At 76.5% G+C, this 54,341-nt stretch carries 58 protein-coding genes, 1 pseudogene and 1 riboswitch (2 of these 60 cut by a window edge); of the genes and pseudogenes, 32 read left to right on the top strand and 27 right to left on the bottom strand.

Translation table 11 applies throughout. The features are described from left to right. The 6 genes from JOD57_RS26300 to JOD57_RS12925 form a co-directional block, all read left to right on the top strand. Positions 1-2,574: the 3' portion of an FAD-dependent monooxygenase gene (locus tag JOD57_RS26300; protein WP_204692397.1), read on the top strand. 336 nt of this gene lie to the left of the window's left edge; 2,574 of the gene's 2,910 nt are visible here — the last part of the coding sequence; its start codon lies off the left edge, out of view; the stop codon is at positions 2,572-2,574. Positions 2,575-2,659: 85 nt separating this feature from the next. Then, positions 2,660-3,940, top strand: coding sequence for a cytochrome P450 family protein (locus JOD57_RS12945; RefSeq protein ID WP_204692396.1), 1,281 nt, complete (start codon positions 2,660-2,662; stop codon positions 3,938-3,940). Continuing rightward, entirely contained in the window at positions 3,937-4,779 is an 843-nt protein-coding gene (locus JOD57_RS12940; protein WP_204692395.1) for a TcmI family type II polyketide cyclase, read from the top strand. Before JOD57_RS12945 ends, JOD57_RS12940 begins: the two co-directional genes overlap by 4 nt. Before the next feature lie 25 nt (positions 4,780-4,804). Further along, on the top strand, positions 4,805-5,227 hold the full coding sequence (locus JOD57_RS12935) for a VOC family protein (RefSeq protein WP_204692394.1): 423 nt from the start codon (positions 4,805-4,807) through the stop codon (positions 5,225-5,227). 229 nt (positions 5,228-5,456) lie between these two features. Continuing rightward, positions 5,457-5,608, top strand: a riboswitch (cyclic di-AMP (ydaO/yuaA leader). 234 nt (positions 5,609-5,842) lie between these two features. Next, on the top strand, positions 5,843-6,469 hold the full coding sequence (locus tag JOD57_RS12930) for an aggregation-promoting factor C-terminal-like domain-containing protein (RefSeq protein ID WP_239568433.1): 627 nt from the start codon (positions 5,843-5,845) through the stop codon (positions 6,467-6,469). A gap of 171 nt (positions 6,470-6,640) precedes the next feature. Further along, complete coding sequence (locus JOD57_RS12925; protein WP_204692392.1) at positions 6,641-7,867, top strand: EAL domain-containing protein; 1,227 nt, start codon at positions 6,641-6,643, stop codon at positions 7,865-7,867. Positions 7,868-7,893: 26 nt separating this feature from the next. Here JOD57_RS12925 and JOD57_RS12920 read toward each other — a convergent pair whose 3' ends face one another. Next, a complete protein-coding gene (locus tag JOD57_RS12920) occupies positions 7,894-8,625 on the bottom strand; it encodes an alpha/beta fold hydrolase (protein ID WP_204692391.1) in 732 nt (243 codons plus the stop codon). A 123-nt stretch (positions 8,626-8,748) separates the two neighbouring features. On the opposite strand from JOD57_RS12920, the gene JOD57_RS12915 reads away from it, so the two are divergent. Beyond that, a complete protein-coding gene (locus tag JOD57_RS12915) occupies positions 8,749-9,648 on the top strand; it encodes an NAD-dependent epimerase/dehydratase family protein (protein WP_204692390.1) in 900 nt (299 codons plus the stop codon). Positions 9,649-9,797: 149 nt separating this feature from the next. Here JOD57_RS12915 and JOD57_RS12910 read toward each other — a convergent pair whose 3' ends face one another. Next, positions 9,798-10,352, bottom strand: a complete 555-nt coding sequence (locus tag JOD57_RS12910) for a GNAT family N-acetyltransferase (RefSeq protein ID WP_204692389.1) — start codon at positions 10,350-10,352, stop codon at positions 9,798-9,800. Positions 10,353-10,462: 110 nt separating this feature from the next. Between JOD57_RS12910 and JOD57_RS12905 the strand changes: the two genes are divergently transcribed. Next, positions 10,463-11,560 carry a winged helix DNA-binding domain-containing protein gene (locus JOD57_RS12905; RefSeq protein ID WP_204692388.1) on the top strand — a complete coding sequence of 366 codons (1,098 nt, stop codon included), beginning with the start codon at positions 10,463-10,465 and terminating at the stop codon, positions 11,558-11,560. 11 nt (positions 11,561-11,571) lie between these two features. Here the strand turns inward: JOD57_RS12905 and JOD57_RS12900 are convergent, their stop codons facing one another. After that, positions 11,572-13,437 (bottom strand): ABC transporter ATP-binding protein, encoded by a 1,866-nt coding sequence (locus JOD57_RS12900; RefSeq protein WP_307824657.1) that lies wholly within the window; start codon positions 13,435-13,437, stop codon positions 11,572-11,574. Positions 13,438-13,487: 50 nt separating this feature from the next. Between JOD57_RS12900 and JOD57_RS12895 the strand changes: the two genes are divergently transcribed. Together JOD57_RS12895 and JOD57_RS12890 are read left to right on the top strand one after the other, a co-directional pair. Continuing rightward, positions 13,488-13,922, top strand: a complete 435-nt coding sequence (locus JOD57_RS12895) for a MarR family winged helix-turn-helix transcriptional regulator (protein WP_204692387.1) — start codon at positions 13,488-13,490, stop codon at positions 13,920-13,922. Between the two features lie 82 nt (positions 13,923-14,004). Then, entirely contained in the window at positions 14,005-14,433 is a 429-nt protein-coding gene (locus JOD57_RS12890; protein ID WP_204692386.1) for a DUF1707 SHOCT-like domain-containing protein, read from the top strand. A gap of 64 nt (positions 14,434-14,497) precedes the next feature. Here the strand turns inward: JOD57_RS12890 and JOD57_RS12885 are convergent, their stop codons facing one another. Then, positions 14,498-15,358 carry a GGDEF domain-containing protein gene (locus tag JOD57_RS12885; protein WP_204692385.1) on the bottom strand — a complete coding sequence of 287 codons (861 nt, stop codon included), beginning with the start codon at positions 15,356-15,358 and terminating at the stop codon, positions 14,498-14,500. A 309-nt stretch (positions 15,359-15,667) separates the two neighbouring features. Here JOD57_RS12885 and JOD57_RS12880 point away from each other — a divergent pair, with 309 nt between their 5' ends. The 3 genes from JOD57_RS12880 to JOD57_RS12870 all read left to right on the top strand — a co-directional run bounded on the left by JOD57_RS12880 (position 15,668) and on the right by JOD57_RS12870 (position 19,898). Beyond that, positions 15,668-15,865, top strand: coding sequence for a hypothetical protein (locus tag JOD57_RS12880; RefSeq protein ID WP_204692384.1), 198 nt, complete (start codon positions 15,668-15,670; stop codon positions 15,863-15,865). An 89-nt stretch (positions 15,866-15,954) separates the two neighbouring features. Next, positions 15,955-18,021: a hydantoinase/oxoprolinase family protein gene (locus tag JOD57_RS12875; RefSeq protein WP_204692383.1), complete on the top strand. Its 2,067-nt coding sequence runs from the start codon at positions 15,955-15,957 to the stop codon at positions 18,019-18,021. Continuing rightward, entirely contained in the window at positions 18,018-19,898 is a 1,881-nt protein-coding gene (locus tag JOD57_RS12870) for a hydantoinase B/oxoprolinase family protein (RefSeq protein WP_204692382.1), read from the top strand. Before JOD57_RS12875 ends, JOD57_RS12870 begins: the two co-directional genes overlap by 4 nt. Before the next feature lie 139 nt (positions 19,899-20,037). Here the strand turns inward: JOD57_RS12870 and JOD57_RS12865 are convergent, their stop codons facing one another. From JOD57_RS12865 to JOD57_RS12855, 3 genes are all read right to left on the bottom strand, one after another. Beyond that, positions 20,038-20,205, bottom strand: a complete 168-nt coding sequence (locus JOD57_RS12865; RefSeq protein ID WP_204692381.1) for a hypothetical protein — start codon at positions 20,203-20,205, stop codon at positions 20,038-20,040. 69 nt (positions 20,206-20,274) lie between these two features. Then, positions 20,275-20,928, bottom strand: a complete 654-nt coding sequence (locus tag JOD57_RS12860) for a response regulator transcription factor (RefSeq protein WP_307824656.1) — start codon at positions 20,926-20,928, stop codon at positions 20,275-20,277. Further along, a complete protein-coding gene (locus JOD57_RS12855; protein WP_204692380.1) occupies positions 20,925-22,127 on the bottom strand; it encodes a sensor histidine kinase in 1,203 nt (400 codons plus the stop codon). The genes JOD57_RS12860 and JOD57_RS12855 overlap by 4 nt, the downstream gene beginning before the upstream one ends. A 223-nt stretch (positions 22,128-22,350) precedes the next feature. Between JOD57_RS12855 and JOD57_RS12850 the strand changes: the two genes are divergently transcribed. Further along, positions 22,351-22,731: a hypothetical protein gene (locus JOD57_RS12850; RefSeq protein ID WP_204692379.1), complete on the top strand. Its 381-nt coding sequence runs from the start codon at positions 22,351-22,353 to the stop codon at positions 22,729-22,731. 15 nt (positions 22,732-22,746) lie between these two features. On the opposite strand, the gene JOD57_RS12845 is transcribed toward JOD57_RS12850, so the two are convergent. After that, positions 22,747-23,250 carry an MmyB family transcriptional regulator gene (locus tag JOD57_RS12845; RefSeq protein ID WP_239568430.1) on the bottom strand — a complete coding sequence of 168 codons (504 nt, stop codon included), beginning with the start codon at positions 23,248-23,250 and terminating at the stop codon, positions 22,747-22,749. A 118-nt stretch (positions 23,251-23,368) separates the two neighbouring features. After that, positions 23,369-23,488, bottom strand: a pseudogene (locus tag JOD57_RS25395) (helix-turn-helix transcriptional regulator); the annotation flags it as partial. A gap of 129 nt (positions 23,489-23,617) precedes the next feature. Here JOD57_RS25395 and JOD57_RS12840 point away from each other — a divergent pair. Next, complete coding sequence (locus JOD57_RS12840; protein ID WP_204692378.1) at positions 23,618-24,016, top strand: hypothetical protein; 399 nt, start codon at positions 23,618-23,620, stop codon at positions 24,014-24,016. 101 nt (positions 24,017-24,117) lie between these two features. Here JOD57_RS12840 and JOD57_RS12835 read toward each other — a convergent pair whose 3' ends face one another. Continuing rightward, positions 24,118-24,609, bottom strand: coding sequence for a DnaJ family domain-containing protein (locus JOD57_RS12835; protein WP_204692377.1), 492 nt, complete (start codon positions 24,607-24,609; stop codon positions 24,118-24,120). A gap of 46 nt (positions 24,610-24,655) precedes the next feature. Between JOD57_RS12835 and JOD57_RS12830 the strand changes: the two genes are divergently transcribed. Both JOD57_RS12830 and JOD57_RS12825 read left to right on the top strand, forming a co-directional pair. Then, complete coding sequence (locus JOD57_RS12830) at positions 24,656-25,186, top strand: NUDIX domain-containing protein (protein ID WP_204692376.1); 531 nt, start codon at positions 24,656-24,658, stop codon at positions 25,184-25,186. A 127-nt stretch (positions 25,187-25,313) separates the two neighbouring features. Continuing rightward, the gene (locus JOD57_RS12825; RefSeq protein ID WP_204692375.1) at positions 25,314-26,327 is read left to right on the top strand and encodes an ATP-dependent DNA ligase; all 1,014 of its coding nucleotides are present in this window, start codon (positions 25,314-25,316) and stop codon (positions 26,325-26,327) included. Between the two features lie 32 nt (positions 26,328-26,359). On the opposite strand, the gene JOD57_RS12820 is transcribed toward JOD57_RS12825, so the two are convergent. From JOD57_RS12820 to JOD57_RS12805, 4 genes are all read right to left on the bottom strand, one after another. Next, complete coding sequence (locus JOD57_RS12820) at positions 26,360-26,863, bottom strand: MarR family winged helix-turn-helix transcriptional regulator (RefSeq protein ID WP_204692374.1); 504 nt, start codon at positions 26,861-26,863, stop codon at positions 26,360-26,362. Between the two features lie 33 nt (positions 26,864-26,896). Next, positions 26,897-27,919, bottom strand: a complete 1,023-nt coding sequence (locus tag JOD57_RS12815; protein ID WP_204692373.1) for an anti-sigma factor RsbA family regulatory protein — start codon at positions 27,917-27,919, stop codon at positions 26,897-26,899. A 143-nt stretch (positions 27,920-28,062) separates the two neighbouring features. Beyond that, a complete protein-coding gene (locus JOD57_RS12810) occupies positions 28,063-33,162 on the bottom strand; it encodes a SpoIIE family protein phosphatase (protein WP_204692372.1) in 5,100 nt (1,699 codons plus the stop codon). A gap of 57 nt (positions 33,163-33,219) precedes the next feature. Continuing rightward, positions 33,220-34,431 carry a DUF6986 family protein gene (locus JOD57_RS12805; RefSeq protein ID WP_204692371.1) on the bottom strand — a complete coding sequence of 404 codons (1,212 nt, stop codon included), beginning with the start codon at positions 34,429-34,431 and terminating at the stop codon, positions 33,220-33,222. A 39-nt stretch (positions 34,432-34,470) separates the two neighbouring features. Here JOD57_RS12805 and uraD point away from each other — a divergent pair, with 39 nt between their 5' ends. From uraD to JOD57_RS26295, 4 genes are all read left to right on the top strand, one after another. Then, positions 34,471-34,971, top strand: a complete 501-nt coding sequence (gene uraD, locus JOD57_RS12800) for a 2-oxo-4-hydroxy-4-carboxy-5-ureidoimidazoline decarboxylase (protein WP_204692370.1) — start codon at positions 34,471-34,473, stop codon at positions 34,969-34,971. Further along, positions 34,968-35,285, top strand: a complete 318-nt coding sequence (uraH, locus tag JOD57_RS12795) for a hydroxyisourate hydrolase (RefSeq protein WP_204692369.1) — start codon at positions 34,968-34,970, stop codon at positions 35,283-35,285. Before uraD ends, uraH begins: the two co-directional genes overlap by 4 nt. A gap of 54 nt (positions 35,286-35,339) precedes the next feature. Beyond that, entirely contained in the window at positions 35,340-36,230 is an 891-nt protein-coding gene (gene pucL / locus JOD57_RS12790; protein ID WP_204692368.1) for a factor-independent urate hydroxylase, read from the top strand. A gap of 126 nt (positions 36,231-36,356) precedes the next feature. Further along, the gene (locus tag JOD57_RS26295; RefSeq protein WP_204692367.1) at positions 36,357-36,797 is read left to right on the top strand and encodes a GNAT family N-acetyltransferase; all 441 of its coding nucleotides are present in this window, start codon (positions 36,357-36,359) and stop codon (positions 36,795-36,797) included. A 12-nt stretch (positions 36,798-36,809) separates the two neighbouring features. On the opposite strand, the gene JOD57_RS12780 is transcribed toward JOD57_RS26295, so the two are convergent. From JOD57_RS12780 to msrA, 4 genes are all read right to left on the bottom strand, one after another. Beyond that, positions 36,810-38,393, bottom strand: a complete 1,584-nt coding sequence (locus JOD57_RS12780; RefSeq protein ID WP_204692366.1) for a methyl-accepting chemotaxis protein — start codon at positions 38,391-38,393, stop codon at positions 36,810-36,812. A gap of 130 nt (positions 38,394-38,523) precedes the next feature. Further along, the gene (locus tag JOD57_RS12775; RefSeq protein ID WP_204692365.1) at positions 38,524-39,615 is read right to left on the bottom strand and encodes a class I SAM-dependent methyltransferase; all 1,092 of its coding nucleotides are present in this window, start codon (positions 39,613-39,615) and stop codon (positions 38,524-38,526) included. A gap of 47 nt (positions 39,616-39,662) precedes the next feature. Continuing rightward, a complete protein-coding gene (locus JOD57_RS12770) occupies positions 39,663-40,790 on the bottom strand; it encodes a class I SAM-dependent methyltransferase (protein WP_204692364.1) in 1,128 nt (375 codons plus the stop codon). 75 nt (positions 40,791-40,865) lie between these two features. Further along, a complete protein-coding gene (gene msrA, locus JOD57_RS12765; RefSeq protein WP_204692363.1) occupies positions 40,866-41,522 on the bottom strand; it encodes a peptide-methionine (S)-S-oxide reductase MsrA in 657 nt (218 codons plus the stop codon). Positions 41,523-41,621: 99 nt separating this feature from the next. Here msrA and JOD57_RS12760 point away from each other — a divergent pair, with 99 nt between their 5' ends. Genes JOD57_RS12760 through JOD57_RS12735 form a run of 6 tightly spaced genes read left to right on the top strand, consistent with a single transcriptional unit; the run spans position 41,622 to position 44,883 of the window. Further along, on the top strand, positions 41,622-42,647 hold the full coding sequence (locus JOD57_RS12760; protein ID WP_204692362.1) for an NADP-dependent oxidoreductase: 1,026 nt from the start codon (positions 41,622-41,624) through the stop codon (positions 42,645-42,647). A 43-nt stretch (positions 42,648-42,690) separates the two neighbouring features. Further along, a complete protein-coding gene (locus tag JOD57_RS12755) occupies positions 42,691-42,891 on the top strand; it encodes a hypothetical protein (RefSeq protein ID WP_204692361.1) in 201 nt (66 codons plus the stop codon). Between the two features lie 4 nt (positions 42,892-42,895). Beyond that, positions 42,896-43,594 (top strand): alpha/beta fold hydrolase, encoded by a 699-nt coding sequence (locus tag JOD57_RS12750; protein WP_204692360.1) that lies wholly within the window; start codon positions 42,896-42,898, stop codon positions 43,592-43,594. A gap of 54 nt (positions 43,595-43,648) precedes the next feature. Then, complete coding sequence (locus tag JOD57_RS12745) at positions 43,649-44,050, top strand: DUF1622 domain-containing protein (protein ID WP_204692359.1); 402 nt, start codon at positions 43,649-43,651, stop codon at positions 44,048-44,050. Then, the gene (locus JOD57_RS12740; protein WP_204692358.1) at positions 44,047-44,355 is read left to right on the top strand and encodes a DUF1622 domain-containing protein; all 309 of its coding nucleotides are present in this window, start codon (positions 44,047-44,049) and stop codon (positions 44,353-44,355) included. Before JOD57_RS12745 ends, JOD57_RS12740 begins: the two co-directional genes overlap by 4 nt. Then, positions 44,356-44,883, top strand: a complete 528-nt coding sequence (locus JOD57_RS12735; protein WP_204694828.1) for a hemerythrin domain-containing protein — start codon at positions 44,356-44,358, stop codon at positions 44,881-44,883. 50 nt (positions 44,884-44,933) lie between these two features. Here the strand turns inward: JOD57_RS12735 and JOD57_RS12730 are convergent, their stop codons facing one another. From JOD57_RS12730 to JOD57_RS12710, 5 genes are all read right to left on the bottom strand, one after another. Next, entirely contained in the window at positions 44,934-45,956 is a 1,023-nt protein-coding gene (locus JOD57_RS12730; RefSeq protein WP_204692357.1) for a 1-aminocyclopropane-1-carboxylate deaminase, read from the bottom strand. Next, positions 45,940-46,605, bottom strand: coding sequence for a GntR family transcriptional regulator (locus tag JOD57_RS12725; RefSeq protein ID WP_372440244.1), 666 nt, complete (start codon positions 46,603-46,605; stop codon positions 45,940-45,942). The genes JOD57_RS12730 and JOD57_RS12725 overlap by 17 nt, the downstream gene beginning before the upstream one ends. Before the next feature lie 86 nt (positions 46,606-46,691). After that, positions 46,692-47,114: a GNAT family N-acetyltransferase gene (locus tag JOD57_RS12720; RefSeq protein ID WP_204692355.1), complete on the bottom strand. Its 423-nt coding sequence runs from the start codon at positions 47,112-47,114 to the stop codon at positions 46,692-46,694. A 25-nt stretch (positions 47,115-47,139) separates the two neighbouring features. Then, positions 47,140-47,943, bottom strand: coding sequence for an SDR family NAD(P)-dependent oxidoreductase (locus tag JOD57_RS12715; protein WP_204692354.1), 804 nt, complete (start codon positions 47,941-47,943; stop codon positions 47,140-47,142). 77 nt (positions 47,944-48,020) lie between these two features. After that, positions 48,021-48,539: a VOC family protein gene (locus tag JOD57_RS12710; RefSeq protein ID WP_204692353.1), complete on the bottom strand. Its 519-nt coding sequence runs from the start codon at positions 48,537-48,539 to the stop codon at positions 48,021-48,023. 71 nt (positions 48,540-48,610) lie between these two features. Here JOD57_RS12710 and JOD57_RS12705 point away from each other — a divergent pair, with 71 nt between their 5' ends. The 3 genes from JOD57_RS12705 to JOD57_RS12695 all read left to right on the top strand — a co-directional run bounded on the left by JOD57_RS12705 (position 48,611) and on the right by JOD57_RS12695 (position 51,250). Further along, positions 48,611-49,108: a Mut7-C RNAse domain-containing protein gene (locus tag JOD57_RS12705; RefSeq protein ID WP_204692352.1), complete on the top strand. Its 498-nt coding sequence runs from the start codon at positions 48,611-48,613 to the stop codon at positions 49,106-49,108. Between the two features lie 56 nt (positions 49,109-49,164). Then, on the top strand, positions 49,165-49,788 hold the full coding sequence (locus JOD57_RS12700) for a superoxide dismutase (RefSeq protein WP_204692351.1): 624 nt from the start codon (positions 49,165-49,167) through the stop codon (positions 49,786-49,788). A 166-nt stretch (positions 49,789-49,954) separates the two neighbouring features. Then, the gene (locus tag JOD57_RS12695; RefSeq protein ID WP_307824655.1) at positions 49,955-51,250 is read left to right on the top strand and encodes an Nramp family divalent metal transporter; all 1,296 of its coding nucleotides are present in this window, start codon (positions 49,955-49,957) and stop codon (positions 51,248-51,250) included. Between the two features lie 22 nt (positions 51,251-51,272). Here the strand turns inward: JOD57_RS12695 and JOD57_RS12690 are convergent, their stop codons facing one another. Beyond that, positions 51,273-51,443: a hypothetical protein gene (locus JOD57_RS12690; protein WP_204692350.1), complete on the bottom strand. Its 171-nt coding sequence runs from the start codon at positions 51,441-51,443 to the stop codon at positions 51,273-51,275. 38 nt (positions 51,444-51,481) lie between these two features. Beyond that, complete coding sequence (locus JOD57_RS12685) at positions 51,482-52,444, bottom strand: alpha/beta fold hydrolase (RefSeq protein ID WP_307824654.1); 963 nt, start codon at positions 52,442-52,444, stop codon at positions 51,482-51,484. 76 nt (positions 52,445-52,520) lie between these two features. On the opposite strand from JOD57_RS12685, the gene JOD57_RS12680 reads away from it, so the two are divergent. Beyond that, positions 52,521-53,129: a TetR/AcrR family transcriptional regulator gene (locus JOD57_RS12680; RefSeq protein ID WP_204692349.1), complete on the top strand. Its 609-nt coding sequence runs from the start codon at positions 52,521-52,523 to the stop codon at positions 53,127-53,129. Here JOD57_RS12680 and JOD57_RS12675 read toward each other — a convergent pair. Continuing rightward, positions 53,126-53,767 (bottom strand): class I SAM-dependent methyltransferase, encoded by a 642-nt coding sequence (locus JOD57_RS12675; protein WP_307824653.1) that lies wholly within the window; start codon positions 53,765-53,767, stop codon positions 53,126-53,128. The two genes, JOD57_RS12680 and JOD57_RS12675, sit on opposite strands and share 4 nt — an antisense overlap. A gap of 83 nt (positions 53,768-53,850) precedes the next feature. Here JOD57_RS12675 and JOD57_RS12670 point away from each other — a divergent pair, with 83 nt between their 5' ends. After that, a complete protein-coding gene (locus JOD57_RS12670; protein WP_204692348.1) occupies positions 53,851-54,249 on the top strand; it encodes a PIN domain-containing protein in 399 nt (132 codons plus the stop codon). 45 nt (positions 54,250-54,294) lie between these two features. Here the strand turns inward: JOD57_RS12670 and thiD are convergent, their stop codons facing one another. After that, a protein-coding gene (thiD, locus tag JOD57_RS12665; RefSeq protein ID WP_307824652.1) for a bifunctional hydroxymethylpyrimidine kinase/phosphomethylpyrimidine kinase crosses the window boundary here: on the bottom strand, positions 54,295-54,341 show its end. It continues 760 nt past the right edge of the window; 47 of the gene's 807 nt are visible here — the last part of the coding sequence; its start codon lies off the right edge, out of view; its stop codon occupies positions 54,295-54,297.

Raw genomic sequence — 54,341 nt, 5'->3', positions numbered from 1 at the left:
CGGCGGCCGGTGCGCATCGACTTCTCCACCAGCGTGAAGCCGGGCGAGCAGGTGGCCTTCGAGCGCGCGTACAGGACCGTCACCGAGCGGATCGGGGACTCGCGCGGGTACGTGCGCGAGGAGCTGCTGCGCGACGGCCTGCGCTACCACATCTTCGCGGAGTGGGAGTCCGAGGACGACTTCGTGCAGTGGGTCGAGGACCCGTCCCACATGGCCGCCGGCGCACCGCTGGCCCGGTGGCACTCGGTGGAGTTCCGGCGCGAGGTGCTGGAGATCCGCCAGCGGCCGGACGCGGACGCGGACTTCCCGCCGCTGCTCTCCCCCGGCGGGGACGTCGAGGTGGAGCGGGTGCGCGTCGACAGCGCCGTCGCCGTCGAGCCCTGGGAGCAGGAGGCCTTCGAGCTCGCCTACCTCGCCGCCGCGCAGCTCGCCCGCAGGGCTCCCGGCCACGCCCGCGAGGAGCTGCTGCGCGAGCCCGACGGGCGGCGCTACCACGTCGTCGCCGAGTGGGACTCCGAGCAGCGCTTCACCGACTGGGTGGCGGAACCGGCCAACTGGGCCGCCGGGCCGCTGGGCCGGTGGCTGGCGAGGGGTGAGGACCGCAGGGTCTTCGCGCTGCGCGTGCGGCCCGAGCCGCCGTCGGTGGCCGCCGCGGCCGGCACGGTGCCCGAGCCCGCGCGGCGACCGGCCGCCCTCGACGCCGCCGTCCCCGACGGCGTGCCCGTGGCGCCGGAGCCGGACCTGGAGGTGCTGGCCGGGCGGCCGGTGCAGCTGTCCGGGGAACCGGCCGCCGGCACCGGGCCGGTCCCCGTCGGCACGGTGCCCAGCGCCAGCGTGCAGGAGTTCGTGGAGAAGCCGGACGACGGGCACCTGCCCGCCGCGGCGGCACCGTCCGACCCGGGGGAGGTCTCCCGCGCCCCCGGACGGGCGGTCGAGGTGCTCGTGGTCGGCGCCGGCCCGGCCGGCCTGACCCACGCGATCGAGCTGGCCCGCCGCGGCATCGCCGTCCGCGTCGTCGACAAGCGGCCCCAGGCGTCCACCCAGGCGGACAAGGCGATCGGCATCCACTGCCGGACGATGGAGATCTGGGAGGAGCAGGGCATCGTCAAGGAGGCGATGGACGCCGGCATCTGGCTGTACGGCCAGACGGTGTTCGTCAACGGCGAGCAGACCCACCAGGTCGACTGGGCCGGCCTCGACGAGCTGCCCTACGCCCACCTCGGGCTGCCGCAGTACGACACCGAGCGGATCCTCGGCGCCAAGCTGGCCTCCCACGGCGTGGTCGTCGAGCGCGGCGTCGAGCTGGCCGGCTTCACCCAGGACGACGAGGGCGTCACCGCCCGGCTGCGGCACGCCTCCGGCGAGCTGGAGACCACCCGGGCGCAGTACCTGGTCGGCTGCGACGGGGCGCACAGCGCCGTCCGGTCCGGGCTGGGGCTGTCCTTCGAGGGCGGGCTGTCGATGTTCCCCCAGCTGTTCATGCTCGGGGACGTCGACGTCGACTGGGACCTGCCGGCCGGGCACCTGGTGCGCTTCGTGCGGATCGAGAACGACGACGACTTCACCGGGATGCTCGTCTGCGTGCCCCTCAAGGGCCGCAACCGCTACCGGATCGCGACCCTGGCCCCCCAGCGGTGGCAGGACGCGGTCGGCTCCGGCGTCGTCCCGCCCGGGTTCTGGCAGGAGTACGAGCCCCCGACGCTCGCTGACATGCAGGCCGCGATCGACGACCTGGGCCCGCCCGGGACGACGGCGAGCAACCTGCGCTGGTCGTCGATCTTCCGGATCAAGCACGGCATCGTCGACCGCTACCGCGAGGGGCGGGTCTTCGTCGCCGGGGACGCCGCGCACCTGCACCCGCCCGCGGGCGGGCAGGGCATGAACACCGGGATCCAGGACGCCTGGAACCTCGGCTGGAAGCTCGCCCTCACCGTCCGCGGGCTGGCCGCGCCCGGCCTGCTGGACAGCTACGAGGCCGAGCGCCGTCCCGCCGGCAAGATGATCGTCGACCGGGCCGTGTCCATCGCGTTCACCGACGAGATGGACATGGAGGACGAGAAGGCGCAGTTCCTGCTCGAGATGCAGATGACCATGAACTACGCCGGCAGTCCCCTGGTCGGCGAGGCGCCGGGCGGGGAGGCCTTCCCGGGCGGGCCCGAGCCCGGGCACCGGGCGCCGGACGTGCACGGCCTGCGGCGCTTCGGCGTCGCCCACCCGCTGCGCCTGTTCGACCTGACCCGCGGCCCCCGGTCGACGCTGCTGCTGCACGCCGACGCCGGCGCCTCGGAGGAGGAGGTGCTCGCCCTGGAGAAGCTGGCCACCACCGTGCGCCAGCAGACCCGCGGCGAGGTCGACGCCTACCTCGTGGCCGACCCCGGCGCCCGCCTGCCGCTGCTGGTCGACCTGCCGGTGGTCCGCGACGCCGACCGGGCGTTCGCGGCCGCCTACGGCGTGGGCGGCTCCGGGACGGCGGCCTACCTCGTCCGCCCCGACGGCCACGTCGGCTTCCGCACCCGCCCGGTGACCGAGACCGCGCTCCTCGACCACCTCGCCGGGGTCTTCGACGCCCAGTGACCACCGGCCCGGACGCGCACCGGGCCCACCTCCCGCGCTGCCGCAGCGGCAGCGCTCCGGAACCACCGCACCCCCAGGGGGACCCATGACACGGACCGCACAACCGGCCCCGGGCACGGCGGACGACGTCGTCCCCGGCGCGGAGATCTACACCCCGGAGTTCCGCGCCGACCCCTACCCGGTCTACGCCCGGCTGCGTGCCGAGCGCCCGGTGGTGAAGGTGCGGACGCCGCGCTTCGACTCCTTCCTGGTCACCCGTTACGACGACGCCAAGCAGGCGCTGTCGGACCCGCGGCTGTCCAAGGACCTGTACCGCGCCGGTGACACCTACCTGGCGGTGTTCGGCGAGAAGGCGCGGCAGATCAACACCAACATGCTCAACTCCGACCCGCCGGAGCACAGCCGCCTGCGCCGCCTGGTCACCCAGGCGTTCACCCCGCGGCGCATCGAGGCGATGCGGCCCCGCGTGGAGCAGATCGTCGAGGGCCTGCTGGACCGGATGGCGCCGCGCGGCTCCACCGACTTCGTGGACGACTTCGCCCTCCGGCTGCCGCTGGCGGTGATCGGCGACCTGCTCGGGATCCCCGAGTCCGACCACGAGGAGATCCTGGCCGGCACCCAGGTCATCCGGACCGTCGGCACCGGCGGGCGCAGTCCCCAGGAGGACCGGGCGGCGATCGGGCAGGCCCAGTCGCGGCTGCACGCCTACTTCACCGGCCTGGTCGCGACCAAGCGCCAGCAGCCCGGGGAGGACCTGGTCAGCGCCCTCATCGCCGCCCGCGACGGGGACGGCCGGCTCTCGGAGGCCGAGCTGGTCTCCAGCGCCTTCCTGCTGCTGTTCGCCGGCTACCAGACGACGTCGGACTTCCTCGGCAACGCCGTCGTCGCGCTGCTGACCCACCCCGAGGAGCTGGCCGAGCTGCTGGCCGACCCCTCCCGGATCCCGGACGCCGTCGAGGAGCTGCTGCGCTTCGACGGGTCGGTGCCGGTGTCGAGCTTCCGCTTCGCCACCGAGGACCTCGAGATCGGCGGGGTCCGGATCCCCGAGGGCTCGATCGTCACCATCGTGCTCAGCGCGGCCAACCACGACCCGGCGCTGGTCCCCGACCCGGACGAGCTCGACCTGAGCCGGGGCCCCACCTCGCACCTGGCCTTCGGTCACGGCATCCACTACTGCCTGGGCACCGCCCTGGCCCGGCTGGAGGCGACGACCGCGCTGCGGCGCATCCTCGTCCGCCTCCCCGACCTGCGCCTCGACGTCCCCGTCGAGGACCTGCAGTGGCTCCCGGCGGCCTCCGCCTTCCGCGGGCTGCTCGAGCTGCCGCTGCGCTTCACCCCCACCCCCGCTACAGGAGGCACACCATGACCCCGCCTGCCCCCTCGGCCACTCCCTCGGCCACTCCGTCGGCCGATCCCGCGGCCGACGCCTCGACGACGCCCACGGAGGCGCCCTGGGCCAACGACACGGTCGAGTTCACGAACACGGTCTCGACGCCCGCGAGCTGGTCCTCGGCCACGTGGCGCCCGTTCCGCAACGTCATCGTCTGCCGGATGGCCCCCGGCAGCGAGGACGAGGTCGGGCCGGTGTTCGCGTACTACGACCGGACCACCCGGCCGCAGGACCTCGGCGTCGTCGGACGGGCCCTGCTCTCGTACGAGGGCCTGTACCTGCACGTCATCGAGCGCAAGGAGGACCCGGAGGTCTCCGGGCAGCGCCGCGGCCTGCCGGCGTTCCAGGCCATCGCCGAGGCCATCGCCCCGTACGTGACGCCCTACCCCAGCTACTGGGAGAACCCGTCGCACTCCGTGGCGAAGCACTTCTACACCTGGGTGCCCGAGGGCGAGGTCTCCCCCGACCGGGAGATGACCGTCATCGTCCAGCGGATGAAGCCGGGCAGCGAGGCCGAGATCGCCCGGGTGTTCGCCGAGTCCGACGCCGGCGACCTGCCCACGGAGACGGGCGTGACCGGCCGCTGGCTGTACTCGATGGAGGACGTCTTCGTGCACCTCCTGGAGCAGGACCGGGCCAAGGCGGCGGCCGTGCGGCAGAACCACGAGTCGATGCGGCCGGCCTTCGCCAAGGTCATGGCCGCCCTCGCCCCCTACGTCAGCCCGTACCGCCCGGAGACGTGGCAGAGCCCGCGCGACTCGGTGGCCCGGGTGTTCCACCGCTGGACGGCCCCGGACTGGGCGCCGGGGGACTGACGGTGACGACGAGGGAGGGCAGACCGTGAGCCTGCGCAGGATCGCGTCGATCACCTACTGGGCCGAGGACGTGGCCGCGGCCGCGGCCTGGTACACCGAGCTCCTGGGCTCGGGGCCGAGCTTCACCCGGCCCGGTCCCGGCGGGCGGCTGGGCTACGCCGCGTTCAGCATCGACGAGCGGACCCGGCTGGCCATCGCCGCCCGCGCCACGGCCCCGCCGGGCGCGGCGCTGGAACCGGGTGGTGCGGTCGGGCACTGGGACGTCGCCGACCTCGACGCCGTCCTCGAGAGGCTCGCGTCGATGGGCGCCAAGGAGTACATCCCGGTCACGCCGCACGGGCCGGTGGTCAGCGCGGCCGTGCTCGACCCCTTCGGCAACGTGCTCGGGCTCATCTCCGACCAGCACCCCGCTGCCGACTTCCGGGGCGGGCCGCCGCGGCCGAGCTGATCCGCGTTCCACCACACGGCGACCGCCGGGACCCCAGGGACCCGGCGGTCGCCGCGCGTCGGGGTGCCGACGATCGCGGAGGGTGACGTTCCCGGTGCGATCCTGGGCGTGGCGTCGGCTCGTCGCGGCGTGCGGTGGTCCGATTCAGGTCACGAGATTGTCACGGACCGGTCCCGTCCTTAGCGTTTCCGCGTCCGGCCGGTCACCTGGCTCCCACCCGGGGAGCCCCCGACGGATGCCGCCGAGTCGCACCTCGCGGTGCGAGCCGGGGACCCACCTGTACCACCGGGGTGAGTCCCGCTCCCGGTCCCGCCGGGAGCGGGTAGGGCACTCCCAGCCCGAACCCGTCAGCTCACCCGGTAGGCGGCCAGGGGAGAACGGAGTACAGCCACGCCCGGGGCCGAGCCCCGCGCGTCCAGGTCCGGGACCGTCGCGCTCCCGCCTGCCCACCTGAGCCAGCCAGCCGTCGCACGGCGCCCTCAGCCGGACCCCGGTGTCCGGCCGGTGCCGCACGCCCGGATGCCGAGCCCTGCCCGACGCGGCCACGTGCCGCAGCACATCCCGACCGTCGCGGCGCCGTCCCACGGCGACCGCCCCTGCAGTGAGGACGTCTCCATGCACGCACGCACGCACGTCGAGGACACCCGTGCCGAGCACACCGCCGGCGACGCCCGGCCGCGTCGCCGGGCCCTGCACCTGCTGACCGCCACGGGGGCCATGGCCCTGGCCTTCACCTTCGCCGGGCAGTCGGTCGCCCAGGCCGACGAGCCCCGGTGGGGTGGCGGCGGGTCCGCCTCGACCTGGGACGGCGGCCGGGACGGGCGCGGCGCGCCCGCCCCCGCGCCCGAGGCGGCGGCGCCTGCTCCCGCACCGGCACCGGCCCCGGCGCCCGCACCGGCACCGGCACCGGCTCCTGCGCCGGCACCCGCGCCGGCACCCGCCGCCACCGGCGAGCAGGCGTACAAGGACTACGCACTCGACCAGCTCGGCGGCGACGCCACCCAGTTCGGCTGCCTCGAGCAGCTCTGGGAGGCCGAGAGCGGGTGGAACCCGAACGCGCAGAACCCCACCAGCACCGCGTACGGCATCGCCCAGTTCCTCGACTCCACCTGGGCCTCCACCGGCATCGCCAAGACCTCGGACCCGTACCGGCAGGTCGACGCGGGCCTGATCTACATCGAGAACCGGTACGGCAGCCCCTGCGCGGCCTGGAACCACTTCCAGGCCAACAACTGGTACTGATCCCCTGACCGCCGCGGGCCCCTCTCAGCAGCGGGAGCGGCCCCCGGCGTCTTCACCCCGGGGGGTGACCCCAGGACGTCCCACCCGTCCGGGTGGGACCGGGTGGCGACCGGTCCAGTCGTGCGGCTCCGGTGTCGAGAGAGGTGGCACACCTCCGACGGGAGCACACCGATGGCCAGGAAGCGCACCGACGCCGAGCAGCAGGTCGCCGACCTGCTGCACACGGCGCGGAAGTCACTGCACATGCCCGTGGCGTTCCTGACGCGCATGGACGGCACCACCCAGCACCTGGAGGTCGTCGACACCCGCGTGCCGGTGCTCGTCCAGGAGGGCGCGAAGGTCGCCCAGGAGACGTCGTTCTGCCAGAAGATCCTCGACGGGGAGCTGCCCGCCGTCATCAGCGACGTGAAGGCGCACCCGCTGGCGATGTCGCTGCCCTCGGCGCGCATCCCGCGGATCCGCAGCTACGTCTCGACGCCGGTCACGCTGTCGGACGGCAGCCTCTACGGCACCTTCTGCGCCTTCGGCTTCACCTCCGACAAGGAGCTCAACGAGCGCGACGAGGCCCTGATGAAGGTCCTGGCGTCGGCCGCCTCGGTGATCATCGAGCCCCAGCTGCGCGCCCAGCAGCGCCGCGACGCGATCGACGGCCGGCTCGACCCGCTGGTCGCCTCCGGCGGCCCGACCGTCGTCCTGCAGCCGATCGTCGACCTGGCCACCGGGGACCGCGTCGGCGCCGAGGCGCTCAGCCGCTTCCCGGCCGACTGGGGCAAGGGCCCCGACGTCGTCTTCGAGGAGGCGCACAGCATCGGCCGCGGGCACGAGGTCGAGCTGCTGGCCCTGCGCCGGGCCGCCGAGCACCTGGCCACGGTCGAGGGCTACGTGGCCATGAACGTCTCGCCGCAGACCCTGCTGACGCCGGAGTTCTCCGCGCTGCTGCACACCCTGCCGCTGCCGCGGGTGCTCCTCGAGCTCTCCGAGCACGACCCGGTCGAGGACTACGACGCGCTGAGCAGTGCCCTGCTGCCCTTCCGTGCCGCCGGGATGCGGCTGGCCATCGACGACGTCGGCGCCGGCTTCTCCTCGCTGCGGCACATCGTGGTGACCGACCCCGACGTCATCAAGATGGACCGCAGCATCGTCAGCGGCCTGCACACCGACCCGGTGCTGAGCAAGCTGGTCGAGTCGCTGGTGACCTTCGGTCACGGCTGCGGCGTCACCGTGGTCGCCGAGGGCATCGAGACCGCCGAGGAGGCCGCGGCGCTGCGCGGCCTGGGCGTCGACCTGGGCCAGGGCTGGTTCCTCGGCCGCCCCGGCCCGCCGGAGTCCCTGCTGCCGGTGCCGCCCGCCGTCCTCCGGACCGTCCGCGCGCCGGACCCGGGACTGCTCCCCGCCTGAGCGCGCCCGCCGGGCGGCTCCCGTCCCTACGGCTCGACGAGCGCGGGCGGCAGCGGCCGGCCGGCCGTGTGGGCGCGGAGGGCGTCGGCGAACAGTCCCGGCGCCTCGCCGTTCCAGGCGTGCCCGACGCCGGGGACCACCCGCGCCCGGCCGTGCGGGAAGGCCCCGGCGAGCACGGGGAGCGACGACCGGACGAGGGCGTGCTCCCGCTCCCCGGCGACCGCGAGCACGCGGGCGTCGGAGGTGGCGGCGCCGTCCGGGACGCCGTGACCGGCCAGCTCGGACCCCACCCGCAGGAACTCGCCGGGCGCCTGCGTGCGCGCCGCGCGGACGTGGCCGTCGAGGTCCTCGGCCGGCACCCGCAGCGCGCGGGCGTCGGCCCGCAGCACCGGACCCGTCGTCACGAACGGCGCCACGAGACGTCCCGCGAGCCGCATCCGCCGCGGGTGCGGGAACGGCGGGACGCTGACGCCGCTCACCAGGGCGCCGGTCAGCAGCCCGGCTCGGCGGGCGGCCAGCGCCGTGGCGACGTAGCCGCCCAGCGACAGGCCCGCGACGTGCGCCCTCCCGCCGTGGGCGCGGGTGCGGACCACCTCGGCGACGGCCGCCGCGGTGTCGTCGAGCGACACCCACGGGACCGCGTTGCTGCCGCCGTGCCCGGGCAGGTCGACCACGAGGAGGTGCAGGTCGCCGTCCAGGAACGGGACGAGCCGCTCCCACATCCAGCCGCTGGTCCCCGACCCGTGCAGCAGGACCACGGTCGGGGCGTCCCGCGGCCCGTGCGCGGTGACGGCCAGGGAGGCGGGCCCGGTACGCGATACGGCGGGATCCTCCCCGACGCCGGTGGCTAGGGTCACGCCCCACCAGCGGGAGGAGTCGACGTGCGGGTGTTCGTCACGGGTGCCACCGGGGCCATCGGGGGGCACGTCGTCCCGGCGCTGCTCGCCGCCGGGCACGAGGTCACCGCGCTGGCGCGGACGCCGGAGAAGGCGAGGGGCCTGGCCGCGCTGGGCGCCGTCCCGAGCGAGGTGTCCCTGTTCGACCGGGCGGCACTGACGGAGGCGGTCGCGGGGCACGACGCGGTCGCCAACCTCGCCACCGCCATCCCCACGCCGTCGACGTTCCTGCGCGCGTCGGCCTGGGCGGCGAACGAGCGGGTGCGCCGCGAGGGCTCGGCCGCGGTCGCCGCGGCGGTCCGGGCGGCCGGGGTCGGCCGCCTCGTCCAGGAGTCGATCACCTTCCTCTACCCGGACCGCGGAGCCGAGTGGATCGACGAGGACGTCGCACCCGATCCGTTCCCCCTCGCCGAGGCCAACCTCGCCGCGGAGGCGAACGCACGCGGCGTCGGGAACAGCGTGGTGCTCCGCTTCGGGCTCTTCTACGGGCCGGGGTCGGGCCACACCGACCTGCTGCTGCGCCTGGCCCGCCGGCGCACCGCCTTCGTCGCAGGCCCGCCGCGGGCCTACCTGTCCTCCATCCACCTGGCCGACGCCGCCTCGGCCGTGGTCGCCGCGCTCGACGCGCCGGCGGGGCTGTACGACGTCGTCGACGACGAGCCGGTGACCCGCCGCGACTACGCCGCCGCGCTGGGCGAGGCGGTCGGCCGGCGGCCGCTGCTCTCGCTCCCGGGACGCGCCGCCGTCCTGGCCGGCGGGGCGGCCGGGTCGCTGGTCCGGTCGCAACGGGTCAGCAACCGCAGGCTGCGGACCGCCACCGGCTGGGCACCGGGGTTCCCCTCCGTCCGCGACGGCCTGCTCGCCGCCGCGGGCGTCCCGCGGTGAACCCCGCCCTGGCGTCGGCGCTGCTGCGGGGCACGCTCCGCGCGGTGGGTGCGGTGGCGACGGGGACCGGCGCGACGGTGGCGCTGACCGGCACCCGGTCGATCCCCGGCGGCGCCCCGACCACGGCGAGCAACGACAGCGCGGCCGGCTCAGCCGTCGCCCGGCCGGCGCAGCAGGTAGACGACGTGGTCGGGCGGGTCGATCGGGTTGTCCGGCGTCAGCGGCCCCTCGGCCACGCGGGTGAACCCCGCCTTCTCCAGCGCCCGCCAGGACGCGACGTTGCCCGCGGCCACCGGCACGAGGACGGCGTCGGCGTCCGGGTACGCGATCCAGCTGTCGGCCACGAACGCGCGCAGCATCGCCGTGCCCGCTCCCCCGCCCCGGACGTCGGGCTCGCCGATCAGGTAGTCGATCGACAGCGCCCGCGGCGGGACGGCGACCACCGGCGCCAGCTCCTCGAGGTACCCCGGCTCGTCGGACAGCCGGTACCGCTGGACCAGCCCGAACGGGCGGCCGCCGGTGCAGGCGAGCAGCACCTGCGTCGGGTCCCGGCCGTCCACGCTCGGGCCGAAGTCGGCCTCCAGTGCCTCCGGCGTCGTCTCGTGCGCCCACCAGCGGGCCACGGCCGGCTCCTCCAGCCAGCGCGTGACGAGGGGGAGGTCGGCGCGGGTCAGGGGGCGGAAGGTGACCGGCCCGTGGAGCACCGCGCCAGGCTAGGCGCCGCGACCGGCGTCTGTGCACCCGTCGGGGTGATCACGGGGACCGCGAGCCCGGGAGGTGCACACTCGTCCGCCCCCGCGCCTACGGTTCCGGCGTGACGCGAACCGCCTCCGCCCGCGACGTCCTCGCCTACCGGGTCACCACCCAGCAGCTGGACCGCGACTCCGGCACGGTCGCCGACACCGCCGTCCTCGACCTGGGCGTGCAGGACACCGGGACCGACGGCGGGCTGTGGGCGCTCGCGCTGCGCGGGGTGGACGTCGGGGCGCTGGACCCGGCGGAGCTGACCACCGTCTGGACGCTGCGCGGCGCCCCGCACCTCTACCGCCGGGCCGACCTGCCCGCCGTCGCGGCCGCCATCGCGCCGTTCTCCGAGGAGGACGCGGCCAAGCGGGTGTTCGACGCGGCCAAGCCGCTCAGGGCCGCGGGCATCCCGGTGCTCACCGCGCTGGACACGCTCGCGACCGCGATGCGGGGCATCGTCACCGAGCCGATGGTCAAGGGTGAGATGTCACGGCGGCTGGCGGACGCCGTCGACGAGCCGTACCTGCGCTACTGCCGTCCGTGCGACGCCGTCCACGCCCACGAGCAGTCCTTCCGCCTGTCGGCCCTGCGCGCCGGGCTGGAGCTGCAGCCGGGGACCTCGCCGCCGGTGCTGCAGCCGGTGCCCGGCTTCGCCCCGGCGGACACCGTCCCGGACCGGCTCGACGTCGTCCGGGCGTACCTGCACCTGCTCGGCCCGGCCACGCCGCAGCACGTGGCCGGCTACCTCGACGCGCCGGTGAAGGACGTCAGGGCACGCTGGCCGGAGGACGTCGTGGAGGTCGAGGTCGACGGACAGCGGCGCTGGCTGCTGGCCGGCGACACCGAGCGGCTCGGGGCGCCGCCGCCCGGCGTCACCCGGCTGCTCGGTCCGTTCGACCTGTTCCTGCAGGCCCGCGACCGGTCGACGCTGGTGGCCGACCCCGCGCACGCGAAGGCGCTGTGGCCGACGCTGGGCCGGCCGGGCGCGGTGCTGGCCGACGGCGGGCTCGCCGGGCTGTGGCGCCCGCGCAAGGCCGGGTCCTCGCTGAGGGTCGCCGTCGAGCCGTGGACGCCGCTCCCGCCCGCCGTCCGGGACGCGATCGGCGAGCAGGCCGAGCGGCTGGCCGCCTTCCGCGGCGTCCGCCTCGCGGCCGTCGACGTGGCGTAGCCGGCCGGCCGTCAGGCGGCGAGGAGGTCCTCGTCGCGGTCGCCGGCGGCGACCAGCCCGGCGTACCGGCCGCCGCGCGCCAGCAGCTCGGCGTGCGTGCCCGACTCGGCCACCCGGCCGGCGTCGAGGACGGCGATCCGGTCGGCGTGCCGCACGGTCGAGAGCCGGTGGGCGATGGTGATCGTCGTCCGGCCGCGGCGGGCCTCGTCCAGCGCCGTCTGCACGGCCCGCTCGGTGGCGGTGTCCAGCGCGCTGGTGGCCTCGTCGAGCACCAGGACGCGCGGGTCGCGCAGCAGCGTGCGGGCGATGGCCAGCCGCTGCTTCTCGCCGCCGGAGAACCGGTGCCCGCGGGCGCCGACGACGGTGTCGTAGCCGTCGGGCAGCGCGGCGATGACGTCGTGCACCTGGGCCCGCCGGGCCGCGGCCTCGATCTCGGCGTCGGTGGCGACGGGGCGGGCGTGCCGCAGGTTCTCCCGCACGGTGGTGTGCAGCAGGTAGGTCTCCTGCGAGACCACGCCGACCACCTGCGCCAGGGTGGCCAGCCGCAGGTCGCGCAGGTCGACGCCGTCGATGCTCACCCGGCCCGCCGTCGGGTCGGCCAGCCGCGCCACCAGCGAGGCCATCGTCGACTTGCCCGAGCCGGTCTGACCGACCAGCGCCAGCGTGCTGCCGGCGGGGACGGTGACGTCGACGCCGGTCAGCGCCGGGCGGGCGCCGTCGGGGTAGCGGAACTCCACGCCCTCCCACCGGACCTCGCCGCGCACCGACGCCGGGTCGAGCTCCACCGGGTCGGCCGGGTCGCCGATCTCCACCGGCAGGTCGAGGTACTCGAACACGCGGCTGAACAGCGCCATGGAGCTGGTCACCGACACGCCGACGTCGAGCAGCCCCATCAGCGGCCGGAACAGCGCGCCCTGCAGCGTGGTGAAGGCGACCAGCGTGCCGATCGTCATCCCGCCGGAGGTCGCCGGCAGTCCGGCGAACAGGTAGACCAGCGCCGGGATGCCGGCGAACACGATGCTCATCGAGGCCATCCGCCAGCGCCCGGCCAGCTGCGACCGCACCTCCAGGCCCACGAGGTCCTGCGACGTCTCGGCGAACCGGCGGGAGGCGGCCGGGCCGGCGCCGAGGGTCTTGCCGAGCAGGACGCCGCTGACGCTGAGGCCCTCCTCGACCTGGCCGTGCAGGTCGGCCAGGTGCCGCTGCCGCTGGGCGGTGACCGCGCGGCGCATCCGCGCCACCTTGCGGGTGAGCGCGATGGCCGGCGGCAGGACGACCAGCGAGAGCAGCGACAGCCGCCAGGACAGCGCCACCATGGCCACCACGGTGCCGACGACGGTCGTGGCGTTGGACGCCAGGGACGTCGCCGTCGAGGTGACCACCGACTGCATGCCGCCGATGTCGTGGGTCAGCCGGGACTGGACCTCGCCGCCGCGCGTGCGGGTGAAGAAGCCGAGCGACTGGCGCTGCAGGTGCGTGAACACCGCCGTCCGCAGGCCGTGCATCACGCGCTGGCCGACCGTCGTGGACAGCCAGGTCTGCGCGACACCGAGGACGGCGGTGAGCGCGGTGACGGCCACCATGGCGGCGACCGCCCGGACCAGCAGCCGCACGTCCTGGCGCGGCAGGGCCTCGTCGATGACCAGCCGGACGAGGAACGGCGTCGCCAGCGCGACCGCCGAGGAGCCGACGATGAGCGCGACCACGGTCGCGACCTGCCAGCGGTAGGGGCGGAACAGCGCCGTCACCCGGCGCAGCGGCACCGGTGCGCGCTCCAGCTGCGCCCGGTCCGCGGGGTCGACGGTGCGCCCGGACCCCCCTGCGCGCCCGCCGGAGCCGCTGCCGCGGCCCGTCGTCGTCCCGTCGATGCCGGCCACCTCCTGTCCTGGTCTATGAGGTTACCTCACGATACGGTAACCTCAGGATCATGGCCGGGCACCCCACGGGGGCGGACGACGACCCGGCGGCGCTCGGGGAGCTGCTGGTGCGGGCCGCCCGCACGCAGCGCCGCCGCTGGCGGGACGTCCTGGCGCCGTGGGACCTCTCCCCGCACCACGCGCGGGCCCTGCGGGTGGTCGGCGACCGCGACGGCGTCCGGCTGTCCGACCTGGCCGAGGCGCTGCACATCGCGCCGCGCTCGGCGACCGAGGTGGCCGACGCGCTGCAGGCCCGCGGCCTGGTGGAGCGGACCCCCGACCCCACCGACCGGCGGGCCGTGGTGCTGCGGGCCACCGGGGAGGGTCGGCGGGTGCAGGCCGAGGTGGACGCCGCCCGCGCCGCCGACACCCGCGACCTGTTCGCCCGGCTGGCCCCCGCCGACCGCGCGGAGCTCGCCCGCCTGCTCCGCGCCCTGGCCGGGTGACGGGGCGCGGACTCCTCGACCAGCGGGCCGTCCACCGGACGACGGACCCCGCACGGCGGGCCGCGGTGCCACGATGCCTGCCATGACGGAACCGGTCCGCGCCGAGGAACTGCGGGTGTCCGACGCCGAGCGCAGCGCGGTGCAGGAGCACCTGCGCCGGGCAGTCGGCCACGGCCAGTTGGAGCTGTCCGAGTTCGACCAGCGGGTGCAGGCGGTGTGGGCGGCGCGCACCCGCGGCGAGCTCGACCGGGTCACCCGTGACCTGCCCGAGCCGCCGCCCCCGCCGCCGCCCGCGCCGCGGCACCGGGTCTTCTCCGCCACCCCCGGCGGCACCACCATGCGGGTGCTCACCACCGTCTGGGCCAGCGTCCTCGCGGTGAACCTGGTGGTGTGGACGCTGGTCTCCCTCGGCGCCCTCGAGCCGGTCTACCCGTGGTTCATCTGGATGGCGCCGTCCGGGGCCGTCCTCGCCGTCCTGTACGCCACCGGGATCGGCCGGCCCCGCCGGTAGCTGCGGGAACGGCCCCCTCGCCGGGCCCCGACGCGAGCCTGCGAGTGGCGAGGGGCGAGGGCCTTCACCGCTCCGACCGGCGGCGCTGCCGGGTCTTGGCCCCGTACATGTCCCGGTCGGCACGGGCGATGACCGCGTCGGGCGAGTCCCCGGGGTGTCCCACCGCCCCGCCGACGCTCACGCCGACCACGAGCGGACCGGCCGCGGTCGGCACGGGGGCGGCCGCCTGCTCCTCCACCCGGTCGGCGAGCCGGGCCAGGTCCTCGTCGTCGCAGCCCGGGCAGAGCACCACGAACTCGTCGCCGCCGAACCGCGCGACGACCTCGTCGGGTCCGATCAGCGAGCGCAGCCGTGTCGCGACCTCCACGAGGACGGCGTCGCCGACCGCGTGGCCGTGGACGTCGTTGACCACCTTGAACCCGTCGAGGTCGCAGAACAGGACACCGCACACCTCGCTGCCGTCGGGGGCCAGCCGGCGGCCGAGCTCCTCGAAGAACGTGCCCCGGTTCGGGATGCCGGTCAGCCGGTCGGTGCGGGCCCGCTCCGACAGCTGCGCCTCCCAGCGCCGCTGGTCGGTGACGTCGAGTCCCACGCAGGCCACCGCGTAGGGCCGGCCGTCGTCGTCGGTGAGCACGTGGTTGTGCATCGACACCAGCCGGCGCCCGCCGTCGCCGGTGAGCCAGTCGCCCTCCTGCGGGTGTGCCCGGCCGGTCGCCATCGCGCGCTCGATGGCGTCGCGGGCGAGCTCCCGGTGCTCGGGCACCACCCAGACGTCCCAGAACGGGCGGCCGAGCAGCTCCTCGGCCGAGCGCCCGGTCAGCCGCTGCAGGGCCGGGTTGGCCAGCAGGACGCGCCCGTCCCCGCCCACGACGCAGACGAGGGCGTCCGTGCCCTCGACGAACTCACGTGCCAGCCGGCCGTCCACTCAACCCGGTGCGCCGGGCCCGGCACCGGGCCCGCGGCGGTCGGGGCCGTCCGGCCGGGACACCGCCCGGCGCCCCCTGTGTCCGCTGGCCATGTCACCTCCTCCGCGGCGCGTCCGCAGCGACGCGCCGGAGGGCATGACACCACGCGCGCCGCGGCCCGTCGATCCGGCGCGGCCGGTACGACGTCCCTCCCGGCGCCGGTGCCTCGGCCCCGAGGTACCGGGCGGAAGACGGAGGCGGCCGCCGGGTGCCTGACCGCCTTCCGCGGGGTACTGCTCGAGGACGTCCACATCGACCGAGGAGAGGCCATGACCGGTCCCGACGACGCCTTCCTGGCTCCCGACGACGCGCTGCGCGGCTTCGACGACGACGGTGACGTCGAGGCCGGGACGGACGGCGGTGAGCGTCCCGGGACGGACGACGTCGAACGCCCGAACCCCGGCGGAGCCGCTGTCGAGGACTTCGGCCGCTCGACCGGCACCGTCGAGGGCGGGACCGAGGGGTAGCCGCCCCGACGCGACGAGGGTGACGGCGGCCCAGCGACCCGCCGGCCGGTGCTTCCCCGAGCGGTACCTCAGCTCTAAGGTGTCCGCGCATGGAACCGCGCCGTGTCCGCATCGGCATCGACACCGGTGGGACGTTCACCGACGTCGTCGCCGTCGACGAGGCGACCGGCGCGACGACGACGACCAAGACGCCGTCCACGCCGGCCGACCCCGCCGAGGGGTTCCTCACCGGCGTCGGCAAGGTGCTCGGTGCACTCGGCCTGGACGGCGGCGCGGTCACCGCGGTCAGCCACGGGACGACGGTCGCCACGAACCAGCTGCTCGAGGGCCGGCTCGACCGGATCGGCTTCATCACCACCGAGGGCTACGAGTCGGTGCTGGAGATCGCCCGCCAGTCGGTGCCCGACGGCTACGGCAACAGCTACTTCTGGGTCAAGCCGCCGCGGATCGTCCCGGCCGACCTGGTGCGCACCGTGCGCGGCCGGCTCGACCCCACCGGTGCCGAGGTCCGCCCGTTCGACCGGGACGACGCCGTCGCCGCGGCCCGGTTCTTCCGCGACGCCGGCGTCACCACCATCGGCGTCTGCCTCCTGCACTCCTACGCCGACGACGCGCACGAGCGGGCGGTGCTCGACGTGCTCCACGTGGAACACCCGGACGCCGTGGTGTCGATCAGCTCGCAGGTGCTGCGCGAGTACCGCGAGTACGAGCGGTCGGTCACCACCCTGGTCGACGCCGCGGTCAAGCCGCGGGTGGGCGCGTACGTCACCGCGATCCGCGAGCGGCTCGACGGCCTCGCGCCCGGCGTGCCGTTCTACGTGATGAAGAGCAACGGCGGCGTGCTGTCGGCCGAGGAGGTCGTGCACCAGCCGATCACCACCATGCTGTCCGGCCCGGCCGCGGGGGCGCTGGGTGCCGCGCTGATCGCCGGGACCGCCGGCTTCGACCGGGTGCTCACCCTCGACGGCGGCGGCACCTCGACCGACGTCACGGTGGTGGTCGACGGCGAGCCGGCGCTCACCACCGAGGGCTCGGTGGGCGACTACCCGTCGAAGATCCCGATGATCGACGTCGTCACCGTCGGCGCCGGCGGCGGCTCGATCGCCTGGCTCTCCCCCGAGGGCACGCTCAAGGTCGGCCCGCGCTCGGCCGGTGCCGACCCCGGCCCCGTCTGCTACCCCGCCGGCGGGTCCGAGCCCACGGTCACCGACGCGCACGTCGTCCTCGGCCGCATCCCGCCACACCTGCTCGGCGGGGAGATCCCGCTGTCGGCCGACGCCGCCCGCACGGGCCTCACCGCGCTCGGCGGGGAGCTGGGGCTGTCGCTGGAGCGGACCGCACTGGGCATCCTGGAGATCTCGGCGTGGAACCAGGCCAACGCGCTGCGCCAGGTCACCGTGGCCCGCGGCCTCGACGTCCGCGACTTCACGCTCACCACCTTCGGCGGGTCGGGCTCGCTGCTGGCCTGCCGGCTCATGGACGTCCTCGGCCTCCCCCGCACGCTGGTGCCGCCGAACCCGGGCAACGTGAGCGCGTTCGGGCTGCTGACGGTCGACGTCCGCAACGACCACGTGCAGACGGCGATCCAGCGGCACGCCGACCTCGACCTCGACCGGGTGCGCGCGGGCTTCGCCGCCCTGGAGGACGCCGCGCGCACCGCCCTGGACGGCGAGGGCTTCGCGCGGGCGGAGCAGCAGGTGCAGCGCAGCGCGGACCTGCGCTACGTCGGCCAGGCCTTCGAGGTGCGGGTGCCGGTGGCCGCCGGAGAGCTCACCCCCGCGGCGGCCGACGACGTCGCCGCCGCCTTCCACGCCGCGCACCGGCAGCTCTACGGCTACGACCTCGCCGAGGACCCGCGGCAGGCCGTCGAGTGGGTGAACCTGCGGGTGAGCGGGATCGGGCCGATCCGCCGTCCGGACGTGGTGGGGCTGCCCGCGCGGGACGGCGGGGTCGAGCGCGCCGTCACCGGCGCGCGGCGGGTCTGCTTCGACGAGTGGGCGCGGACGCCCACGTACGACCGCACCCTGCTGGCGCCGGGCGACGTCGTGGCCGGACCGGCGGTCGTGGAGGAGTACGGCTCGACCGTGCCGGTGCACCCCGGCTTCGCCGCGACCGTGGACCGCCACGGGAACCTGCTGATCGAGAGGGCCGCATGAGCCGGCACCGCGCTGATGGCACCCCCGGAGCCGCCGACCCGGTGCTGGTGGAGATCGTCGCCGGCACGCTGGCCGCGATCGAGAAGGAGGTCGAGACCTCCATCGGCCGGACGTCGCGCTCGCCGATGATCCGCGACGCGCACGACTTCCGGGCCGGCATCCACGACCGGCAGCTGCGCAAGCTCACCGGCCGCTCGTACTCGGCGCTGGTGCACCCGGTGGTGCGCGACCACCCGGTGCGGACCATGCACCCCGGCGACGTGTTCTTCCACAACGACGTCTACCTCTCCGAGGGCGGCATCGGGCACCTGCCCGACCTGTGCGTGACGGTGCCGGTGTTCGCCGACGTGGACGGCGCCCCGGCCGTGGTCGCGTTCGTGCAGGCGTTCGGCCACCACGACGACATCGGGGGCGCGGTGCCGGGGTCGATGCCGTCGGCGGCGACCAGCGTGTTCGAGGAGGGGCTGATGGTCCCGCCGATCAAGCTGTGGGACCGCGGCGTCCGCAACGAGGCGGCGCTGGCGATCATGACCCGCAACTCGCGGATGCCCGACTCGCTGGCCGCCGACCTCGACGCCGAGTGCTCCGCCTGCCTGGCCGGCGCGCGGCGGCTCGGCGAGCTGTTCGACCGGTACGGGGTGGCCGCCGTCGAGGCGTGCTTCGACGCGATCCTGGCCAACTCGACCGAGGTGTACCGCCGGGAGGTGCTGTCGCAGATCCCCGACGGCACCTACGTGTGGGAGGACTACGCCGAGCACGACGGCGTCGACCCGCCGAAGCTGCACCGCCAGCGGATCACGCTGACCATGGACTCGGCCGCCGACGTCCCGCTGACCATCGACTTCACCGGCACCGGCCCGCAGGCCAAGGGGCCGATCAACCACTGCGGCGACTACGCCGACGGCAACTTCCTCAAGAAGTGGCTGGCGCCGATCCTGCGCAACCTCGCCGAGACGCCCGAGCGGATGGCCGAGCTCGACGTCAACGAGGGCGTCGTCCCGCTGATCGGGATGCGGTTCCCGGAGAAGGGCACGCTGCTCACGCCGGTCTTCCCGGCGCCGACCAACGCGCGGACGTTCGTGATCCTGCGGCTGCTGGGCGTGCTGGCCGGGGTGCTGGCCAAGGCCACCGGCGGCCGGATGCCGGCCGACCAGGAGACGATCCGCTACACCGGCGTGTACGGCACCGACGCCGACGGGCAGCCCTACCTCATGCGCGAGGTGCTCGGCGGCGGCTCGGGCGGGCGGTGGTACGCCGACGGCGAGGACACCATCCACGTCGTCCCGGACTCGCGGAACCTGCCGACGGAGTTCACCGAGAGCCGCTTCCCGCTGCGGGTGGAGCGGCTCGGCCTGGCGCTCGACTCGGGAGGACCGGGCCGGTACCGCGGCGGGTGCGGCTACGAGAAGCACGTCCGGGTGCTGCGCGACGCGCACTTCATGTCGATCGCCGACCGCTCGATCCTGTCCTGCTGGGGCGTGAACGGCGGTCGCGCCGGCCGGCCGTTCCAGGTCACCGTCGACCCCGGCGGTCCGGACGAGCACGACGTCGACGCCCTGGCCGACGCCGAGCCGCTGCCGGCCGGGACCGTCGTCCGCATCCGGACCACGGGCGGCGGCGGGTGGGGAGACCCATTGGAGCGGCCGGTCGAGGAGGTGCTTCGGGACGTCGCCTGGCGCAAGGTCTCGGTGTCCGGCGCGCGCGAGGACTACGGCGTGGTGGTGCGCGGGGACGGCACGGCCGACCCCGGGGCGACCGACGCGCTGCGGGCCTCGGTGCGGGCCGCCCGCACCGGCGACGAGCCGTTCTTCGACCGCGGTCCCGGTTACGCGCTGCTGTCCGGCGGGGCGACGTCCAACGAGTTCGACGTCCTCTGAAGGAGGACCCGGGAGCTAGGCGCCCGGCGTCATCGGGCTGCTCCCCTCGTCCGACGTGGCGCAGGCCACCACTGTGCTCGTGCCCAGCGGCACCCGCCCGGCGAGCCGTCCGCCGACGGCGCGGGCCGGGCGGAGGTGGTCAGGTGCCCAGTTCGGTGCTGCCCGGCTCCGGCTTGGCGTCGTCGCCGGTCTGGCCCTCGTCGCCGTCGGTGGACGTGTCCTCCTCGACGCCCTCCGGCACGAGGGGCGTCTCCTGCAGGACGTTCTCCCTCGCCTGGTCGCGGTCGGTGCCCGGCACCTCGGTCATGGCGGCCTCCTCGCTCGGCTGACCGGCCGGTACCCGGCCCGGGGACCGTCAACCCGGCGCGCTCCGGGCTCAGCCGCCCAGCCCGGCGTCGTGGGCGGCCACGATCGCGGCCGCCCTGTCCCGGGCGCCGAGCTTGGCGAGGACAGCGGAGACGTGGGACTTCACCGTCCGCTCCCCCATCCGCAGGGCGACGGCGATCTCGGCGTTGTTGGTGCCCCGGCAGACCAGGCGCAGCACGTCCGCCTCCCGGGGGGTGAGCCGGCTCAGGAGCGCCCTGCCCGCACCGGCGGCCGGGCGGCCGCGGGCCCGCTCCAGCACGCGGGGCAGCACCCGGGGGTCCAGCCAGGCGCCGCCGGCGGCGACCACGCGGACTGCGTCGACGAGCACCTCGGCGGGGCTGTCCTCCAGCACGAAGCCCGCGGCTCCGGCGTCCAGCGCCGCCCACAGGACCTCGTCGTCGTGGAAGGTGGTCAGCGCGAGCACCGGCGGCGCGCCCGGCTCGGCACGCAGCCGGCGGGTGGCCTCCGGGCCGTCCACGCGCGGCATCCGCGCGTCCAGCAGCACCAGGTCGGGCCGGTGGACCCGCACGGCGGGCAGCACCCCGGCGCCGTCCTCGCACTGCGCGACGACGCGGAAGCCGTCCTCCGAGCCGAGCACCATCGCCAGCCCGGCGCGGACCATCGCCTGGTCGTCGGCCAGCAGGATCCGGACGCCGGCGCTCACCCGCGACCCCCCAGCGGGGACGGCGCCGGCCGGTCGCCGGCCCGGAGAGCGCCGTGCCGGGGCAGCGAGCACCGGACCACCCAGGCGTCGCCGTCCGGGCCGCCGGTCAGCTCCCCGCCCAGCGAGGCCACGCGCTCGCGCAGCCCCACCAGGCCGAAGCCCCCGTGGCCGCTGCCCGCGGGGCCGGCGGTGTCAGGGCCGGCGGAGTCCCGGCCGGCGTCCGGGCGGCTGTTGGCGATGCGGGCCTCGACGCCGGCGTCGCCGACCACCACCCGGACCTCGACCGGAGCCGCGCCCGCGTGCCGCGCGGCGTTGGCCAGCGCCTCCTGCACGACCCGGTGCAGGGTCACCCGCACCACCAGGGGCAGCGACCCCGGGTCCCCGCTCGTGTGCACCTCGACCGGCAGGCCCGCCGCCCGGTAGCCGCGGACGAGCTCGGCGAGGTCGAGGGACACGACCGGCCGCTCCTCCTGCCCGGAGCGCAGCAGCCCGACGACGCCGCGGATGCCGTCCAGGCTCTCCCGGCACACCCGCTCGGCCTCCTCCAGCGCCCCCTCCACGGCCCGCGGGTCGGTGCGCAGGACGCGGCGCGCGCCGCCCACGTGCAGCACGACGACGGTCAGCGAGTGCGCGACGAGGTCGTGGACGTCACGGGCGATCCGCTGCCGCTCCTGGCGGGCGGCCGCCTCGGCCAGGCGCTCGTGGGCGACCCGCAGGTCGTCGGTGAGGACGGCGGCGCGGTGCAGCAGGATCCCCACCAGGACGCCCAGCACGGTGCCGAAGGCGAAGTACAGCGAGCCCGCGCCGCGCTCGGCCTCGCCCACGTCCGGTGGCAGCAGGCCGGCGAACGGGGCGAAGGGCACCGCGGCGGCCGCGAGGGTGGTCAGCCCGACCAGCGGGCGCCGGTCGGAGCGGCTGGCGACCCGGCTGGCGGCGGCGGTGGTGAGGAACAGGGCGCTGCCGACGCCCGACCAGGCCACGACGGGCACGACCGGGGCCACGGCCATGACGGCGAAGAGGGCGAGCGGCAGGTCGACGCCGGCGGCGACGAGGACCCACGGGACCAGGACCAGCGCCAGGCAGACCACCACCGGCACGACGGGGGGTCCCTCGACGAGCGCCATGCCCGCCGACACCACGGCGATCCCGGCGTAGACCAGGTCGGAGGGCAGGCGCACCGCGCCGGGCACCTGCGCCATGCGACCGCTCCTCGCCGGGCGCACCCCGCGGGGGAGCCGCGACCGTGGGTGCCCGGTCCTCCGGATGCTGGTGACGCCGCGGACCGGCCGGATCGTCCCGCGGGCCGGGTCCGCCTCGTCCCGGAGGACGGGGCCGGGCCGGGCCGGGGACCGGTGACGGCGCGCCCGCGGCCCACGACGATGGCGGCACCACCGCGACACCACGAGGACGGGAGGTCATCCCATGACCGCGACGACGACGACACCGGCCCGCTGGGCCCGGGCCGCGCTGCCCTGGAGCTGGCTGGCGTCGGCCGCGGTGGTGGGGGTGCTGGGCTACCTCCTCGCCGCCGTCTCGGACTGGCCCGACGAGCGCACCGCCGGGGGCCTGCTGCTGGGCGTGGCCGTCCTCGGCCTCGTCGCGGCGGCGCTCACGCGGCGGGGGACCCCGCAGGCCCGCCGCTCCTCGCTGATCGCCAGTGCCGCCGTGGCGGTGGGCGGGCTGGCCGCCGGCGTCGTCGCCACGGGCGGGCCGGCGGGCGCCGGGGACCTGGGGCTCGTCGCCGGTGTGCCGCTGGTCTGCGCCGGGGTCACGGCCCTGCTGGCCCTGCGCGCGCGCTCCTAGACGGCCGGCGCCCGGTCAGCCGCGGAGCACCTCGGCGGTGTGCTCGTCGGCGGGCAGGAACGCCTCGACGCTCAGCTCCGCGGCGGTCAGGTCGACGGCGGTGCCGAAGGTGGTCACCGTGCCGAGGAAGGACAGGACGCCGTCGCCGGTGCGCAGCCGCAGCGGGACGGCGATGCCGTCCGGCGTCGAGCGGTCGGTGCCGCCGGGCAGGGCGGCGAGCTCGCGGTGCAGCGCGGCCAGCCCCGGGTCGCCGGTCAGGTGGGCCTCGCGGCCGAGCCGGTGCAGCAGGTGCGCCCGCCACTGCGGCAGGTTGGCGATCCGCGGCGCCAGGCCCTCGGGGTGCAGGCTCAGCCGCAGCACGTTGGCCGGCGGCTCGAGCAGGTGCGCGGCCACGCCGTCGGTGAACACGGCGACGCTCGCGTTGGCCGCCACCAGCTCCCACGCCCGGTCGACGACGACCGCCGGGTACGGCTCGTAGGCGGTGAGCACCAGGTCGAGCGCCCGGCTGACGGCGGCCATGTCGGGGGAGTCGAGGCCGCGGCGGCCGTAGACGGGGGGCGAAGCCGGCGGCCAGGAGCAGCTCGTTGCGCTCGCGCAGCGGGACCTCCAGCTGCTCGGCCAGCCGCAGCAGCATCTCCCGGCTGGGGCGGGCCCGCCCGGTCTCGAGGAAGCTCAGGTGCCGCGCCGAGACCCCGGCGTCGCCGGCGAGGTCGAGCTGGGACAGCCGGCGGCGGACCCGCCACTGCCGCAGCAGCACGCCCACGGGCGGGCGTCCGGGGGGCGCCAGGGTGGTGGTCACGGCGCGGACGCTAGCGACGACGGCGTCCGGCGTCGCCTACCTGCGAGGTAATCGACGCGCCTCCCCGGCGACGCCACGGTCGTCGGCATGACAACGACAGCCACCCGCCCCCGCACCCTCGACCTGCTCCGCGTGGCGCTGCGCCTCGACGCCGTCGTCACGGGCGCCAACGGCGCCGCCTACCTGGCCGCCGCACCGCTGCTGACCGGCCTGCTCGGCGTCCCGTCCGGGGTGCTGCGCGGCCTCGGCGCCTTCCTGCTGGCGTACGCGGCCGGCGTGTGGCTGGTCGCCGCACGTCCCGCGATCTCGGCCGGCGCCACCGGGGTCGTCGTCGGCGCCAACCTGCTGTGGGCGGCCGCCAGCGTCGGCGCCGTGGTGACGGACCGGTTCGACCTCACGACCGCCGGCACCGTGTGGGTGCTGCTGCAGGCGGCCGTCGTCGCCGGCTTCGCCGCCGTGCAGCTCACCGCCCTCCGCAGCCGCTGACCGACCCGATCGGCGGGAGATCGCCGACGATCACGGAGTCGTGACCACTCCGGAGGCCCGGGAGGTGGTCCCCACTCCGTGATCGTCGCGGCGGTGCGCCGTCAGCCCGGGCGACGGCGCAGGGACCACCGGCGGCGGCGCGGCGGCGGCCCGGGCGGCGGCGCCTCGACGGCGGGCGGCGGCGGTGGGCGGGTCAGCCGCCACCCCTCGACCAGCGCCTCGACGTCGGCCAGGCCGGGCACCGGCGACCAGCGGCTCTCCTGCGGGCGGCGCCAGAAGGCCTCGACCCGGGCGTTGTAGTCCTCGGCCACGGCGCGGACGGCGGCCTCCGACGGCAGGCCGGCCACCCGCTCGGGCAGCTCGTCGCGCTCCCGGCGCAGCGCCAGCCCGGGCGGGAGCATGTCCGCGGGCCGGATGCCCTCCCGCCGGGCCTTGGCCACCGCCCAGTCGTAGGCGGTCTCGTCGGGGTCCCAGCTCGGCAGCGGCTTGCCGGCACCCCGCAGACCGGTGAAGTCGCCGCGCTCCTGCGCCTGGTGGATCTGCCGCTCGACCCAGGTCTCGAACGAGACCCCCTGCGGCTTCCGCTCGGTCACCCGACCACCTCCTCGCCCATGGTCCGCCTCTGTCAGGCTCGGCTGCATGCGGACGACGGGCAGCCGGGAGGTCTACCGCAACCCGTGGGTGCGGGTGCGCGAGGACACCGTCGAGCGCGCCGACGGCTCCACCGGCGTCTACGGCGTGGTCGAGAAGCCGGACTTCGCGATCGTGCTGCCCGCCGAGCGCGACGGGTTCTGGCTGGTCGAGCAGTTCCGCCACCCGGTCGCGCGCCGGGTGTGGGAGTTCCCGCAGGGCGGCTGGGCTGCGGGCCGCGACGGGACGCCGCAGGAGCTGGCCCGCGCCGAGCTCGCCGAGGAGACCGGGCTGCGGGCCGGCCGGCTCGAGCACCTCGGCCACCTCGACCTGGCGCCGGGCCTGTCCACGCAGGAGTTCGACGTGTGGCTGGCCACCGGGCTCACGCCCGGCCCGACCGCCCGGGAGGCCACCGAGGCCGACATGGCCACGGCGTTCGTGACCGAGGCGGAGTTCCGCGCGATGGTCCGCGAGGGCCGGCTCACCGACGCCCCCTCGCTCGCCGCCTACGCCCTGCTCCTCCTCGCCCGCGCCCGCTGAGCCCGCTGCAGGGGCCCGCCGCGAGCTCGCGAACGGCGGGGGCAGCAGGGTCCTCCACCTGCCACGAAGGGGTGAGCCCGCAGCGCAGGGGCCTGCGCGGAGAGCGGGCAGCCCCGAGGCTGTCCCGGTGCCGCTCTCCGTCCCCGGGTTGCCGGGCCTGCCGCCCGACCTGGCCGGACCGGTCGCGGTGGCGCTGGCCAAGCCCGTGCGCGACCTGCCGGAGGGCGACGCGCTGCCCGGCGGCTGCCGGTACGAGCCCAAGTGGGACGGCTACCGGCTGGTCGTCGTCCGCGACCGGGCCGGCACCCGGCTGTGGTCCCGGCAGGGCCGCGACCTCACCGACCGCTTCCCCGACGTCGCCGCCGCCGCGCTGGCGCAGGTCCCCGCCGGCACGGTCCTGGACGGCGAGGTCGTCGTCTGGGACGGCGAGCGCCTGGACTTCGGGCTGCTGCAGCGCCGCATGGTCACCGCGCCGTCCCGGATGGCCGCCCAGGCCGCCGCGCACCCGGCCTCCTACGTCGCCTTCGACCTGCTGGCCGCCGGCGGCGAGGACCTCCGCGGCCGCCCGCTGCGCGCCCGCCGGACCCGCCTGGAGGAGCTCGCGCAGCGCTGGGCGCCGCCGCTGCAGCTCTCGCCGGTGACCGCCGACCCCGCGCAGGCGCGCGGCTGGGCCGCCGACCTGCGGCCGCTCGGCGTCGAGGGCCTGGTCGCCAAGGGCGCGGCCACCCGGTACGCCGGCGGGCGCCGTGAGTGGCTCAAGGTCAAGTCCTGGGAGACGACCGAGGTCCTCGCCGGCGGGGTGATCGGCCCGCTCGGGCGCCCCGGCCAGCTCGTCGCCGGCCGCTACCGCGACGGCGAGCTGGTCGTCGTCGGCCGCACCGGCCCGCTGTCCCCCGCCGCCGCCGCGGAGCTGGCCGCCGTGCTCACCCCCGCCGGGCCGGACCACCCCTGGCCCGAGCGGATCGGCACCGGCCGCTTCGGCGGCGGCCGGCTGTCGGTGGCGCTCACCCGCGTGCAGCCCGACGTCGTCGTGGAGGTCAGCGCGGACGCCGCCCTGCAGGCCGGCGTGTTCCGGCACCCGCTGCGCTACGTCCGCGTGCGCGCCGACCTGCGGCCGGGCGACGTGCCCGGGGTCCCCTGACCCACCGGCTCGGCACGGACGCCGCCGTCCCGTCACGGCGGCTGCGGCAGCCGCCCCAGCGTGACGAGGAACCGGCGCAGCAGGTCGGCCAGTCGCAGCTGGTCGTCGTCGGAGAGCCCGGCCAGCAGGCCGCGCTCGGTCTCCAGGTGGTCGGGCAGCGCGGCGTCCAGCGCCGCCCGCCCGGCCGCGGTCAGCGTGACGACGACGGCCCGCCCGTCGGACTGGCTGCGCGTGCGCGTGATCAGCCCTCGCTCCTCGAGCCGGTCCAGCCGCTGGGTGATCGCCCCGGAGGTCACCAGCGCCGTGCGCATGAGCGCCGTCGGCGTCAGCTGGTAGGGCTCCCCCGCCCGGCGCAGCGCGGCCAGCACGTCGAAGGAGGGGACGTCGAGGCCGTGGCGGGCGAAGGTGGCGCGCTGGGCGAGGAAGACCTCCCGCTGCAGCTGGGAGATGCGGCCGATGACGCCCATCGGCGAGCAGTCGAGGTCGGGACGCTCCCGGGCCCACTGCTCGAGGATGAGGTCGACGGCGTCCTCCACGCGAGGTAGCTCAGCAGTGAGCGATCGACAGCGTCAAGCGACGCCCGCCCAGGACCGCGGGGTCACCAGGGTGGTGCTCAGCCGGACGGTCAGCCCGTGCTCGCCGGCCAGCAGGTCGACGGAGTCCCACAGCTTGCGGGCCAGCCACAGCCCCATGCCACCGGCGCCGAGGTCGTCACCGTGCGCGGGCAGGAAACCGGCCAGCGGGTCGTCGAAGGTGTGCCCGGAGTCGCTGATCGCGCAGACGAGGGCGTCGCCGTCGGCCCACACCCGGGCCGACACCGGCTGCCGGCCGTGCCGGAAGGCGTTGGCGGCCACCTCGCTGACGGCCAGGTGCAGGTCGGCGCACTGGTCCTCGTCGGGCACCTCCTCGGCGAGGACCTGCCGCAGGGCGCCGCGGAGGGCGGGCAGGGTCGGTGCGGCGTCGACGGCGAACACCGGCTCGCCGGCCTCGACCGGCTCCCGGGCGACGCCGAGGTCGCGCAGGTACCGCTCGGGCCGGCGGAAGTCCGGGCTGGCGGCCCGGACGCCGTCCGCGACGAGCTCGGGGTGGGTCTGCCGGGCACCGGCGAGGACCTCCGCCGGCAGCCGCTCCCGGTCGTAGAGGCACATCGCCGTGACGGGGGTGCCGGTCATCAGGGCGTTGGCCGCCGACTCGTAGCGCTGCACTTCGCGCCAGCGCCGGCGGTCGGCTCCCCACTGCGGCTCGGCGAGGATCCGCAGCCGGCCGGAGCCGGTCCCCCGCGCCCGCTCGAGCAGGCGCCGGACGACGACGAACGCGTCGGGCGCCCGGACCCCGACCAGGCAGATGCGTGCGTCGTCCTCGACCGGGCCGACGCGCGTGCCGAGCGCCCGGCGCACGGCCTCGGCCGACTCCGGCGGGCAGCCGAGCACGGGCAGGTCCCCCTGGCGGAGACCCTCCTCGACGAACGCGGCGGCCACGGCGACCGCCTCGGCGGAGGAGGCCACCTCGGCGGCGCCGTGGGCGAAGCCCGATCGCGGGGTGGGCGTGCCGGACGTGCGCCGCAGCGCGGCACCGCCCGGCTCCCCCTGCATGGCGGAGCCCCCCGCCCCTGGTTCCACAGGCCCCTCGACCCCTCCGGACCGGAACTGCTCCGGCCCCAACTCCCCCATTGTCGGACACCCCCGGTGGACCCTCCTCCCGGGGTGGTCCACACCACCCTCCCGGGGGGTGCCGGCTACGGACGGTCGCGGTCCGGGTGGCCGAGCGTCAGCACCCGTGCGGGCGCCGACCCCGGCGCCGTCCGCACGTCCAGGACCGCCCGCCGGGCGGCCGCCGCGGCCTGCAGCTCCAGGACCAGACCGACGCCGGCGCTGGCCAGGTAGGGGACCGTCGTCAGGTCCAGCACCGCCTGCGCACCGGCCGGCAGCTCCTCCAGGACCCGCAGCGCCTCGGCCCGCAGTGCCGGGGTGACGGCGAGGTCGACCTCGCCGGTGACCACCAGCCGCAGGCCGCCGGCGTCCCGGTGCACCGCCAGCCCGGCCGGGTCGGGATCCGGCGGCACCCGCGGCCCCCGGACCGGCGGGTCGGCCGGGCCGGGGCCGGCCGGGACGAAGCGGAAGCGCACCGTCGTCCCGGCGCCCTCGGCGCCCCGGGCGTCGGTGGTCCGGGCGACCTCGACCTCGCTGGCCAGCGCGGAGATCAGCGCCAGCCCGCGGCCGCGGTGACCGGGGTCGGCCGGCACCGGGCGCCACACGCCCTCGTCCCGCACGCAGACGTCGATGCTGCCGTCGGCGGTCCGCGCCAGCCGGTACTCGCACCGGCCCGTCCCCCCGGTGGCGGCGTAGGCGTGCTCGACGGCGTTGGCCAGTGCCTCGCCGAGCGCCAGCTGCAGGTCGTCGACGCCGTCCTCGGACAACCCCGCGGCCCGCGCCCAGGCGGTCACCGTGCGGCGCACCCGGCTCAGCCGCCGGGGATCGGCCGGCAGGCTCTCGTGCACCGGCGGGGGCGTGACCCGGACGGCGATGAGGGCCACGTCGTCGGGGAGGGCGGAGGCGTCGAGCACCTCGGCGAGCAGCGCCCGGGTCAGCCGGGCCGGGTCGGCGGAGGCCAGCCGGGCGGTCGCCTCGGTGACCCGCTGCAGGCCGACGTCGAGGACCTCGCCGCGCCGCTCGACGAGGCCGTCGGTGTAGAGCAGCAGGGTCGTCCCGGGCGCCACGGCGGCGCTGCCCTCGGTGTAGGGCGGCCGTCCCGGCGCGCCGAGGACGGTGCCGGCCCCGTCCTCCAGCAGCGTGGCGGTGCCGTCGGCGACCAGCAGCGGCGGCAGGTGGCCGGCCCGGGCCCAGCGCACCGTGCCGGCCTCCCAGTCGAGGACCAGGCAGGCCGCCGTCGAGGCCAGCGCGCCGGGCAGCCGCGCGGCGAACCGGTCGAGCAGCTCCAGCGCCTCGGCCGGCGGGCTGCCCTGCAGCAGGGCGGTGGACAGCGCGCTGCGCAGCTGCCCCATGACCGCGGCCGCCGAGGGGCCCTGGCCGACCACGTCGCCGACGGCGACGGCGACCCGGCCGCTGCCCAGCTCGACGACGTCGTACCAGTCGCCACCGGCGGAGGTGCCGACCGCGCCGGGCAGGTACTCGGCGGCCAGGGCCAGCCGCTCCAGCTGCGGCAGCCGCTGCGGCAGGAGGTCGCGCTGCAGGGTGGAGGCGATGCTCTGCTGGGCGCGGAAGAGGCGGGCGCGGTCCAGGGCCTGCGCGCACTGCTCGGCGACGGCCAGGAGCATGGCGCGCTCGACCCCGCCGAACCGGCGGACCTGGGGGAAGCCGACGCCGATGACGCCGACCACCCGGCCGGCCACCAGGAGCGGCAGCGCCACGGTCGAGGCCAGGCCGAGCGCGGCGAGCGTCGTCGCCTGCCCGCCGCGGGCGCCGGGCCAGTCGGCCGCGTCCTCGACCCACACCGGCCGCCGCTCGGTGACCGCGGTGGTCACCGCCAGCGGTGCGGACAGGGGGATCTCCGCCCACCGCTGCCGGGCCTCCGGCTCCGCGCCGCTGAGGGACAGCAGGCGCAGCGCGCGGCCGGCGTCGTCGACCTCGAAGACGCCGACCCGGCTGCCGTGCCCGGTCAGCGCCACGACGTGGCCGGCCGCCGCCCGGGCGACGTCCACCGGGGAGGTGGCCGCGGACAGCTCCGCGGTGGCCCGCTGCAGCAGCCCGAGCCGCCGGGCGGTGGCCCGCTCGTCGGCCAGGAGCAGCGCGTTGTCGAGCGCGAGCGCCGCGCGGGCGGCGACCTCCTCCGCGAGGGCCCGGTCGTCCTCGTGGAAGGAGGGGGCGTCGTCCTGCCGGCCCAGGGCCAGCACGGCGCGCACCCGCCCGCGGACGGTGAGCGGCACGACCAGCGCCGAGCTCAGGTCCAGCCGCACGCCGCCGTCGCCGGGCCCGGTCAGGTGCGGGCGCAGCACCGTGGTGCCGGACTCGAGGACCGCCCGGCCGAGCCCGCCGTGCGGCTCGAGGGTGTCGAGCACCCGGGTCGTCGCGTCGTCGACGCCGGCACGGCCGGCGTAGCGCAGCCGCCCGTCGTCCCCCACGACCCGGACGGTGCAGACGTCGGCCAGCCGGCGGTCGACGACCAGCCGGGCGAGCGCGGCCAGCTGCCCGTCGACCTCGGTCTCCCGGTCGAGGACGGCGCCGAGCTCGGCGAGCAGCATCTGCCGCTCGGTCTCCCGGTAGCGGGCGTTGATGTCGGTGCAGCTGCCGACGTACCCGCCGGTCCGGGCGGCTGCGCCGTCCCCGCCGATCGGGACGGCCCGCTCGAGCAGCCAGTGGTACGCGCCGTCGGCGCGGCGGAGCCGGAACTCCACCTCCCAGCCCTCGCCGCGCCCCGCGGCCGTGCCGACCGCGGCGGCGTAGCGGTCGCGGTCCTGCGGGTGCAGGCCGGCGCGCCAGCCCTCCCCCAGCTCCTCCTCGACCGGGCGGCCGGTGAAGGCCGACCAGCCGGCGTTGAGGAACACCCGCCGGCCGGTGCCGTCGGCCACCCAGATCAGCGCCGGGGCGAGGTCGGCCATCGCGGTGAACCGCTCCTCGGCCTCCCGGCGGGCACGGCCCAGCTGCAGGTGGGCGTCGACCCGGGCCAGCAGTTCCTGCGCGGAGAAGGGCTTGACCAGGTAGTCGTCGGCGCCGGCGGCCAGCCCCTCGACCGCCGCCTCCTCGCCGGCGCGCGCCGAGAGCAGGACCACCGGCACCCGGGAGGTGCGGGCGTCGGCGCGCAGTGCGGCCAGCAGCTGCACGCCGCCCAGGCCCGGCATCATCACGTCGCTGACGACGAGGTCGGGCGGGTCGGCGAACGCCGCCTCCAGCGCGGCCTGCCCGTCGCCGACGGCACGGACCCGGTGCGCGGGTGCCAGCAGCCGGGCGACGTAGTCGCGCATGTCGGCGTTGTCGTCGGCGACCAGCACCCGCCCGGCCCGGCCCGTGGGGCTCTCCGGCACCGTCTCGGGGACGTCGCCGGCCGGACCGGGCAGCCAGCGCAGCGCGTCGGTGACGTAGGGAGCGGCCGCGGCCGAGACGCCCGGGGCCTCGGGCGCCGTGGGCACGATCCGGTCCGGGGGCAGGTGCCCGGTGCCCAGCGGTACGGCGACGGTGAAGGTGGTGCCGACGTCGGGGGTGCTCGCGACGTCGATCGACCCGCCGTGCAGGCCGACCAGCTCGCGCACCATCGCCAGGCCGATGCCGCTGCCCTCGCCGGACCGGGCGCGGGCGCCGGAGACCCGGGTGAACCGCTCGAACAGCCGCGGCAGCTCCCCCGCCGGGATGCCGGTGCCGGTGTCGCTGACGGTGAGGAGCGCCCTCCCGCCGTCCTCCCCGCCGGCCTCCCGCAGCCGCACGGTGACGCCGCCGGTGAAGGTGAACTTCAGGGCGTTGGAGAGCAGGTTGAGGACGACCTTCTCCCACATGTCCCGGTCGATGTGCACCGGCCGGCCCAGCGGCGGGCAGTCGACGGTGAGCGCCAGGCCGGCGCGGTCGAACGCCGAGCGGAAGACGCTGGCCAGCTCCGCGGTGACCGCGGCGAGGTCGACCGGCTCGAACCGGGCCTCGATCCGGCCGGCCTGCAGGCGCGAGAAGTCGAGCAGGGTGTTGACCAGCTTCTGCAGCCGCAGCGCGTTGCGCTCGACCACCTCGAGCTCCTCGGCCAGCCGCGCGTCGGCCGCCACCACCGGGGAGGACCGCAGCTCGGCGACCGGGCCGGTGATCAGCGTCAGCGGGGTGCGGAACTCGTGGCTGACGTTGCTGAAGAAGTCGGTCTTGGCGCGGTCGAGCTCGGCCAGGGTCTCCGCGCGGCGCCGCTCGGCCTCGTGGCTGCGGGCGTTGAGCAGGCCCGAGGCGATCTGGTTGGCGACCAGCTCGAGGAAGCCGCGGTAGGCGTCGTCGAGGCGCCGGTGCGGGTTGAGTCCCACGACGAGGAAGCCGGCCACCGCGGCGCCGCCCGGTGCCGAGGCGGTGATGGGGACGGCGACGGCCTGCTCCGGCGGCCGCTGCCACGCACCGGTCGGCAGGCCGGGGAACCGCTGCCCGAGGTCCTCGACGACGACCTCCTCGCCCGCGCGCAGCCGGACCACCGGCCAGACGGTGTCCGCGCCGTCGGCGGGCAGCGCCGGTGGGGCCACCGGCGAGTCCGGGGGCAGGCCGGTCGCGGCGCCGAGGCGGGCCGTCCCGTCGTCGTCGAGGAGGTAGGTGGCGCTGAAGGGCAGGTCGGCGGGGTTGCGGCCCAGCTGCTCACCGACGGCGGCCAGGAGGTCGTCCTCGGTGCGGGTGGCCGCCACGGCGGCGGCCAGGTCGCGCAGGCCGGCCATCCGCCGCTCACCGAGGACCCGGCCGGTGTTCTCGGTGACGACGCAGAGCATCCCCGTGGTGCGGCCGTCGTCACCGTCGACCGGGCTGTAGGAGAAGGTGTGGTACGTCTCCTCCGGGTAGCCGCTGCGCCTCAGGAACAGCAGCAGGTCCTCGTCCCAGGTGGCCACGCCGGTGGCCAGGACCGACTCGATCCGCGGGCCGGCAGCGTCCCAGACCTCGGCCCAGACCTCGGCGGCCGGGCGGCCGAGCGCCCACGGGTGCTTGCCCTGCAGCGTGTCGCGCCGGTAGGCGTCGTTGTAGAAGAACGACAGCTCGGGGCCCCAGGCGGCCCACATCGAGAACCGCGACGTGAGCACGATGCGCACCAGGTTGCGCAGCGCGGCGGGCCACTGCTCGGGCGGGCCCACCGGGGTGTCGGCCCAGTCCCGCGCGGCCATCTCCCGGCCCACCTCCCCGCCGCCGGCGAAAAGGGAGGAGGGCGCGTCCCGGGTCACCGCGTCACCACGCGGAGCAGCCTAAGCGCAGCCCCGGGCCACCCGCCGACGCGGCCGTCAGGCGCGTCGGCCGGCCAGTGCCTCCAGGGCCGGGCGGTCCGGGGCGCCGGCCGCGGCGACCTCCGCCTCGTCGACGGCGCCGCAGTCGAGGCCGCGCAGGACCCCGGCGGCGAGGGCCCGGGCGGTGGCCGGCTCGTCGAGCACCCCGCCGTCGACCCGCTCGGCGTAGGCCGCCAGCCGGGCGGCCGCCGCCGGCAGCGCGGCGCGGTGGAACGCGTAGGTGGCCACGTACCGCGTGACCAGCTGCGCCGGGTGCAGGTCCCAGCCCTGGTACAGGCCGCGCTCGAGCGCCCGGCGGACGAGGCCGGCGTGCACCCGCCACCCCGCGTGCACCTGCTCGCGGGAGCCCACCGGCAGCACGTTGGTCGAGCCGTCGACCGCGACGGCCCCCGTACCGGCGACGGCGACCTGCGCCAGCTGCTTGGCCAGGTCGGCGGCGGGGTGGTCGGAGGCCTGGTGCGCCGCGGCGATGCCCAGGGCGGCGCTGTAGTCGTAGGTGCCGAAGTGCAGCCCGGTCAGCCGCGGGCCCGCCGCGTGCACCATGCGGGCCAGCGTCACCGCGCCGTCGGCGCCGAGCACCGCCTGCGGCGTCTCCACCTGCAGCTCCAGGTCGATCGCGACGCCGTGCGCGGACTCCAGCGCGTCGAGGACGGGGAGGAGGGCGCGCACCTGCTCGACGTCGGTCACCTTGGGCAGCGTCACGACCGCCGCTCGCGCGCCGGAGGCGGGACCGGTGCCCAGGAAGAGGTCGAGGGAGCGGACGCCGCGGCGGCGGGTCGGGCCCTCCAGCGACTTCGCGCGGATGCCGACCGACGGCGGGGCGGTCCCGGCGGCGACGTCCGCGGCGACGGCGGCCGCGGCGGCCCGCACGTCGCCGTCCTCGTCCTCCGGCCGGCCGCGGTAGCCGTCCTCGGCGTCGACCCGCAGGTCCTCGACCGGCTCGGCGGCCAGCTTGGCCCGCACCCGCGGGAGGACCTCCTCGAGCAGCGCGGGCGGGTGGCCCAGGTCGGGCAGGCCGTGCTCGTCCAGGGCGGCCAGCGCGGCGGCGCCCCAGGCGGCGGCCACGCCGGGGACGACGGCGTCGGCGGGCACGTAGCAGGTGTGCACCGGCTGCCGCCCGGGTCGCTGGCCGGGCCAGGCGGCCAGGCGGGCGGCGTCGACCGGGGCCAGCCGGCGGTCCAGCTCCGCGTAGACGGCGTCGTCCAGCACGCACCCTCCTCCTGCCGACCGGGCTGACATCCTGTCACCGTGTCCCGCCTCGACGAGCTGAACACCGGGCCGGCCGACGCCGTCGTCGCGCAGCTGCGCGCCTGCAACGCCGCGCCGCGCTTCGCCGCCGGGCTGGTCGCCGGGCGCCCCTTCCCCGACGCCGACGCGCTGGTCCGCCGCGCCGGGGAGGTGGCCCGCGCGCTGCCCTGGGACGAGGTGGCGCTGGCGCTGGCCGCCCACCCGAGGATCGGCGAGCGGGTGGAGGGCTCCTCGGCCGAGGCGGTGGCGTCGCGCCGGGAGCAGGCGTCCGTGGGCGGTGCCGACGAGGACACCCGCGCCGCGCTGGCCGAGGGCAACCGGGCCTACGAGGAGCGCTTCGGGCACGTCTACCTCGTCCGCGCCGCCGGCCGGTCCCCGGAGGAGCTGCTCGGCGAGCTGCGCCGGCGGCTGGGCAACGACGAGGAGACCGAGCGCGCCGAGGTGGTCGAGCAGCTGGCGCAGATCAGCGAACTGCGGGTGCGGGGGCTGGTGGGCGCATGAGCGTCTCGACGCACGTGCTCGACGCCGTCGCCGGCCGGCCGGCCGAGGGGATCGCCGTCCGGCTGCTCGCCGGTGGCTCCCTGCTGGCCGAGGGCGTGACCGACGCCGACGGCCGCTGCCGGCTGACCGGGGAGGCCACGGCCGCCGGGCCGCACCGGCTGGTCTTCGCCACCGGCCCGTGGTTCGAGGCGCGGGGGACGGCGGCGTTCTGGCCCGAGGTCACCCTGACCTTCGCCGTCCGCGAGCCGGACGCGCACCACCACGTGCCGCTGCTGCTCTCCCCGTTCGCGTACTCGACGTACCGGGGCTCCTGACCCGCCGGTTCCACGTGCAACACGTGCGCAACCCGCGTGGGGCAGGCTGCGGGCATGGCGATCGTGCTCGGACCCAACCAGTACGGGAAGGCGGAGGTCCGCGTCGTCGCGGTCGACCGCAGCTCCCCCCGCCACGAGCTGGTGGACCTGAACGTCAGCAGCAGCCTGCGCGGGGACTTCGCCGCCGCGCACACCGCGGGCGACAACGCGCACGTGCTGACGACGGACGCGCAGAAGAACACCGTCTTCGCCTTCGCCCGCGACGGCGTCGGCACACCGGAGGCGTTCGGTCTGCGCCTGGCCCGCCACCTCGCCGGGTCCTACGACTGGATCACCGGCGCGCGGGTGGCCGTGGAGTCCTACGGCTGGGAGCGGATCGCCGTCGGCGGGCAGCCGCACGAGCACGCGTTCCGGCGGCCGGGCGGCGAGGTGCGGACGGCGGTGGTCACCGTGGACGGGGACGACGTGCACGTGCTCGCCGGGCTGAGCGACCTCGTCGTCCTGAAGACCACCGGCTCGGAGTTCCGGGGCTTCCCCCGCGACCGGTACACGACGCTGACCGAGACGCGCGACCGCATCCTGGCCACCGCGGTGACCGCCCGCTGGCGCTACACCGGCACCGACCTGGACTGGCACGCCTGCTTCGACCGCGTGCGGACGACGCTGCTGCAGACCTTCGCGGCCACGCACTCGCTCGCCCTGCAGCAGACGCTGTACGCGATGGGCGAGGCCGTGCTCGAGGGCGTGCCCGACGTCGCCGAGGTGCGGATGTCGATGCCGAACAGGCACCACTTCCTGCAGGACCTCTCGGCGTTCGGGCTCGACAACCCCGACGTCGTCTACCACGCCGACGACCGGCCGTACGGGCTCATCGAGGGCGCGGTGCTGCGCGACGACGTCCCGCCGGCCGAGGTCGCCTGGCTCGGCACGCCGGGCTTCTGCTGAGGTCGGCGACATGACGGCGGACGATCCGCAGCTGGTGCACACACCGTGGTCCCCGGCGTCCGCCGGCGACGGTGTGTGCACCTGCTGTGGTCCCGCCGTACGCGCCGGCCGTCCCGGGCGGTGACCGTGGCCGCCGTCGAGCTGGAACCGCTCACCCCCGGGAACGTCCGCGCGGTGTGCGAGCTCCGTCTCGCGCCCGGCCAGGAGCGCTTCGTCGCACCGAACGCCGTCTCGATCGCCGAGGCGTACGTGCACCCGCAGGCCTGGTGCCGGGCGGTGCGCTCGGGCGGGCGCCTGGTCGGCTTCGTGATGCTGTGGGACTCCGCCGAGGAGCCGGGGTACATGCTGTGGCGCCTGATGGTCGACGCCGCCGCCCAGGGTCGGGGGATCAGCCGCCGAGTGGTGGCCCTGGTCGCCGGGCACGTCCGCGCGCAGGGCGCGACGGTGCTGAAGGTGAGCGCCAGGAACGGGAGCGGGAGCCCGGCGCCCTTCTACCTCGCGCTGGGCTTCGTCCCCACCGGCGAGATGGCCGACGAGGACGAGCCGGTGTACGCCCTGGACCTCTGAGCCGACTCGCCGTCAGTAGCGGAAGCGGCCCACCGACGAGCTCAGCACCGCGGCCGTGCGCGCCACCTCGTCCATCGCCGTCCGGGCGTCGGCCATCGCCTGCGTGGTGGTCCCCGCGGCGTCGGCCACGGCGCCGATGGTGCCTGCGATCTGCCCGGCCGACCTCGCCGCCTCGGCCACGTTGCGGTTCATCTCCGTCGTGGTCGCGGTCTGCTCCTCGACCGCGGCCGCGATGGTGCCCTGCGAGTCGTTGATCACGGCGATGATCTCCGTGATCTCGCCGATCGCCCGGACCGCGCTCTCGGTGTCGCCCTGGATGGCCTCGACCCGGGCGGTGATGTCCTGCGTCGCCCTGGCGGTCTCCTGGGCCAGCTCCTTGACCTCGTTGGCCACCACGGCGAAGCCCTTGCCGGCCTCCCCGGCGCGCGCCGCCTCGATGGTGGCGTTGAGGGCCAGCAGGTTGGTCTGCTCGGCGATCGCGGTGATCGCCTTGACCACGCTCGCGATCTCCCGCGAGGAGTCCCCCAGCTTGGCGACGGTCCCGGTCGTGGTGTCGGCGACGTGCACCGCCTGGCCGGCGACCCGGGCCACCTCGCTGGCGTTCTGGGCGATCTCGCGGATGGAGACGCCCATCTCCGCCGACCCCGCCGCGACCGTCTGCACGGTGACCGACACCTGCCCGGCCGCCTCGGCGACCACGCCGCTCTGCGCGGAGGAGGCGTCGGCCAGCCGGGTCATGTCCTGGGCGGTCACCGACAGCTCCTCGGTGGCCGAGGCCAGCGTCGCGGTGGTGTCGCCGATGGTGACGAGGACGGCGCGCACGTTGGCCATCGAGGTCTCCAGCGCCACCGCCATCCGGCCCACCTCGTCCCGGCTGCGGACGCCGGTCGACCCGCGCAGGTCCCCCTCGGCCAGGGCGGTCAGCACCGCGCCGACCCGGTGCAGCGGCCGCACCACCGAGCGGGTGACGACCCAGCCGAGCAGCCCGAGCAGCACCACGCCGGCCACGGCGACCGTGACGGCGAGGGCGGTCGCGGTCGCGCGCTGCGCGGTGGCGGCCTCCGCGGCGGCGGTCGCGTGCTCGCCGACGGCGGCACCCACCGACGGCAGCTGCTCCTCGAGGGCGCCGAAGGCCTGCGCGAACGCCGGGTAGGAGGCCTGGGCGGCGCGCAGGTCGCGCCCGGCGAGCGTCGCGATGCGCTGGGCCTCGGCGAGGTAGGTCGCCACCGCGGGCGTGACGTCGGTGACGGCGGCGTCGACGTCCGCGCCGAGGTCGTCGTCGACCACGGCGTCCAGGCTGTCGCGGAAGGTGGCCGCGTGGTCGGCCAGGTCGGCGACCGCCGCGGTGTGCTGCGGGCCGGTGCCGGACAGGAGCGCCTGCAGCACGTCGCCGCGGACGGCGTCGTGCATCATGTCGGCCTCCAGGGCGGCCGCGGTGGCGTGGGTGGTCGCCAGCAGCACGTCCGTGCGCTGCCCGGCCCCGGCCAGGGCCTGCAGGGTGACGACGGCGAAGACACCGAGGGCGAGGGCGCCCACGGCGACGAGGGCCGCGAGCTTCACACCGAGGGGGCGGTCGGACCAGAGGTTGCGCGCCATGCCGGCACTCCTGCGGGAGGGGTCGGCGCGCTCGGTGCACACCGTGGTCCCCTGTTCGGCAGCCGGCGGGGCCACTACAGCGCAACAGGGCCCGGGCGGGGTCCTTCCCGGTTCCGGTACGTGGTCCGGCTCACTCCCCGGTGCGCAGCCGGTAGAAGCGGAAGAAGTCGTTCTCGACGGGCAGGACGTCGATCCCGGCGAACCCCGCCTCGCGCGCGTACCGCTCAAGCGTGGCCGGCCGCATGACCGTCCCGGTGGCGGCCGAGGGACGAGCGGACCGCCCGTCGGGCAGGCAGCAGGTGAGGCTGTAGCCGTACATCAGCCGCTCGACGTCGTCACCCGGGGCGGTGAACTCCTCGGCGACGTTCTCGTCGACGACCAGGACGGTGCCGCCCGGGCGGACCATCGCCCGCATCGCGGCCAGCACGGCCACCGGGTCGGCCAGGTCGTGCACGCACTCGAACGCCGTCACCAGGTCGTAGCTCCCCCGCTCCCCCACGGCCGCGGCGTCCACGGTGCGGAACCGGACCCGGTCGGCCACGCCGGCCTGCTCGGCGTTGCGCCGCGCCTGCTCGACCGAGGGCTCGTCGACGTCGAGGCCGTCGACGTGCGCCCCCGGGAAGGCGCGCGCGATGCCGATGGAGGACCAGCCCATCCCGCAGCCCACGTCGGCGACCCGGCCGCCGTCCCCCAGCGCGGCGTCGACGTCGGGGAGGGCGCGCAGGTCCTCGGCCAGCGACCCGAGGAAGTACGGGCGGTTGGCGTCCCCCTGCGCCTCCCGCGCGTCGGGGCCCATCTCCGCCCAGCTCAGCCCCTCGCCGGTGCGGTAGACCTCGGTCAGCCGCGGCACGTTGCGCGCGAACGCCAGGGCCACCCGGGCGAACGGCGGCATGTAGGAGGGGTCGAGCTCGTCGACCAGCACGGCCCGGTACTCGCCGGGCAGGGTGTAGCGCCGCTCGTCGGGCGCGGCCCGGACGTCGTCGACGACGAGGACGCCGGCCACCGCCTGCTGCTCGAGCCACTCGCGGGCGTAGCGGGCGTCGCTCCCGGTCCGGCCGGCCAGCTCCGGCGCGGTGGACGGTGCGTCGGCGAGCGCGCGGTACCACCCCAGCTGCACGCCCAGGTGCACGGCGGCGAGCTCGAGGGTGGCGGTCACCCCGGCCAGCAGGCGCTCGGCGAGCGCGTCGGCGGTCCCGGCCGGTGGCACGTCGGTCGTCGTCATGCCCTCCGACCGTGGCCTGCACGGCTCGTCCCGACCAGGGCCCTTCGTCAGCGGGTCGAGACGGTGACGGTGAACCGCCGGTCGGCGGTGGCGACCCGGGTGGGCCCGACCAGCCGGCGCAGCGCCGCGCGGTGCGGCAGCCGGTTGTTGTAGACCGCCCACAGCTCGCCGCCGGGCCGCAGTACCCGGGCGGCCGCGGCGAACAGCCGGTCGGCCGCGGCCGTGACGACGGCGGCGCCCAGGTGGAACGGCGGGTTGCACACGACGAGGTCCACGCTGCCGTCGGCGACCCGCGACGCGGCGTCGTCCCGCTGCACCGCCACCCGGTCGAGGCCGGCACGGGCGAGCGTGGCCCGCGCCGAGGCGACCGCCGCGGCCGACTGGTCGGTGGCGGTGACGGCGAGCCCGGGCCGGGACCGGGCGAGGACGGCGGCCAGGACGCCGGTGCCGCAGCCGAGGTCGAGCGCCGTCCGGGCGTCCGGGGCGGCGCCGGGCAGCGCCGAGGCCAGCAGCCGGGTGCCGTCGTCGACCCGGGAGCCGGCGAAGGCCGCGCCGTGCGCGCAGACGTCGAGGCCGAGGTCCGCGTCGCGCCGGCAGCGGGGGAAGGTGGGCCGCACGTCCGGGCGCGGCCCGCGGGCGACCAGCACCCGGGACTTCTGCCGGGCCAGCGTCGCCGACACCCCATTGAACCCGGTGCGCAGGACGTCGTTCATGCCGAGGGTCATGTGCTTGACCCGCCCGCCGACCAGCAGCACGACGTCGGGGTCGGCCGCCGCCGCGACCAGCTCGGTGAGCTCGCGCAGGGCGTCGAGGCCCCGGGGCGCCTTGGCCAGGACGAGGCCGGCGCCGGCGAACAGGCCGGCGTCCAGCGGCAGCGAGCGGTGGGTGCCGGCCAGCCCGGTGCGCGCGGCGTTGGCGGCCAGCGCCTGCTCGCCGACCAGCAGGTCCTGGGACACGCGCACGCCGGTCGCCCCGGCCGCGACCGCGCCGAGGGTCAGCGCGCCGTACGCGTCGTCGACGACCACCAGCGTGCCGGGTCCGCCGGGCAGGTACGCAGCCGCCTCGTCGAGCAGCAGCCGGTCGGTGGCGTCCACCGCCACGAGGTCGGGCGCCTCGACGTCGGGCTCGCGCCGCAGCTGCGCGAACAGCTCCTCCGGCGTGCGGACGACGTCCATACCGACCCCCCAGGCAGAGGAAGCTCTCCCCACGTCCTGGGCGTCAGGACGTGGGGAGAGCTTCCTCTGCCTCGGTCAGGAGACGCCGGGCAGGCCCACCGGGCAGCTGACGCCGGTCGAGTGGATCGGGCAGTAGCCGTTCGGCACCTTGTACAGGTACTGCTGGTGGTAGTCCTCGGCGTAGAAGAACTCGCCGAGCGGGGCGATCTCGGTGGTGATCTCGCCGTAGCCGGCCGCCTTCAGCCGCTCCTGGTACTGGTCGCGGCTGGCGCGGGCGGCGGCCTCCTGCTCCGGGGTGCCGACGTAGACCGCCGAGCGGTACTGGGTGCCGACGTCGTTGCCCTGGCGCATGCCCTGGGTCGGGTCGTGGTCCTCCCAGAACACCTTCAGCAGCTGCTCGTAGCTGACGACGGCGGGGTCGTAGACGACGAGGACGACCTCGGTGTGGCCGGTCCGCGCCGAGCAGACCTCCTCGTAGGTCGGGTTGGGCGTGTGGCCGCCCGCGTAGCCGGCGGCGGTGGAGTAGACGCCCGGCACCTGCCAGAACACCTTCTCGACGCCCCAGAAGCAGCCCGCGCCGAAGACGGCGGTCTGCATCCCGTCGGGGAACGGCGGCTGGATGCGGTTGCCGTTGACCGCGTGGGTCTCCGGGACGAACGGCAGCGGGTCGGGGCGGCCCGGCAGCGCGTTCTCCGGCGTCACCGGCTGGGTCTTGTACCGGGAGAACAACATGCCCCGAGCGTAGGACCGGCGCGCCACCCGGCGGGCCGTCCTCGTCCCCGCGGCGGCAGGATCGCCCCACCACCCCACCCCAGCACCCAGGAGGCCCCCGTGCCCGTGTCCGCCCGCGAGTGGCACCTGGCCGCCCGACCCCACGGCGAGCCCACCCCCGAGGACTTCACGCTGGTCGAGGTCGAGCACCCCGACCCCGCCGAGGGCCAAGTGGTGGTGCGGGTGGTCGCCATGTCGGTCGACCCGTACATGCGCGGACGGATGCGCCTGGGCCCCTCCTACGCCGCGCCGTGGGAGGTCGGCGAGGTGATGAGGGGCGGCGCCGTCGGCCGGGTGGTCGACTCGCGCTCCGCCGACGTCCCCGTGGGCGCGCTGGTGCTCACCGACGCCGCCTGGCGCGACGTCGCCGTCCTCGACGCCCGCGAGGTCCGGCAGCTGCCGGCCACCGAGGACCTCCCGCTGACCTACTCCCTCGGCATCCTCGGGATGCCCGGACTGACCGCCTACGCCGGGCTGTTCCGGGTGGCCGCCTTCCGCGAGGGCGACGCCGTCTTCGTCTCCGGCGCGGCCGGCGCCGTGGGCAGCGCTGTCGGGCAGTTCGCGAGGCTGCGCGGTGCCTCCGCCGTCGTCGGGAGCGCGGGCAGCCCGGACAAGGTGGCCTGGCTGACCGGCGAGCTCGGCTTCACCGCCGCCTTCGACTACCACGACGGCCGGGTGAGGGACCTGCTCGCGCAGGCCGCGCCCGACGGCATCGACGTCTACTTCGACAACGTCGGCGGCGAGCACCTCGAGGCGGCACTGGGCGCGCTGCACGTGCACGGCCGGGCCGCGATCTGCGGTGCCATCTCCGCCTACAACGCCACCGCGTCGGTGCCCGGGCCGGCGAACTTCAGCTCCCTGATGATCGCCAAGCGGCTCGCGGTCACCGGCCTGCTCGTCTCCGACCACACCGACCTGCACGGCGAGTTCACCGAGACCGTCTCCGGGTGGATCCGCTCCGGTGAGCTGACGGTCCGGGAGACCGTCTACGAGGGCCTGGAGAACGCCGTCCCCGCCTTCCTCGACCTCCTGAAGGGGGCCAACACCGGCAAGATGGTCGTCCGCCTGGCGCCCGACCCGGACTGAGCCGGCCGGTTCGCCGGGCCGCGGACGGGGCAGTGCCGGGTCCATGTGGCTCTTCCTCACCCGCCGACTGCGCGTCTGGCTGATCGTGACCGTCCTGGTGCCGCTGGCCACCGGGCTGCTCCGGAGGGTGGGGCAGGCGCTGGAGCGCCGCCGCGGCCCGAACCCGGTGAGCCGGGCGCTGCTGCAGGCCGGTGACCTGGGCGACCGGGCCCGCGCCCGGCTGCGCGGCGGCCGCCGTCGCTGACCGCGTGACCACCGCCGCCCGGACGCCGGCCCTCGACCACACCCCCGCGACCGCCCCCACCCGGGCGGTCGCGGTCTTCGCGCACGGCGGCACCGTCGCCAGCGTCGAGCCCCCGCGCGAGCGGGCCCTGTCGCTGGTCCGGATGCGGGCCATCCAGGAGGCGGTCTCGCGGGCCGCGGCCGCCCGGGGCGTGGAGACCTACCTGGTGCGCTACCGGGTGGCCGGCTGGAACGGGGTCGCCGCCGACGCGCACGCCGACGTCCGCTGGGCGCTGGACCGGGTGCGCGAGCGGCACGGCGACGTCCCGGTGGTGCTGGTCGGGCACTCGATGGGCGGCCGGGCGGTGCTGCGGGCCGGGGACGACCCCTCGGTCGCCGCCGTCTGCGGGCTGGCGCCGTGGACGCCGCCGGGCGAGCCGGTCGGCCACCTGCGCGGGCGCACCGTCGTGCTCGCCCACGGCCGCGGCGACCGCTGGGTGCCGGCACGGCTGTCGGCGGACTTCGCCGTCCGCGCGCACCAGGCCGGCGCGCGCATCGCCCGGTTCACCCTGCCCGGGGGGCACGGGATGCTGCGGCGGGTCGGCGCCTGGCACGCGCTGGTGCGCGACGTCGTCCTGACCGGGGCGGGCCTGGCGCGGCAGCGCGCCGACGTCCGGGCCGCCCTGGACGCGCCGCCACCCGAGGGCCTCGACGTCCCGCTCTGAGCCGGTCGTGAGCCCCGTCGTGAGCCCGGTGCGTCCCGGGGTGGGGCGCGGACCGTGGAGGAGCTGCTCGCCGAGGTCGTCGGCGTCCTGGTCACCGTCGTCGAGGCCTGCGGTGCCGCGGTCATCCTCGTCGGCGCGGTGTGGGCCTTCGCCCGGTTCGTCTGGGTGGGCGTGCGCGGCGGCGGGTCGCGCGCGTTCGTGCCGGTGCGGCTGACGCTGGGCCGGTTCCTGGCGCTCGGGCTGGAGTTCCAGCTGGCCAGCGACGTGCTGCGGACGGCGGTGGCGCCGAGCTTCCGCGAGCTGGGCCAGCTGGCCGCGGTCGCGGCGATCCGGACGGCGCTGAACTACTTCCTCTCCAGGGAGATCGCGGAGGAGCGGCGGCAGGTGGCCGAGGAGGAGGCCGGGCGGGCGGCGCCCGACCCCGCGGCACCGGGCGCGCCCGGGCGGACCGTGTGACCGGCCTCGGGACCCTGCCCGGCGTCCTGGCACCGGGTGTCACCGCGCTGGCGCTGGTCGCCGGGGTGGTCGCGCTCGCCGCCACCCGGCGCCCGGCAGTGGCGCTCGGCGTGCTGCTCGACCTGCTGCTCGCCGCCGGGCTGCTGCGGCTGGCCGCCGAGCCGACGTGGACCTCGCTGGCCACCGCGGCCGCGGTCGTGCTGCTGCGGCGGCTGATCGGCGCCGGTCTGCGCGCCGGCGGTCGGGCGCTCTCGGCGGCGTCCGTTGCCCGGCCGGCCCGCGACCGCTGGCGTCCCGCCGCGTGACTGCCGGGTCGGCCTCGCGCCACGCACGGATCGGTTCCCCGGCCGGACGGTGAACCGCGCGACGGGCGACCGCCCGGCCGCACTCGGCGACGAGCTCGAGCGGATCCACGACTCGTTGCGCGCCGGGCTGCGCGCGCTGCAGGCGGCCGCGGCGACCGGCGCTCCCCCGACGCCCGCCGCCGGCTGCCCGCCCACTGCCTGGCCTTCTGCGCCGCGCTCGCGCGGCACCACACCGGCGAGGACACCGGGGCCTTCCCCGCCCTGGCCGGGCGGTTCCCGGAGCTGGCACCGGTCCTGGAGATGAGGGCCGAGGACCACGTCCGGATCGCCGGGATCCTCGCCCGGGTGGAGGAGCTCGCCGGCGGGCTGGCCGTCGAGGGCACCTCGCCCCGGCTGGCCGGGGAGCTGGACGGGCTCGCCGCGATCGTCGAGTCGCACTTCTCGTTCGAGGGGCGGCGCATCCGCGCGGCACTCGACCGGTTGCCGGGCACGGCCGACCTCCTGGGCCCGTCGGGTGGGACCCCGTAGCGCTGCCGCCCCCTGGTCCGCCACCCGCGGGCGAGAGGCCGACCCGGCGGTCAGCTGAACAGCGCGCTGTAGCCGTTGAGCGCGGGCTGGCCGCCGAGGTGGGCGTAGAGCACGGTCGAGGACGGGTCGATCTCGCGCCGCCCGACCAGGTCGATCGTCGCGGCCATCGACTTCCCCTCGTACACGGGGTCGGTGACCATGCCCTCGGTGCGGGCGGCGGTCTCCATCGCGCGGATCGTCGCCTCGTCGGGGATGCCGTAGACCCCGCCGTGGAAGCGCTCGTCGAGCTCGACGTCGTCGAGGGTCAGCTCGCGCTGCACGCCGATCGCCCGCGCCGTCCGCCGGGCGATGCGCAGCACCTGGTCGCGGGTCTCGGCGGGCCGGGCGCTCGCGTCGATGCCGAGCACCCGCCGCGGCCGGCCGCCCTGCTCCTCCAGCAGCGCGAACCCGGCGACCATCCCGGCCTGCGTGGACCCGGTGACCGAGCAGACGACGACGGTGTCGAAGAAGACGCCCAGCCCGGCCTCCTGCTGCGCCACCTCCAGCGCCCAGTTCGCGAAGCCGTGACCGCCGAGCGGGTGGTCGCTGGCACCGGCCGGGATGGCGTACGGCTTGCCCCCGCGCGTCTCGATCTCGGCGAGCGCGGTCTCCCAGCTCTCCTTGAACCCGATGCCGAACCCGGCCTTCACCAGCCGCACGTCGGCCCCGGCCAGGCGCGAGACGAGGATGTTGCCGACCTTGTCGTAGACGGCGTCGGGCCAGTCCACCCAGCTCTCCTGCACCAGGACGCACGACAGGCCGACGTGCGCGGCGACGGCGGCCACCTGGCGGGTGTGGTTGCTCTGCACCCCGCCGATCGAGACGAGGGTGTCGCAGCCCTGCGCCAGCGCCTCGGCGACCAGGTACTCGAGCTTGCGGGTCTTGTTGCCGCCGTAGGCGATGCCGGAGTTGCAGTCCTCCCGCTTGGCCCAGACCTCGGCCCCGCCCAGGTGCGCGGTCAGCCGGTCCAGCCGGTGCACCGGGGAGGGCCCGAACAGCAGCGGGGTTCGGGGGAAGTCAGCGAGGCTCGTCATCGGTCTCCTCCAGCTCGGACAGCAGCGCCGTCCAGATCTCGGTGGTCGTGGCGACGGCGGCGGCGACGTCCCCGGCCGCACAGGCGGCGATCAGGCGGTCGTGCAGGACGACGGACTCCCGGCCGTGCGCCGCGGCGAAGCGGGCGCGCTCCAGCCGGCGGATCGACGGCGTGAGGCGGTCGACGGTCGCGGTGAGCGCGGCGTTGCCGGCGCGGGCCAGGAGGACGGCGTGCAGGTCGTCGTCGGCGGCCAGCGCCGCGTCGACGTCCCCCGCGGCGACCGCGGCGGCGAACCGCTCGTTGGCCGCGCGCATGGCCGTGACGTCGTCGCCGGTGGTCGCGGGCGCGCCCTCGCGCGCGGCCAGCTCGTGCATCGCCCGGACGACGGCGGCGGCGTCGCGCACCTGCCGGGGCCGCAGCGGCGTGACCCGGGTGTGGCTCTGCGGCTTGGCCTCGACCAGCCCCTCGTCGACCAGCCGGGCCAGCGCGGCGCGCACCGGCGCCACCGACAGGCCGAGCCGGGCGGCCAGGTCGGCGTCCTTGACCACGGCCCCGGGTTCCAGGTCCCCGGCGACGATCGCCGCGCGGATCCGGGCCAGCGCCTGGTCGCGCAGCAGCACCCGGCCGACGGGGACGAGCGACGCGGGCACGACTGACATCTCAGATGTCAGATGTGCTGCCGTCAACCCCTCCGGTGCCGGCTGCTGAGGTCGGGGACGTCGCCGGCCGGCCGGGCCTACAGCAGCTCGTCGCGCTCGTCGCCGTCGCCGTAGCGGTGCGAGCGGCGCAGCCGGCCCTCCAGCGTGAGGCCGGCCGTGGCCGCCACCCGTCCCGACGCCGGGTCGTCGACGGCGGGCACCGCCCGGTAGCCCACCTCCGCGTTGCCCTGGGCGACGTCGATGGCGTGCAGCGACACCGAGCCGAGCAGCTCGCCCGTCGCGGTGCCGACGACGGCCCACGTGGCCCGGGTGCCGCTGCTCCACCCGGCGCGGCGGGCCACCCAGACCTCGGCGTCCTCGCGGGTGCGGACGCGGCCGGGGTTGCTCCACAGGTCGGTGGCCGGGTCGGTCAGCGCCGCGCGGACGTCGTCGGCGTCACCGGCCCGCCAGGGACGCAGCAGCAACGGCCCGGCGGGCACCTCGACGGGGAGCGGCTCCACGCCGGGCACGGTGCCCGGCGGCGGCTCAGCTCTCCCCGGAGCCGGGCTCGGCCATCTTCCGGTTGAGCTTGGCGGCCACGTTGCCCGGCGTGAGCGCGGACAGCCGGCCCATCGCCTTGCTGGCCAGCGACCCGGCGAACACCGACGCCTCGCCCTTCATCAGCCCCTCGTAGCCCTGGCGGGCCACCTGCGCCGGGTCGTCCTTGTGCTCGGAGGCGCCGAGCCGGGTGTCGGTGAGGTCGCCGCGGTCGAAGAACTCGGTGTCCGTGGGCCCGGGCAGCAGCGCGGTGACGCTGACGCCGCGGTCGGAGAGCTCCTCGCGCAGCGACAGGGCGAGGTGCTGCACGAACGCCTTGCTCGCGCCGTACACGGCCTGGAACGGCTGCGGCGCCTGCGAGGCCACCGACGAGGTGAACAGGATCCGGCCCTCGCCCTCGGCGGCCATGTCCTGGGCCACCCTCTTGGCGAGGTGCACCGTCGAGCCGCAGTTGAGCGCCACGATGCCCAGCTCGGCGTCCAGGTCGGTGTCGGTGAACGCCCCGCCGACGCCGACCCCGGCGTTGAGGGCCGCGGCGGCCAGCGGCCGGCCCGACGCGCGGACGGCGGCCACCAGCAGCTCGCGGTCCTCGTACCGCGTCAGGTCACCGCGCACCGGCGAGACGGCGGCGCCCATCCCGCGCAGCTGCTCGGCCGCGGCGTCGAGCTCGGCGTCCTCCGCGGCGACCACCAGGTCGAAGCCGTGCTCGGCGAACTGCTTGGCCAGCTCGAGGCCGATGCCGCTGGAGGCACCGGTCACGAGGGCGAGGGGACGGGCGGTAGGCAGGGTCACGGAGGCTCCCGGGATCGTGCGGACGGTCCCGCGCTCCATGCCCAGGCGACCGCCGTCCGACCCGTCGCGGGGGGCCGTCAGGCCGGGAGCGGCACCGAGACGCCGATCCCGCCACGGGTCTGCGCTCCGTAGCGCGCGATCTCGGCGTCGAGGTCCAGCGGGCGGGTGGTCGTCCCCCGGGCCTCGACCTCCGGCGTCACCAGGTCGGCCGGGAGCAGCCAGGAGACCTCGAACTCCAGGCCGTCGGGGTCCTGCGCGTACAGGGCCTTGGTGGTGGCGTGGTCGGAGGCGCCGCCCAGCGCACCGGCGGCGACCAGCGCGTCGCGCACCCGCGCCAGCTCGGCGAGCGTGTCGACCTCCCACGCCAGGTGGTACAGGCCCACGGTGCGCCGGCCGGCCTCGGAGGCGCCGGCGTCCGGACCGACGGCGAACAGGCCCAGGTCGTGGTCGTTGGTCGAGCCCTCGGCCTGCAGGAACACCGCGCGGCCGGGGACCTCCGCCCGGATGCGGAAGCCGAGGACGTCACGGTAGAAGGCGAGGCTGCGCTCGACGTCGCGGACGTAGAGGACGGCGTGGTTGAGGCGCTGGACGGGCACGGGGAGCTCCTGTTCGGACGGTCGGTGGGCACCTCCGCGGAGGGGCACGCCTCCAGTGTGCCTCTAGATAGATGAACCTTCAAGTATCCCGGCGGGGTCGCCGGGAACCGCACCGCCTGTCCGCGGGAGGGGTCGTCGTCACCGTCGACGACGCGCTGCGCCCGCTGCTGCCGGCCCGCGACCGCGCCGCCGGGCGGCGGGTGCTGCCGGCCGACCCCGGCACGACCGTCGGCCACCTGGTGCAGGCCGCCGGCGTCCCGCTGAACGAGGCGGGGGAGCTGCCGGTCGACGGTCCCCCGCTGGCCCCGCTCACCCGCTGCCCGGCGTGCAACGGGCAGCGCGCCGCCGTCGACGCCGCCGCGGTGGCCGACCGGCTCGAGCCCGGCACCCGGCGCACCGCCACGGTCTTCTCCCGCTGCGCCCGGTGCGGGCGGGTCTACTGGCGCGGCGCGCACGCCCGCCGGATCGACGCCCTCGTCGCCCGGGCCCGCGCCCTCACCGGCCGAGGTGCCGTCGTGGCGCCGGAGGCACCTCTGGCCCGCGGGGGCCACGGGTCGGCCCGGGCGTGACACCCGTCGCGGGCAGGACGACGGGCGTCACAGCCGGCCCCGACGGAGGGAACCCCATGCCCGAGTACGTGCTCCCCGACCTGCCCTACGACTACGGGGCACTGGAGCCGCACATCTCCGGCGAGATCATGCAGCTGCACCACGACAAGCACCACCAGACCTACGTGACCGGGGCCAACACGGCGCTGGAGAAGCTCGCCGAGGCGCGGGAGAACGACGGGCTGGCGACGGCGAACCTGCACGAGAAGAACCTGGCGTTCAACCTGGCCGGGCACGTCAACCACTCGGTGTTCTGGCCGAACATGAGCCCGGACGGCGGCGACCGCCCCGACGGCGAGCTGGCCGCGGCGATCGACGACCAGTTCGGCTCGTTCGAGGCCTTCCGGGCGCACTTCACCGCCGTCGCCGGCGGGGTGCAGGGGTCGGGCTGGTCGATCCTCGCCTGGGACTCGGTGGGCCAGAAGCTGCTCATCTGCCAGCTCTACGACCACCAGGGCAACCTCGCCGTCGGCCTGGTGCCGCTGCTGATGCTCGACATGTGGGAGCACGCGTTCTACCTGCAGTACCGCAACGTGAAGAACGACTACGTCACGGCCTGGTGGAACGTCGTCAACTGGGCCGACGTCACCCGGCGCTTCACCACGGCGCGCACGGCCACCCAGGGCCTGATCGTCGCCTGAGCGCTCCCCCGGGGTCGCGGCCGGCCCGGTCGCGACCCCGGGGGCGACTCGTCAGGGAAGCCTCACCTCGGCCCCCGCGGGCCACGCCCTGGCCCGACCGTGACACCGCCGGCGGGCAGACCCCACAGCGACCGCTCCCGCACCGCCCTCCCCCTGCGAGGCCCCCGTGTACCTGTCGAAGACCGAGGCCGCCGTCCTGCCGACGACGCTGGTCGGCACCCCCCGCCCGTCGCCGGCACCGGCCGGACGGCGCCGCGTCTGGCCCCTGCTCGGCCCGGCCTTCGTCGCCGCCGTCGCCTACGTCGACCCCGGCAACTTCGCCACCAACTTCTCCGGGGGCGCCTCCTTCGGCTACACGCTGCTGTGGGTGATCGTCGCGGCGAACCTCATGGCGATGCTCATCCAGAGCCTCACCGCCAAGCTCGGCCTGGCCACCGGCCGCGACCTGGCCACGCTGTGCCGCGAGAAGCTGCCGCGGCCGGTCACCTGGGGGCTGTGGGTGCAGGCCGAGGCGGTCGCCATCGCCACCGACCTGGCCGAGATCGTCGGCGGCGCGGTCGCGCTCAACCTGCTGTTCGGGGTGCCACTGCCGATCGGCGGGCTGATCACCGCCGTCGTCGCGTTCGTGCTGCTGGGGGCGCAGTCGCGCGGGCACCGGCCCTTCGAGCGGGTCATCACCGGGCTGCTGCTGGTCATCGGGCTGGGCTTCGGCTACACGCTGATCGGCTCCGGCGTCGACCTCGGCGGCGTGGCCGGCGGCATGGTCCCGACCTTCGACGGTCCGGAGAGCCTGGTGCTGGCCACCGGCATCCTCGGCGCCACCGTCATGCCGCACGTCATCTACGTGCACTCCGCGCTCACCCCCGGCCGCTACGGCGACGTCGTCACCGCCGGGCGCACGCAGGAGGGACGGCGGCGGCTGCTGCGCGCCCAGCGCCTCGACGTCCTGCTGGCCATGGGCCTGGCCGGCCTGGTCAACGCCGCCATGCTGGTCATCGCCGCGCAGCTGTTCACCGGCAGCGCCGAGGAGGCGACCTCCCTGGAGGGCGTGCACGCCGGCCTCGGCGACCAGCTCGGCACCGGCGCCGCGCTCGCCTTCGCGCTCGCCCTGCTGGCCAGCGGGTTCGCCTCGTCCTCGGTGGGCACCCACGCCGGTCAGGTCGTGATGGCCGGCTTCCTCAAGCGGCACATCCCGGTGCTGACCCGCCGGCTGATCACCCTGGCCCCCGCGCTGGCCGTGCTGGTCCTCGGCGGCGACCCGACGACGGCGCTGGTCTGGTCGCAGGTGGTGCTCAGCTTCGGTATCCCGTTCGCGCTGGTGCCGCTGCTGTGGCTGACCAGCCGCCGCGACCTCATGGGCGGCTGGGTCAACCGGAGGGTCACCACCGCGGTCGGCGCGGTCGTCGCCGCGCTGATCATCGGCCTCAACGCCCACCTGCTGCTCGGCTTCGTCACCGGCTGAGGCCGGCGCCGGCGCCGGGACGTCAGGCCGGTTCCGGGACGCCGCCCGGGTCCCCGCCGGGGTCGTCGGGTGTCGGCTCGATCGGCGGGGGCGGCAGGGGCTCCGGTGCGTCCGGGAGCAGCTCGCCCGGGTCGTCCGGCACCGGCTCGGTCGGATCGATGATCGGTTCCGGCTCGGGGATCGGCGCCACCATGGGGGGAGTCAACCAGCGCCGCGCGCTGAGCACGAGCGTCACCGGGACGGCCCGCACGACGCGCCCCGGCTCCCCGCGGCCTCGCCGTCCGGGTGCCCGGGCCGTGCGGCTGCCCGGTCGGCGGTGGCGCGGACGTCGTCGGCCAGCCGCGGCCACAGCGCGCGGGGCAGCTCGTGGCCCATCCCCGGGTGGACGACGAGCCGCGCGCCCGGCACCGCGGCCGCCGTCGCCTCGCCGCCCTCGGGCCGGATCACGACGTCGCTGTCGCCGTGGACGACGAGCGTCGGCACCCGGACGGCGGCCAGCTCCGGGCGCAGGTCGCGGGCCACGCGCTCGGCGGCACCCTGCCGCTTGGCGCCCGGGCCGGTGAGCCCCTGGTCGTCGCGGGCCATGGCCACCCGCAGCACGGCCAGGTGGTCCTCGCGGTCGGCGGGGTGGCCGGGCGAGCCGGTGACCTCCTGCATCGCCACCATGAAGTCGGCCATCGCCTCGGGCGTCGTCGGCCGGCCGTGCTCCTTCGCGAGCGCCCTGGCCCTCCGCACCAGGGCGAGAGTGGTCCGCGCGCGCATCCGGCCGATCCGCGGCGCGGGCGTGGACATGACCGACGTCAGCGACAGCACGCGGTCGGGGTGCTCGACGGCGAGCAGCTGGGCGATCATCCCGCCGAGCGAGGCGCCGACGACGTGCGCGGCCGACCAGCCGACGGCGTCCATCACCGCGACCGCGTCACCGGCCATGTCCGAGAGCGTGTAGGCGGCCGGCACCCGGGACCACGCGTGCCTCGGCACCGGGCCGTCGAGGTGGGTGGACAGGCCGACGTCGCGGTTGTCGAACCGGACGACGCGGAACCCGCACGCGGTGAGCTCGGCGCAGAAGCCGTCGGGCCAGCCGACCATCTGGGCGCCCAGGCCCATGACCAGCAGGAGCGGCTCGCCGCCGGGCTCGCCGAGCACCTCGTAGGCGATGTCGAGCCGGCCCGAGCGGGCGGTCAGGATGGCCACGGCTGCCTCCAGGAGATCGTTGAGGATACAGTCGTACCACAACGGGTGCAGGTGTACCCGGACGGACGGAGGTGTCGTGCCCCGTCGGGTCGACCACGACGAGCGGCGGCGGGAGCTGACCGCCGCCCTCCTGCGCATCGCGAGCACCCGCGGGCTGCCGGCGGTGTCGATGCGCGAGGTCGCCGCCGAGGCCGGGGTGTCGCTGCGGGTGGTGCAGTACTACTTCACCGACAAGGCCACGCTCATGGCCTCCGGGATCGCCGAGCTGGCGGCGCGGCTGGACCGCCGCGTGCGCGAGCGCGCCGCCGCCCTCGGCACCGGACTCCCGCCGCGGACGGTCCTCGAGGTCGTCCTCGGCGCGATCCTGCCCACGGACGACGACAGCCGCGCCGACCAGCTCGCCTGGACCGCCTACTACGCCGCCGGCCTCACCGACCCCGCCGACGCCGTCGACGGCCGGTACGCCCCCGACGCGCTGGAGCGGTGGCTGACCGGCGTCGTCGCCCGCGCCGTCGACAGCGGCGAGGTGCCCGCCGACGCCGACCCCCGCATCGAGGTGGTCAGCCTGCTGGCGCTGACGAACGGGCTGGTCGGCAGCGTGCTCGGGCAGCAGCGCACGGTGGACGACGCCCTCGCCGTCGTCCGGTACCGCCTCGACCGGCTGTTCGGGGCGACGGCCGACTAGCCCCCCGCCACCGCCACGCCCAGCACGTGCGGGCTCGCGGGCACCCGGACGGCGAGCTCCGGGAAGTCGAAGCGCCGCACCCGCTGCACGGCGAAACCGGCGCGCTCGACGTCGCCGAGCGGGTCGGTGGCGGTGTGGCACCCACCGGCGAGCAGCGGCCAGAGCGTCGCGTCGGCGATCCGCTGGACGACGCGCAGCCGGCGGTCCTCGGCGATGGTGTGCTCCAGGAAGCGCAGCTCACCGCCCGGCCGGAGCACCCGCCGCAGCTCGCCGAGCGCCGCGGCCCGGCCGCGGACGCTGCACAGGACCAGGCAGAGGACCGCGACGTCGGCCGACCCGCTCTCCACCGGCAGCTGCTCGGCCGTGCCGGCGCGCACCTCGACCGCGACGCGGGCCTCCCGTGCGGCCTGCCCGGCCGCGGCCCGCAGCCCCGGCTCGGGCTCGACGGCGACCACGCGGGTCACCGTCTCCGGGTAGTGACCGAAGTTCAGCCCGTTGCCGCACCCGACCTCCACGACTCCCCCGCGCGCGCCGGCGAGCAGCTCGCGGCGGAGGCCGGCCATCCCGGCCTCCTCCATCCGCGGGCTGAGCCGCCGGTAGCAACGGCTGAAGAGCGGGCGCGGCAGGTCGGTGACCACGCGGGCACCGTCCCGGGGGACGGCGGACGGCGTCAAGCCGGCCGGAAGCCGGACGAGCTCGCGGGCGAGACGCTCGCCGATCCGTGACGTCGGGACTGCTCGACACGTCGGTGTTCATCGCCCGGGAGACGGCCAGGCCACTGGGGCGGCTGCCCGACCGCGTGGCGGTGTCCGTCGTGACGATCGGCGAGCTGGAGCTGGGTGTCCTCGCCGCGCCCGACGAGACGACCCTGGCCCGACGGGCCGACACCCTCGCGCTGGCACGGGAGTCCGACCCGGTCCCCGTCAGTGAAGCCGTCACGAGTGCCTGGGCGCGGCTGGTCGTCGACTGTCGCCGCGCGGGCGTCCACCGCACGGTCAGGCTCACCGACGCGCTGATCGCCGCCGCCGCCGTCGTGCACGGGCTGCCGGTCGTGACGCAGGACGAGGCCTTCGACCGGATCGCCACGGCCCACTCCCCGCTCCGCGTCCTCAGGGTCTGACCGCCGCCACGCAGCAGTCCACGTCACGGTCACCCCGTGGCGGCGTCACGCGGGCCAGATGCCGGCGAAGTGGTGCACGGGGCCGTGGCCGG

Source organism: Geodermatophilus bullaregiensis, assembly GCF_016907675.1.
GTDB classification, from domain to species: domain Bacteria; phylum Actinomycetota; class Actinomycetes; order Mycobacteriales; family Geodermatophilaceae; genus Geodermatophilus; species Geodermatophilus bullaregiensis.
This window is presented reverse-complemented; position numbering and strand designations above follow the sequence as displayed.

What these genes read in the sequence shown, in the direction of transcription:
- JOD57_RS12830 (WP_204692376.1), top strand. Translation starts at nt 24,656, where the DNA reads ATGCGGACGACGGGCAGCCGGGAGGTCTACCGCAACCCGTGGGTGCGG.
- JOD57_RS12840 (WP_204692378.1), top strand. Translation starts at nt 23,618, where the DNA reads ATGACAACGACAGCCACCCGCCCCCGCACCCTCGACCTGCTCCGCGTG.
- JOD57_RS12865 (WP_204692381.1), bottom strand. Translation starts at nt 20,205, where the DNA reads ATGACCGAGGTGCCGGGCACCGACCGCGACCAGGCGAGGGAGAACGTC.
- JOD57_RS12775 (WP_204692365.1), bottom strand. Translation starts at nt 39,615, where the DNA reads ATGACGACGACCGACGTGCCACCGGCCGGGACCGCCGACGCGCTCGCC.
- pucL (WP_204692368.1), top strand. Translation starts at nt 35,340, where the DNA reads ATGGCGATCGTGCTCGGACCCAACCAGTACGGGAAGGCGGAGGTCCGC.
- JOD57_RS12755 (WP_204692361.1), top strand. Translation starts at nt 42,691, where the DNA reads ATGTGGCTCTTCCTCACCCGCCGACTGCGCGTCTGGCTGATCGTGACC.
- JOD57_RS12945 (WP_204692396.1), top strand. Translation starts at nt 2,660, where the DNA reads ATGACACGGACCGCACAACCGGCCCCGGGCACGGCGGACGACGTCGTC.
- uraH (WP_204692369.1), top strand. Translation starts at nt 34,968, where the DNA reads ATGAGCGTCTCGACGCACGTGCTCGACGCCGTCGCCGGCCGGCCGGCC.
- msrA (WP_204692363.1), bottom strand. Translation starts at nt 41,522, where the DNA reads ATGTTGTTCTCCCGGTACAAGACCCAGCCGGTGACGCCGGAGAACGCG.
- JOD57_RS12705 (WP_204692352.1), top strand. Translation starts at nt 48,611, where the DNA reads ATGAACCTTCAAGTATCCCGGCGGGGTCGCCGGGAACCGCACCGCCTG.
- JOD57_RS12930 (WP_239568433.1), top strand. Translation starts at nt 5,843, where the DNA reads ATGCACGCACGCACGCACGTCGAGGACACCCGTGCCGAGCACACCGCC.
- JOD57_RS12690 (WP_204692350.1), bottom strand. Translation starts at nt 51,443, where the DNA reads ATGGTGGCGCCGATCCCCGAGCCGGAACCGATCATCGATCCGACCGAG.
- JOD57_RS12940 (WP_204692395.1), top strand. Translation starts at nt 3,937, where the DNA reads ATGACCCCGCCTGCCCCCTCGGCCACTCCCTCGGCCACTCCGTCGGCC.
- JOD57_RS12850 (WP_204692379.1), top strand. Translation starts at nt 22,351, where the DNA reads ATGACCGCGACGACGACGACACCGGCCCGCTGGGCCCGGGCCGCGCTG.
- JOD57_RS12855 (WP_204692380.1), bottom strand. Translation starts at nt 22,127, where the DNA reads ATGGCGCAGGTGCCCGGCGCGGTGCGCCTGCCCTCCGACCTGGTCTAC.
- JOD57_RS12770 (WP_204692364.1), bottom strand. Translation starts at nt 40,790, where the DNA reads ATGGACGTCGTCCGCACGCCGGAGGAGCTGTTCGCGCAGCTGCGGCGC.
- JOD57_RS12780 (WP_204692366.1), bottom strand. Translation starts at nt 38,393, where the DNA reads ATGGCGCGCAACCTCTGGTCCGACCGCCCCCTCGGTGTGAAGCTCGCG.
- JOD57_RS12895 (WP_204692387.1), top strand. Translation starts at nt 13,488, where the DNA reads ATGGCCGGGCACCCCACGGGGGCGGACGACGACCCGGCGGCGCTCGGG.
- JOD57_RS12815 (WP_204692373.1), bottom strand. Translation starts at nt 27,919, where the DNA reads ATGCAGGGGGAGCCGGGCGGTGCCGCGCTGCGGCGCACGTCCGGCACG.
- JOD57_RS12845 (WP_239568430.1), bottom strand. Translation starts at nt 23,250, where the DNA reads ATGGCCGCCGTCAGCCGGGCGCTCGACCTGGTGCTCACCGCCTACGAG.
- JOD57_RS12880 (WP_204692384.1), top strand. Translation starts at nt 15,668, where the DNA reads ATGACCGGTCCCGACGACGCCTTCCTGGCTCCCGACGACGCGCTGCGC.
- JOD57_RS12890 (WP_204692386.1), top strand. Translation starts at nt 14,005, where the DNA reads ATGACGGAACCGGTCCGCGCCGAGGAACTGCGGGTGTCCGACGCCGAG.
- JOD57_RS12875 (WP_204692383.1), top strand. Translation starts at nt 15,955, where the DNA reads ATGGAACCGCGCCGTGTCCGCATCGGCATCGACACCGGTGGGACGTTC.
- JOD57_RS12700 (WP_204692351.1), top strand. Translation starts at nt 49,165, where the DNA reads ATGCCCGAGTACGTGCTCCCCGACCTGCCCTACGACTACGGGGCACTG.
- JOD57_RS12870 (WP_204692382.1), top strand. Translation starts at nt 18,018, where the DNA reads ATGAGCCGGCACCGCGCTGATGGCACCCCCGGAGCCGCCGACCCGGTG.
- JOD57_RS12925 (WP_204692392.1), top strand. Translation starts at nt 6,641, where the DNA reads ATGGCCAGGAAGCGCACCGACGCCGAGCAGCAGGTCGCCGACCTGCTG.
- JOD57_RS12730 (WP_204692357.1), bottom strand. Translation starts at nt 45,956, where the DNA reads ATGACGAGCCTCGCTGACTTCCCCCGAACCCCGCTGCTGTTCGGGCCC.